Origin of the sequence: Paenibacillus sp. ov031 (genome assembly GCF_900143165.1) — a bacterium.
Taxonomy (GTDB): Bacteria; Bacillota; Bacilli; order Paenibacillales; family Paenibacillaceae; genus Paenibacillus; species Paenibacillus marchantiae.
In genome coordinates this window covers 1-57,671 of record NZ_FRDO01000004.1, presented here as the reverse complement: position 1 = coordinate 57,671, position 57,671 = coordinate 1, and the positions used below count along the sequence as shown (strand labels likewise).

Genomic DNA, 57,671 nt, shown 5'->3' with positions numbered 1-57,671 from the left:
AAGGAATTCAAACCCGATGTTGTCATCGGTACGGGGGGCTATGTGTGTGGGCCTGTCGTATATGCAGCAGCCAAACTTGGTATTCCAAGTGTCATTCATGAACAGAATGCCATTCCCGGGTTAACTAACAAGTTCCTTACCCGGTATGTGGACACGGTAGCTGTTAGTTTTGAGGGTTCGGAGAAAGCATTCTCTGGAGCCAAAAGGGTTGTGTATACCGGCAATCCAAGGGCTACAACGGTAGCTCAAGCTAGCCGTGATCGTGGTTTTGCGACACTGGGTGTACCGATGGACAGCCGAGTTGTTCTTGTGGTTGGTGGTAGCCGTGGTGCGAAAGCAATCAATAAAGCCATGGTGGATATGGCACCGATGCTGGCCAAGCTTGAAGATGTGCACGTGGTCTACGTGACTGGTGATTCTTATTTTGATGAAACGCGTGAAGCGATTCGCAGTTCCCTTGGAACGATGCCAAATCATCTGCATGTGCTGCCCTACGTACACAACATGCCTGAGGTTCTTGCATGCACGTCGCTGATTGTAAATCGTGCTGGGGCATCATTCCTTGCCGAGATTACATCTCTGGGTATTCCATCCATTCTGATTCCGTCACCTAACGTGACGAATAATCATCAGGAGGCGAATGCTCGTACACTTGAGGGCGGTGGTGCATCGCTTACGATGCTGGAGAAGGATCTGACAGGCCAGGCGCTATATAAAGCGATTGCTGGAATTATGAATGACGAAGCGGCGCGCAAAAGGATGGCGGAAGCCTCCAGGGAACTGGGGAAACCTGATGCAGCCGAGGTGCTTGTGAGCGAGATTCGGCGTCTTGCTGCAGGGCGTTAAAGTGCGTTTTGGGCGATTGTCACACACACGGCGGGACTGACATAAGATACCCTATAAATCGTGACAATCGTTCCATGGCGCCGCAACACGGCTTGCAGCAACGAAAACTGCCGTGCTCATCGGTTTTGAAGTAAAGGAGGATGTTAATATGCAGCAGTGGATATCGTTACTATCCCAGAACAATGTCGGCAAAGTTCTTGAAAACGAGCCGCTAGCCAAATACACCACATGGAAGATCGGCGGTCCTGCAGATGCGCTGGTCATACCGGAAAACAAGGAGCAGATGATCAATCTCATTCAATTGCTGCACAAGCATCAGATCCCATGGATGCAGCTTGGACGGGGTTCAAACATGTTGGTGTCTGACAAGGGAATACGCGGAGTTGTCGTGAAACCGGGAGAAGGCTTTGATTATGCCGAATTTCACGAGGGCGGGGTAACTGCCGGAGCGGCACATTCCTTTGTTAAACTCAGTGTTGTTGCTGCAAAGAAAGAGTGGACCGGTTTGGAATTTGGTAGCGGCATCCCCGGAACGGTCGGCGGAGCCGTATATATGAATGCTGGTGCCCATGGATCGGATGTGTCACGGATATTTCAATCCGCTGAGATTGTACTGGAGACAGGGGAATTGGTACGTTACAGCAAGGAGGACATGGAATTTGCCTATCGCCACTCTGTTCTTCATGACCGGAGAGGTATCGTGCTGGAGGCTACATTTGCACTCCAGCAGGGAGAACGCAAAGTCATTTCGGAATCGATGGCCGCTTATAAAGACCGTAGACGCCGTACACAGCCACTGCAGATGGCGTGTGCTGGCAGCGTGTTCCGGAATCCACCTGGTGATCATGCCGCCCGCCTGATTGAAGCAGCGGGGCTAAAGGGTATGACTCAAGGAGGCGCACAGGTATCCACCATGCATGCCAATTTCATTGTCAATACAGGCCAAGCAACAGCAGAGGACGTTATCACCCTAATGCAGCAGATTCAGAACACTATATCATCTCAAAACGGTATTAACCTGGTACCGGAAGTCTTCGTAGTGGGTGAACGGTAAACCCCGGAGGTGATACATTGGACAAATTGGTGATTGAAGGCGGGAAACCCCTCTCAGGATCCATACGCATCCATGGAGCAAAAAATGCCGCTTTACCGATTATGGCCGCAAGTTTGTTGGCAGACGGAGAAGTTACGCTGCACAACGTTCCACACTTGCTGGACATTGAAGTGATGCTGTATATCCTGGAACGACTTGGATGCACGTGTCGGCATGAACAGGGAACAGTGACGATAGATACATCGTCCATCCGGTCATATGATGTGCCTGAGGATCTCATGAAGCAGATGCGTTCTTCCATTTTTTTAATGGGACCATTACTGGCTAAGTTTGGGCAAGTATCCGTGTACCAGCCAGGTGGCTGTGCCATTGGGGAACGTAAAATTGATCTTCACCTTCGGGGCCTTGAGACGCTCGGAGCTTCGATTGAAGAGCTGGATCAGCAGATCATATGCCGCGGGCGCAAGCTGGTGGGTACAGACATTCATCTGGATTTCCCCAGTGTAGGAGCCACAGAAAATATTATGATGGCTGCTGTTACGGCTGAGGGTACAACAACGATATTTAATGCAGCCAGAGAACCTGAGATACAGGATTTGCAACATTTTCTGAATGCAATGGGTGCACGGATTATCGGTGCTGGAACGGATACGATCACCATTAATGGTGTGGAGAAACTCAAGCCTTGTTCTTACGAAATTATACCTGATCGGATCGTTGCAGGAACGGTGATGATTGCAGCCGCAGCAACGAGAGGGAATGTAACGCTTACACACTGCAATCCGGCTCATCTTACTTCCCTTATACATGTGTTGAAGCGTACTGGTGTTCAAATCACAGTCTGCAATGATATAATGACGGTGAGCTGTATGAGCCGTCCCAAATCAGTAGACCGCATTGTGACTTCTCCGTATCCTTCATTTCCAACAGACCTGCAGTCGCAAATTATGGTGCTGCTCAGTCTGGCAGACGGTTTCAGTGTGATGAAGGAAACGGTATTCGAGGGTCGGTTCAAACATGTGGATGAGCTGAATGTCATGGGAGCCGATATTTCGGTAGACATGAATGCAGCATTTATCCGTGGCGTTCCCCGTTTGTACGGGGCTACAGTGGAAGCAACCGATCTGCGTGCAGGTGCAGCACTAGTCATTGCTGGCCTTGCTGCCCAGGGAAAAACGGTTGTGGAGCAGGTACATCATATTGATAGAGGGTACGATCGTATCGAGAAGCTCTTTCAGAGTCTTGGAGCTTCGGTTGAGCGACAGTCCCCCGTTTCGAAGCAGCTGGATTTTGCCAATTAACGTCCTTTGAGTCCCCTTCTTAAGGGAAGGGGGCCGGAGGCTTTGTGGAGCGCGACCTATGCCTAAAAGTCAAATTCCGGTTCTGAAGAAGAATCGGCCCAAACGAAACACAAGCCGTAAAATCGTATTTATTCTTTTACTTCTTTTTATTGTATTACTTGCTGTACTTTTTTTTCGTTCTTCGATGAGTCGGATTTCGGCAATTGAGATTACGGGTAATGTATACACAACAACTTCGGAACTGCTGGAGAAAAGCGGTCTGAAGGAGGGCGAACAGTTTTTTGGGACAACCTCTGCTGATGTGATTGAGCGACTGAAAACGATCAAGGCTATATCAACCGTAACTGTGGATAAACAATTTCCGGGTACTATTCTTATCAAGGTGCAGGAATATCCAACGGTTGCGTATGAACTTGGTTCTGACGGTACGCTAAAAGCCATACTGGCAAGCGGGACAAGCTTAACGGTTCCTGCCACCATTGGCGTTGCGGTTGAGAAACCGATTTTGACCCAGTGGAAGGCGGACGATCCGCTCAAGGCCAAGCTGAGTGAAGCGTTGGCCAAGATCCCGAATGAACTAACGACGGATATTTCAGAGATTATTCCGAATCCTACACCTTCATTCCCGGATCAGATTCGGATGTATACCAAGTCACAGTTTGAAGTGATTACAACTGTTTCTCTATTGTCCGATAAGGTAGAGTATCTCAACCAGGTCATTGAGACGGAACGGCCAGGGAAAATCACGATGCTAGAGGCTGATACGTACGTGCCTTTCATTCCGGATAACCCGGAAGAAGATGCTGAACCAGGAGCAACTCCCTGATTTCCGCCTTTATTCGGTAGAGAAGTATTCAAAACCAGGCGGGATCGGGGTTTAGCCCCTTTTATCCAATGAAAGTTGTTCTTTCTGAGACGAAGAAAAAATGATACACTTGAACTTATGGCACTTGAGTTGCCTCCTTCTTTTTTCTTCAAGGTTTTATGTCTCGCAACCAGATCTTGGCACCCAAAAAAATTGTAGAAAAAAGAGGGAAAGCCTAAAGTGTGTTGAATATATTTTAAGAGTGTTTAAACCCGAACGTATTTTACTATTTGGAGTCAGGAGGTGCCACAGACTTGAGCAACAATGACATCATTGTTAGTTTGGACATCGGTACATCCAAAATTCGCGCTATTATTGGGGAAATGAATAATGGAACCTTTAATATTATTGGAGTTGGATCTGCCGACTCGGAGGGAATTCGCAAAGGTGTAATCGTAGATATCGATCAGACGGTGCAATCGATCCGTAATGCAGTGGATCATGCAGAACGTATGGTAGGTATTCAAATATCCGAAGTATATGTTGGAATCTCGGGAAATCATATCGGACTGATGAGCAGTCACGGCGTCGTGGCAGTGTCTAACGAGGATCGTGAAATCGGAGAAGAAGACATGGAGCGGGTGTTGAAAGCAGCCGAAGTGATTGCGGTTCCACCGGAACGGGAAATTATTGATGTTGTAGCCAAGCAGTATGTTGTAGATGGCTTGGAGGGCATACAGGACCCCCGTGGTATGATTGGTGTTCGTCTGGAAGTAGAGGCGACCATCATTACGGGTGCAAAAACCGCAATACATAATCTTTTGCGCTGCGTGGAAAAAGCGGGTCTGAAAGTAAGTGATTTGGTACTCATGTCACTTGGAGCAGGTCAGCTGGCATTGTCCAAGGATGAAAAAACGATGGGTTCCGTGCTTGTTGATATCGGAGCAGGGGCTACAACCATCGCCATCTTCGAAGAAGACAGTCTCGTTGCAACTTCAACGCTACCTATTGGTGGGGAGTTTGTAACGAATGATATTGCCTATGGTCTGCGCACATTAACAGATCAAGCCGAAAAGGTAAAATTGAAATATGGCTGCGCATGGCTGGATGATGCTGCTGCGGATGTCATGTTCAAAGTAACACGGATCGGCAGCAACGTAGACAAGGAATTCTCTCAAGAGGATCTGGCGGCTATTATCGAACCGAGGGTTCAAGAAATATTCCAGATGATTTCTCAAGAAGTGAAGCGTCTTGGTTACAATGATCTTCCTGGAGGTTATATACTAACGGGAGGTACGGTCTCTATGCCGGGTGTTCTGCAGGTAGCTCAGCATGAGCTTGCTGCTTCGGTACGAGTTGCGGTGCCGGATTATATCGGTGTGCGTGACCCTGGCTTCACGAGCGGAGTCGGCATTTTGCACAGTGTAATCCGCAGTTTGCGTATTCGTCCCTCGATCAACAACGGCGGTGGAAATAACAACAACAATAATAACAACAAAAAACCGACCAACCGTCCTAAGCCTAATGCGGCCCAGGAATCGGAGCAAAAACCAGGTCTGTTCGAACGGCTGAAAAATATGTTCAGCGAATTTATATAACAGGTTGAATCCATTTCATACAATTCTTGAAGCCGTTTGAATGCGCTGGTTATAAAATAAACGCTTTCGTTCGTCGATATATGAAATTGATTCGGTTCAATCAAAAATTGGACGGGCCATCCATGCACATTGAGGGGGAGATGGAATAATATGTTGGAATTTGATTTCGAGATGGAGAGCTTGGCTCAAATTAAAGTCATCGGTGTAGGCGGCGGCGGAAGCAATGCAGTCAACCGTATGATCGAAAACGGTGTACAAGGTGTAGAATTTATTACGGTAAATACGGACGCTCAGGCGTTGCACCTCGCGAAATCCGAGCATAAATTGCAAATCGGTGATAAATTAACCCGTGGTCTTGGCGCTGGCGCCAACCCGGATGTAGGTAAAAAAGCAGCGGAAGAATCCCGCGACTTGATCATGAACACCTTGAAAGGTGCAGACATGGTATTTGTTACAGCGGGTATGGGCGGCGGTACGGGTACAGGTGCGGCTCCGGTTATTGCCGAAATCGCCAAAGAGTGCGGCGCACTTACCGTGGGTGTTGTAACACGCCCGTTCACATTTGAAGGACGTAAACGTTCCAGCCATGCAGAGCAAGGTATTGAAGCTCTCAAGGAAAAAGTGGACACGCTGATCGTCATTCCAAATGATCGTTTGCTTGAGATTGTAGACAAAAAGACCCCAATGCTTGAAGCGTTTCGTCAAGCAGATAATGTATTGCGTCAAGCGGTACAAGGTATCTCTGACTTGATCGCTGTACCGGGTCTGATCAACCTTGACTTTGCAGACGTCAAAACGATCATGCACGAGCGTGGATCTGCGCTGATGGGTATCGGTGAATCGACTGGCGAGAACCGTGCAGCTGAAGCAGCTCGTAAAGCCATCATGAGTCCTTTGCTGGAAACGTCCATCGAAGGTGCACGTGGTGTCATCATGAACATTACGGGTGGCATTAACCTGTCCCTGTATGAAGTCAATGAAGCAGCTGAGATTGTTACTTCAGCTTCCGATCCGGAAGTGAACATGATCTTTGGTGCCATCATTGATGAGGATCTGAAAGAGGAGATCAAGGTTACAGTTATCGCGACCGGATTTGAGGACAAGCCTGCTTCGCCTCCACCTGGACGCAAACCTGCTCCAGCAAGTGAGCCTGCGGATAACCGTTCGCCGAACCTGCGTCCTTTCGGAAATCAGCCGAGCAATGATCAGCTGGATATTCCGACATTTTTGCGCAATCGTTCACGCAATAATAACAACGATTAATACTCCAATAGATTTCAATGAAGACCCGGTACTCCTGATAGGAGTAACCGGGTCTTTTTGTTTTTTTATTATCCTATCACATCGTATTGAACAAATTCTGAACAACGGGTCTGAGCAATTCCGACAAAAAAAGTTGGAACGATCCCCCCATGATTAGACAGACTTTGAAAAGTGAGCTCCTTATACTTGTGAATATGCTCATGAATATCGGGATAACGTTATTTCGATATGCTGCGCGCAGGCAGGTGAAGAATGTGGTTGTATATGTGGATCTTATTTTTTTGACGAACCTGTGTATTGACGGTGCACTCATCGGACTGACGGCCTGGATGCGCAAAACGAAGCTGGTCTGGTGGCGATGGTTGCTGTCCGCGATCGTGGGTGCGCTGTACGTGGTCATGATGTTTGTACCGGAGTTTGATTTTATGTTCACCTTTTTGATCAAGTTTGGATTGTCTCTGGTGATGCTGAGTATTGCATTTGGGTTTAAGGGTCTTCAGGCATTTATGAGAACCTTGGGTACCTTCTATGTAATCAATTTTGTCGCCGCAGGGGGAATTCTGGGTGTGCACTACATGCTGCAAAGCTCTGGGGAATTGTTCAACGGCATTTGGTTTACGGCATCAGGTGGAATGTCTTTTGATTTGAAAATTGCCTTTTGGTTCACGTTTGTCGTCTTTTTTGCCGTGCTTTTTCTATTCAAAGCCGTGCAGAGCACGAAACGAAAAACAGACCGAATGACAACGTACTTGGGTAAAGTGGAGGTTTTTATTGATGATGTGACTATTTCTTGTACAGGCCTTCTGGATACAGGAAATCAACTCACAGACCCTCTTTCACGTATGCCCGTCATGGTAATGGAGGTATCGTTATGGCAAGACATGCTGCCTGCTGCATGGAAGGGCAGGTTGAAGGATGAGGCGCCGGACAACCTTATCATGGAGCTCGATCAGGAGGATTTCCACTGGCAGAATCGTTTAAGACTTGTACCCTACCGAGGCATTAACAAAGGAACTGCGTTTATGCTGGCGATGAAGCCAGACCGGGTGAAGGTAACGATGGATGAGATGTGTTATGAGACGACAAAGGTATTAATAGGGTTGGACGGGGGCGTACTGTCATCCGATGGAAAATACCAGGCCGTGATTCACCCTGAGCTTGTGCAAGACGCTGCTTCTGCGCAGTCTACGGCTATCTCTGCGGGAGCAACAGAAAAGCCGCTGAATGTGGTATAGGAGGAACGTACATGCTTGTAAAATGGAAACTGGTGGCGCAGTTGCAGTACTATCGTTTATTATTTCTGCTTGGTTTGAAAAGTGAAGAGATTTATTATATCGGAGGCAGTGAGGCGCTACCGCCCCCATTAACACGTGAAGAAGAAGAATTTTTGTTGCAAAAGTTGTCTTCAGGGGATTCCGCGATCCGTGCCATGCTGATTGAACGGAACCTGCGACTGGTGGTATACATCGCACGCAAATTCGAAAATACAGGTATCAATATCGAGGATTTGGTCTCCATCGGTGCGATCGGGTTGATTAAAGCCGTTAATACATTTGACCCGGAAAAGAAAATTAAACTGGCAACCTATGCTTCCCGTTGTATCGAAAATGAAATTTTGATGTACCTGAGACGTAACAGTAAAATTCGTACAGAAGTTTCTTTTGATGAACCACTCAATATTGATTGGGATGGAAATGAACTATTATTATCCGATGTACTCGGTACAGAGAACGATACAATCTATCGGAATATCGAAGAACAGGTAGACCGGAAGCTTTTGCATAAAGCATTGGAAAAATTAACCGAGCGTGAGCGAATGATTATGGAGCTTCGTTTTGGCTTGACGGATGGTGAGGAAAAGACACAAAAAGATGTCGCCGATTTGCTTGGAATCTCCCAATCCTATATCTCTCGTCTCGAAAAAAGAATCATTAAAAGACTCCGAAAGGAGTTCAACAAGATGGTCTGAACAGGAGCATTTTTCATAATGGGTATTAATGGCAAGGATGCCAAGTGCGAATAAAATAGCCTGCCCCGGAGATAATGTACATTAATGTTTCTCCTTGGGAGGTAAGTCACGATGACCCGAAACAAAGTCGAGATTTGTGGCGTGGACACCGCAAAATTGCCTGTCCTCACCAACATAGAAATGCGGGAATTGTTTCATTCCCTACAGCAACACCATGATCGCTCAGCAAGAGAGAAATTAGTGAATGGCAACCTGCGCCTGGTGCTCAGTGTCATTCAGCGCTTTAACAATCGGGGAGAGTTTGTCGATGATCTGTTCCAGGTTGGATGTATCGGCCTGATGAAAGCCATTGATAATTTTGATTTATCCCAGAATGTCAAATTTTCAACCTACGCGGTGCCGATGATTATCGGTGAAATCCGTCGATACCTGCGCGATAATAACCCAATTCGGGTATCTCGCTCCTTGCGGGACATTGCTTATAAAGCACTTCAGGTGCGTGACAGCCTGACGAATAAAAATTCCCGTGAACCGACGATATTTGAAATTTCTGAGGTACTGAATGTGCCGAAGGAAGATGTGGTTTTTGCATTGGATGCCATTCAGGACCCGGTTTCGCTCTTCGAACCGATCTATCATGATGGTGGAGATCCGATCTATGTGATGGATCAGATCAGCGATGACAAAAACAAGGATGTGTCCTGGATTGAGGAAATTGCATTGCGTGAAGCGATGCACCGTCTCGGTCAAAGGGAGAAAATGATTCTGTCGATGCGGTTTTTCGAAGGGAAAACCCAGATGGAAGTGGCTGATGAAATTGGCATTTCCCAGGCGCAGGTATCCCGTCTGGAGAAATCAGCGATACAACAAATGCAGAAACATGTGAAGTCGTAACAAGGGGTAAGCAAGGAGACGATCAAAGGGAAGAAATATCCCTTTGATCGTCTTTTTGCTTTTTGGATTTCGACATCAGAGGGATTTGGAATTGTTCCATTGCCTTTCCTTCGAAAAAGAGGACATTTTTCGCGTATGAAACATATATTGTATAGAAGCGGAGAACGGGCAGAAGCGGATTAATCGGGGGGCGGGACCAAATGAAAGTGAACACAGGTGAACCGGTCGGTAGCGGGATGAAAATTTCGGATTTTCAAACCAAAGATGTTATTAACATTACGGATGGCAAACGTCTGGGTCAGATTAGCGATTTGGAGCTGGATCTGAAGCAGGGACGAATTGAAGCAATTGTTGTGCCAGGTTACAGCCGTTTTATGGGGCTATTCGGCGGGGGAACGGATCTAATCATCCCTTGGAGAAACATTGTGAAGATCGGTTCGGATGTGATTTTGGTTAAAATGGATGAAATGAAGGAAAATAACTACGATGAGCGTGACCGTGAAGCCCGCTTGTATGACGAGCAGAACGGCCGGGTGGACCGGGTGGAACGTATTGAACGGTTGAATCGGAACCAGCGTCGAACGATATAACCGAGACAGAACGGGGTTCATTTGGTACACTGGAAGTTGTGAGGTGAGAAGATGGAACCGTTTATTTTGGATAAGGAAATACGGTCGGGAAGCCAGAACTCAAATTGGGGTCCTGACCCGTTGTTATTATATGTGGAGCCGTGGAAATTGCAGTTTAAGCATATGAAAGCCGGTTTTACGACAAGGCAGGGTGGTGTTGGAAGCACACCTTACGCCAGTCTAAACTGTGCCTATCATGTGGGTGATGATCCGGCTAACGTGCTGAGTAATCGCAAACTTGTGGCTGAAAAGCTGGGTTTCCCTTTGGAATCCTGGACTTGTGGAGAACAGGTACATGGTAAACATGTCGCTGTAATCACGGCTGAAGAGCGGGGTAAGGGTTTGCTGGATCGACAGTCTGCATTACAGGATACGGATGGTTTGGTCACCAATGTGCCTGGTGTGCTGCTGACTTCCTTTTATGCAGATTGTGTACCCCTTTATTTCTATGACCCCGTACAACAAGCGGTGGGGCTTGCTCATGCCGGATGGAAAGGTACTGTTGCCGGTATAGCCGAATCGATGGTCGAAAAGATGGAGCAGGAATACGGAAGTCGCAGACAGGATATCCATGCTGCAATAGGTCCCTCCATTGGGGATTGCTGTTATGAAGTGGATGAAGCGGTTATGCAGCATGTACGGGTTTGGTTGGACCACTCCTCGGGTAATGATGAATACAAGAACTCTGCATCTAATCAAGTATATCGGCCTGCCACAAATGGCAAAACGATGTTAAACTTGAAAGAATGCAATCGACACATTATGATGAAAGCAGGAATATTGCCGGATCATATCGAATGTACAACTTGGTGTACAAGCTGCAATCCCGAGCTATTTTTCTCGTATCGTAAAGAAAATGGCATTACCGGGAGAATGGCGAGCTGGATTGGGCTGGAAGAGAGGTGACCCTCTGTGTCATTGGAGGAGCGTATACAACTGGTAAATCAGAAGATCGAAGCCGCGTGTCAGCGCAGTGGCCGTCAACGTGAAGATGTGAATGTGATTGCTGTCACGAAATACGTCTCACTTGAAACAACGGGAGCTGTGCTGGACCACGGTCTTGAGCATATTGGCGAAAACCGCTGGCAGGATGCACAAGCAAAATGGGAAGCATTCGGTCAGCAGGGAACCTGGCATTTTATCGGTCATTTACAGACGAATAAGGTGAAGGACGTCATCGGTAAATTCCGTTACATACATTCACTGGATCGTTTGTCCCTGGCCAAGGAGTTGGATAAAAAGGCGGCGTCTCTTGGCATCCAGGTGGAAACACTATTGCAGGTGAATATTTCGGGTGAAGAAAGCAAGTATGGCTTGCAGCCTGAACAGGCGAGTTCCTTTTTGCGTGAAATCAGTTCGTTCAACAACCTGAAGGTCATCGGCCTGATGACCATGGCACCCCATGAGGAAGATCCGGAGCTTACACGTCCCGTATTTCGCGGACTGCGTGAGCTTAGAGACCATTTGAATGGACAAGCTTTGACAGCGGAGCCATTGACCGAGTTGTCGATGGGCATGTCCAATGATTTTGAAGTGGCGATTGAAGAAGGGGCAACCTGGGTTCGGCTTGGATCGATTCTCGTAGGAAAAGAGGAGGGTTCGCAATGGGCGTAATGAATAAGTTTATGAATTTCCTCGGGCTTCAGGAAGAGGAAGAGATTGTGGAACGTGAGCGTATGGCGGCACAAGAGGAACATGATCCTGATCAGCAGGAAGCTGAAACCTCAAGTCTAGACAAACGTAGAAACCAAAGGGGTAATAATGTGGTGAGCATTCATTCCCAGAAAAATGTTAAAGTCGTCCTTTATGAACCGCGTTCTTATGACGAAGCACAAGAGATTGCTGACCATCTGCGCTCCCATCGTACAGTTGTAGTTAACCTGCAGCGGGTGCGTCAGGATCAAGCACTTCGCGTCATTGATTTCTTGAGTGGCACAGTGTATGCACTGGGAGGCGGTATTTCAAAAATTGGCGGCAACATTTTTCTCTGTACGCCAGATACGGTTGAAATTCAAGGATCAATTACGGAAATACTGGCTGACAGCGAGCAAGATTATAACAGAATGAGGTGAGCCACTTTTGTATCAGATTGAAAGCGTGTTGTACACGTTATACCAGATTTACTTTTACATGGTCATTGTCTACATATTGATGTCATGGCTTCCCAACGCACGGGAGAGTTTCATCGGTGAATGGCTAGGTAAGTTTGTGGAACCATATTTAAGACCTTTCCGCCGATTTATTCCGCCTTTGTTCGGTGTGTTGGATATTTCACCGATTGTGGCGTTGATCGTTCTTCAACTCGCGCTTAATGGGCTGATCTCCATCCTCCGATACTTTGTATATTAAGGTAGGGTGAACATAGATGAGCGGTGAAATTTACGAGCATTTTAGTCATGACGAGCGGGATTTTGTGGATAAAGCTTCAGACTGGGTTGAACGTGCAGGTAAGTATCATGACATGAAGCTAACTGACTTTCTTGATCCCAGACAGGCCTTTATTTTACAAACGCTTGTGAACCGTCGAGATGATGTACAGATTCGTCTGGATGGTGGTTATGAAACAGCTGAACGTAAGCGTGCGCTGATTGCACCGGATTATCGATATCTGGACGATGAAGATATGGGTATGCAGGTCATGAGCATTACGTCTGACGATCAGAAAATCAAAGAGCTGGAGCATGGGGACTATATGGGTGCCCTGCTCGGGCTTGGCATGAAACGTGGCAAGATCGGTGATATTCAAGTGCTGGAGGACGGGTGCCATACTGTGGTGGCGTCGGAAACCGGCGCTTTTTTATCGCTTCAACTGAATCAGGTGCACCGGGTACATGTGTTTACGGAGTTGTTGGCACTGGATCAGCTGAAATGGTCCGAGAGCAAACTGGAGACGATGGACATTACCGTAGCTTCCCTGCGTTTGGATGGCATCTGTGCAGATGTGTATCGGCTTAGTCGCAGTAAAGTTCTCGTTCCGATCAAGGCCGGCCGCTGTCGTGTGAATTGGAAAGTGGAGGAAGATCCGTCCAAAGCGCTGAAAGCGGGAGATGTGGTATCCATTCAAGGATTTGGTCGATTCAAGGTGATGGAACAGGATGGGTTGACCAAAAAGGGACGCTGCCGCGTAAAAATCGGCAAATTTGCCTAAGAGTGTTGCAGGAAAACCCGCTTTCTTGTCGAAATGTTTAAGGTAAAGGTGCAAAAAACATTCGGTGTTTCCGATATACATTAAAGTGCAAAGGTTGATATGACCGCCAAAGGATCAGAGTCTGATCCTGCATTCCGTGTTAGTGCCAGGATTAGGCATCACATATACGGCCCCTTGGGTGGAACCCATATGCTGCAAACCTTCTCAGTCCGGGAAGGAACTTTTACAGGAGGTGGACAGCATGCCATTAACGCCGCTGGACATACACAACAAGGAATTTTCCCGACGTTTGCGCGGGTATGACGAGGATGAGGTCAATGAATTCCTGGATCAAGTCATCAAAGATTACGAAGGCGTCATTCGCGAAAACAAAGAGCTGAGCAATCAGTTGCTGTCCGTTCAGGAGAAGCTTGATCATTTTGCAACGATTGAAGAGACGCTGAGCAAAACGATCATCATTGCGCAGGAAGCTGCGGATGATGTGAAGAACAATGCGAAAAAAGAAGCACAGTTGATCGTGAAGGAAGCCGAGAAAAATGCGGACCGGATCGTAAACGAATCTTTGTCTAAATCACGCAAAATTGCTTTGGAAGTCGAAGAGCTGAAAAAGCAGGCGTCTATCTATCGTGCCCGTTTCCGTACACTTGTGGAAGCACAGCTTGAATTGTTGACTCAGGATGGTTGGGAAGCGCTGGAGAGCCGGGAGCAGGAAGTCCGTGACCGTGAGCGGGAAATGAAGGAAATTTATTAGTCTATCCGCCTGGTTGACTTTTGCCTGTAAAGAGGCTATAACTATATTCATAATGAATAGTGATTCCATGACGGGTTCAGTACGTTATGATCTCATCCCTCAGAGAGTTGGCGTTTGGTGCAAGCCAATGGATGAGTTATAGCCGAATATCTCCCCGGAGAAGTGACGCTGAAGCGGTGAAGGATTGGCCGTGTGTAAGCGAAACCGTGAGCCGAACGTTATATCGGCACCCTGCTGTAGTTATGCGGGGCATAAGCGCTGTTGATGACAGAGCATACCCAATTTATATTGGATGTGGTTTGTGATGAACAGAATTAGGGTGGTAACGCGAGCACAACCTCGTCCCTTTCCAGGGATGAGGTTTTTTTGTGTCCAAAAAAAGTAGCGAACGCCCATGAGGCCCGAAGGTGCCTCAGGGAGAGAGCCAGCCCGCCAGAGGAGCGAAGCGTCCGGCACTGGGGTTCGCTAAGGCGAACGCCCATGAGGCCCGAAGGTGCCTCAGGGAGAGAGCCAACCGCCGGAGGAGCGAAGTGTCCGGCACTGGGGTTCGCTAAGGTGAACGCCCATGAGGCCCGAAGGTGCCTCAAGGAGAGAGCCAGCCTGCCGGAGGAGCGAAGCGTCCGGCAACTCCCTTCTCGCGGTAAGGCCCTGCGGCGTTCCCGAAGGGGACAGCCGCATGAGGGCCGACTCCAACATACACACCCTCGCCAACGCCACCGCAGTTCCCGCCCAAGACAACCCTTTCCGGGTGTCCAGAGGGCGGAGCGCCTATGGGGTCCCCCTTGGTAAGGGGGATTTAGGGGGATTGAAACGCTTTTTGTGGACGGTCCGCAACTATATCTCGAAAGGAAGATTATCATGCAACGAGTTGACGTCAAAGAGAAAGCACGTGCCAGAGAACTACGTGTGTTAAACAAATGGAAAACCGAGAATACATTCAAAAGATCCATCGAAAACCGCGAAGGTAAGCCGAACTTCGTATTTTACGAGGGGCCGCCTACAGCCAACGGTAAACCGCATATCGGTCACGTATTGGGACGGGTAATCAAGGATTTTGTGGGACGTTATAACACGATGAAGGGTTACCGCGTCGTTCGTAAAGCAGGCTGGGATACACATGGTCTGCCTGTAGAACTGGGTGTTCAGAAAAAGCTGGGCATCTCCCACAAGTGGGAAATCGAAGATTATGGTGTGGAGAAATTCATTAACGAATGTAAAGCGAGCGTGTTCGAATACGAACAACAATGGCGCGATCTGACCGAAGGTATCGGCTACTGGACCGACATGAATAATCCGTATATCACACTCGACAACAATTACATCGAAAGTGTGTGGAACATTCTGGCGACGATTCATGAAAAAGGTCTGCTGTATCGCGGTCACCGCGTGAGTCCTTACTGTCCGTCTTGTCAGACTACACTTAGCTCCCATGAGGTAGCGCAAGGGTATAAAGACGTGAAAGACCTCAGTGCTACAGCCAAATTCAAGCTGAATGACAGCGGCGAATTCGTGCTTGCCTGGACAACGACCCCTTGGACATTGCCTTCACACGTTGCGCTTGCCGTGAACCCGGATATGGACTACTCCCGTGTTCGTCAGGACAACGAAGTGTACATCATGGCGACTAATCTTGTTGAGAAAGTCATGAAGGATGCCAAAGGTGAATATGAAGTCATCGGTGCCCTGAAAGGTTCTGACCTGGTTGGCAAAACGTATGATCCTCCGTTTAACTACGTACAGGCTGAGAAAGCAAACATCATCCTGGGTGCAGGTTTTGTAACCGATGCAAGTGGTACAGGGATTGTACACATGGCACCAGCACATGGTGAAGATGACTATCGTGTATGTCGTGAGCATGGCATCAGCTTTGTGAACATGGTGGACCTGGAAGGTAAGTTTGTGCCACAGGTAACTGATTTTGCCGGACGTTTTGTTAAGGATTGCGATATTGATATCGTAAGATACTTGTCTGAAAAAGGACGTTTGTTCAGCAAAGAAAAATATGAGCATAGCTATCCGTTCTGCTGGCGTTGTGATACACCACTTCTGTACTATGCAATGGACAGCTGGTTTATCCAAACAACAGCAATCAAGGATCAGTTGATCGCCAATAACAGTGAAGTAGACTGGTACCCAGGCCACGTCCGTGATGGGCGATTCGGGAAGTTCCTAGAAGATCTCGTAGACTGGAATATCAGCCGTGACCGTTACTGGGGAACGCCACTGAACATCTGGGTGTGCGAAGAGACAGGTGAACAATTCGCTCCGCATAGCATCGCTGAACTGCGTGCTCGTGCCATTGGCGACGTGCCTGAGAATCTGGAGCTGCATAAGCCGTATGTAGATGACGTCAAAGTCATGAGCTCTTGTGGCAAATATGAAATGAAACGTACACCGGAAGTGATCGATGTCTGGTTCGACAGCGGCTCCATGCCGTTTGCCCAGCAGCACTATCCATTTGAAAATAAAGAAATATTCGAACAGCAATATCCGGCAGACATGATCTGTGAAGGAATTGATCAGACACGTGGCTGGTTCTACAGCTTGCTGGCCGTATCTACACTTTTGACAGGCAAAGCACCTTACAAAGCAGTTATGGCAACAGGCCACGTTCTCGATGAGAACGGACAAAAGATGTCCAAATCCAAAGGCAACGTTATCGATCCTTGGGAAGTTATCGAAGAATACGGTACAGATGCATTCCGCTGGGCTTTGCTGTCTGACAGCGCACCGTGGAACAGCAAACGTTTCTCCAAAGGCATCGTGGGCGAAGCGAAATCCAAAATGGTGGATACGCTGGTCAACACCCATGCATTCCTGACGCTGTATGCTACAATTGATGGATTTGATCCACAGGAGCATCCGTTTAAATTGTCATCACACAACCTGGACCGCTGGATTTTGTCAAGACTGAACAGCCTGATTCTCGTTGTAGAAAAAGCGCTGGCTGTTAATGACTATCTGAACTCTTCCAAAGCCATTGAAGCATTTGTAGATGAACTCAGTAACTGGTACATTCGTCGTTCCCGTGACCGTTTCTGGGGCAGCGGATTGACAGAAGACAAACTGGACGCTTACCGTACCCTTACCGAAGTGCTGGTGACTACAGCCAAGCTCGTCGCTCCATTCACACCAATGCTTGCAGAAGATATCTATCTGAACCTGACTACTGGTGAGAGTGTGCATATGGATGATTATCCGGTTGCCAATGAAACGCTGATTGACTTGGATCTGGAGCAGGATATGGAGACAGCACGCCGAATCGTTGAACTTGCCCGTAACGTCCGTAACGAAACAGGTATCAAGACACGTCAACCGTTGTCTGAACTGATCGTTTCCCTGGATAAAGGCTTCGATCTGGCAAGTTATGAAGAGATCATCAAGGATGAGATCAATGTCAAAACTATTCGTACCGAGCATGATGATGCGGATTTCGTTGATTTCACTTTGAAATTGAACCTGAAAGTAGCGGGTAAAAAATACGGTAAAAACGTAGGGTTCCTGCAGAATTTCTTCAAGGGAATGTCAGCAGATGAGACGCGTAAAGTCGTGGCAGAAGATGTTCTGAACATCGTTTCTCCTGAAGGCGAAGAGCTGCAAGTGACGGGTGAAGAACTGCTGGTTGAGAAACAAGCCAAATCCGGTTTTGCCTCGGCATCCGGCTATGGTCTGACAGTAGCTCTCAATACGGAGATCACAGCAGAACTCGAACAGGAAGGCTGGGTCCGTGAAGTCATTCGTGCAGTTCAAGACACACGGAAGAAGCTGGATCTGCCGATTGAGAAAAGAGTACGTTTGACGCTGGATGTAGACTCTGCTTTACAAGAAGCGATTCAGGCTTTTGATCATGTGCTGCGTGAGAATGTGCTCGTTACCGAAGTTACCTTCGGAACGAATGATTCGATGCAACGCATTGAAGCCGGAGGCAAAGCCATCGGTGTTTATATCGAGGGGTAATACAGTAATTCTCACGTAAGGCGTTCCTGGAGAAAGGATTGCTTTGTCAGACTTTAACGGGGACAGAGTAACTCTATTTCAAATAGGACAGTATATAGAGACAGACATGCCAACGAGCCTCAGATGCAGGAGATCAATCCTGTATCCTGGCTCGTTTGGTTTTTCAGCAAATGGGCAATGATTTCTATTGTGCAGACATTCTATATACATCAAAGGAACTGAGTAAATTATGAACGAACAGGATACCCAATCGCCATCTAATTCAGAATCCACGACGCATTCCAAGAATGCGGAGGACAAGATTGAAGAACTTCACAAGCTCACTAACCGGCTCGCGAATGAACTCGAACGTTCACGAATCGCACAGTATACGGAATTACTGAACCGGCCGTGGAAGCTGATCGGACTTAATCTGTTGTCCGGCGCCGCAAGGGGCGTGGGAATCGCCATCGGTTTTACTTTTTTTGCAGCAACGATTATTTACGTGTTACAAGTGCTTGGTGCGCTTAATCTGCCCATCGTGGGTGATTACATCGCAGATATTGTACGGATTGTGCAGCGACAGCTGGAATTGAACACTTATTAGTTTACCCGTGGGTTAATATGAGTCGTCTGACTCGACATCTGGTTCTAACAGACCATCACCTTCACGGTTCTCTAGGTACTGTCGATATTGCCGATTACGTACGATGGACACGTCATGGCCGTAGATATCGGTTGCGACAAAGCTTTCATATGCCTCAACGCAGCCCTCCACTTCGTCAGTGGCTTCAATCGCCATAACATCATAACTGTCGATGTCGCGTCCCTCAGCCATAGCCGGAGTATTGGAGGTGCCCCAACTTTCAACAATCTGCCATGCATCTTCGCCGTCGAAGCCGTTCTGGTCGTCACGTTCATCCAGGCTTGTGCGGCCAAAGGCAGGAGCGAGGAATTCTTCCTCGACAGGACGATTTTCGGAGACAACGGTTTCCGGTTGATGTTTTTTGCAGTATTTGGTGTAAGGAACAGCTTGCATGCGTTCATAGGGGATAGGTTGCTGACACATGGCGCAAGTTCCATAATGGCCTTCTTCGATGGAATGCAGGGCAGAATCGATGCGCTCCAGTTGAAATTCATCATGCTCCAGCAGAGAAATATCCTTTTCGCGCTCATACATCTCGGTAGCTACATCACCTGGGTGATTGTCAATCGGTGATAATTCACCTGTTTGAAGCTTCATGGAATCACCAAGACCATAATGTTCGTTTTGCTCCAGTCTATGTTCAATGTCACGCTTTTCGGTTATCAGTTGGGAACGTAACGATTGCAGTTGTTTAGCAGTGAAATGTGACATCATTTTCCCCTTTCTGTTCCGTATGGACTCCGGATTTTAACTCTGTTGTAGGATGTACCATTTCGTGCAGAATTACAGAAGGGAAATGTTATCGTTTTTGCCATCCGGGCTGGGGCTAACCGCGTCGTGGACGATTTCCAAACAGCTGTGCTACAATGAACAAGTCTGGCGTAAAGCCTGGTATCGTTTGGAAAAGACAAGAACGGAGTGACAAACAAACGTGGTGTATTATATCCTCGCTTTTATCGTATTTTTAGTCGATCAGGGAACGAAGTTCCTAATTGCAACCCGGATGGAACTTAGAGATGAAATTCCGGTGATTGGCAATTTCTTTGTCATCACATCACATCGTAACTCAGGTGCAGCTTTTGGTATTTTGCAGGATCAACGCTGGTTCTTTATTGTAGTTACGCTGGTTGTCGTGGTGGCTTTGGTTTGGTATTTGCAAAAGGTAAAAGATACTCCGCACAAATTGCTGCCCGTGGCGCTTAGTTTGGTGCTTGGGGGAGCCATTGGTAACTTCCTGGATCGGGCTTTGACCGGAGAAGTGGTCGATTTTATCCAGCTTAATTTTGGTAGCTATACGTTTCCCATTTTCAACATAGCCGACTCGGCGATCTGTATCGGTGTGGTACTGATTATTGTAGAAACGTTGCTTGAAGGACGGCGCGAGAAAGCAGCCGCAAAGGTCGAAGGGAATGAACATCATGAGTAAAACGCAAAATGAAGAACAGAATAACGGAGATACGTCAACGCATGACGATGAACTCTTGAATGGCAATGATCGTATGGAATGGACGGTTGCCGCTGAACATAAAAAAGAACGAATTGACAAATATATTACAGAATCCATGGATAACGTATCGCGCTCCCAAGTTCAATTGTGGATCGGAGACGGATTCGTAACGGTGAACGGAGTTAAAGTCAAAGCTAACACCAAATTATCTGAAGGTGATCTGATAGAGCTTCTGATCCCTGAGCCGACGACTGTGGAGATTATTGCTGAAGATATTCCGCTTGAAGTGGTGTATGAAGATAGTGATTTGATCGTTATTAACAAACAGCGTGGCCTTGTTGTACATCCAGCACCAGGGCATACGTCAGGAACACTTGTTAATGCACTGATGTATCACTGTAAAGATCTCTCAGGCATTAACGGCGAGCTGCGTCCCGGTATTGTGCATCGGATTGATAAGGACACATCAGGTCTAATTATGGCTGCCAAAAATGATCGTGCTCACGCCTCGCTGGCTGCTCAGCTCAAAGAGCATAGTGTGAATAGACGATATATTGCACTCGTTCATGGGCATCTTAGCCATGATCAGGGTACGATTGATGCACCCATTGGTCGAGATACCAATGATCGCAAAATGTACACCGTTACAGAGCGTAACAGTAAACATGCGGTTACGCATTTCACCGTCACGGAGCGCATCAATGACAACACGTTGTTGGAACTGAAATTGGAGACAGGGCGTACCCACCAGATTCGTGTTCACATGAAGTTCATTGGTCATCCGCTTGTTGGAGATCCGACGTATGGTCGTAACAAAGGAATCAAAATGCAGGGACAAGCCCTGCATGCTGCGATTCTCGGTTTTGTACATCCAACGACCGGAGAATACCTTGAATTTACAGCTCCGCTTCCGCAGGATATGGAAGATGTTCTAGCCTCACTGCGTAGCCGCTGACAGCTCGAGAAAGTACAAATGTTCGGATAATTTGTCCATGGTTTTGAACGCGCAAATGCTTCATATTAAAGTGTAGAAATTTGCGTCAAATGAGGAGATGAACAAAATCATGAGTATCGATAAATATCAGGAAACGTACATTCAGACTAATTTTGCCGACCGTATTGGCGGCTCCAACTATGGTAAAGACACCAACATCTATAAATTCGAGAAAATCAAACGTGCCAAAGCTTCGGCTAAAAAAGATTTTCCCAATGTAGAATTGATTGACCTCGGCGTAGGTGAACCAGACGAGATGGCAGATGCAGGCATCGTAGCTGCATTGGCGGAGCAAGCCTCCAAACCTGAAAACCGTGGATACGCGGATAACGGTATTCCTGAATTCAAGGAAGCGGCAGCTGCTTACCTGAAAAATGTATTTAATGTTGAAGGTATCGATGCATCAACTGAAATTGTGCATTCCATCGGTTCCAAGCCAGCTTTGGCGATGATGCCTTCTTGCTTCATCAATCCAGGTGATGTAACGATTATGACGGTGCCAGGGTATCCGGTTATGGGTACACACACCAAATACCTGGGTGGTGAAGTGTTCAACATTCAATTGACCAAGGAGAACAACTTCCTGCCAGATCTGTCGGCTATTCCGGAAGATATCGCGAAACGTGCAAAGTTGCTCTATCTGAACTACCCGAATAACCCAACGGGCGCGAGTGCTACCGTGGAGTTCTTTACGGAAGTGGTTGAATGGGCGAAAAAATACAGCGTAGTCGTTGTACATGATGCTCCATACGCAGCATTGACTTATGACGGCAAAAAACCGTTCAGCTTCCTGTCTGTACCTGGTGCGAAGGATGTGGGCGTGGAATTACACTCCCTGTCCAAGTCCTACAACATGACAGGCTGGAGAATTGGTTTTGTTGCAGGTAACCCGCTTGTTGTCAAAGCATTCAGCGACGTGAAAGACAACAATGACTCTGGTCAGTTCATCGCGATCCAAAAGGCTGCTGCTTATGGATTGAACCACCCGGAAATCACGGAAAAAATCGCCGAGAAATATTCCCGTCGTCACGACCTGCTGGTAGCTGCACTGAACGAGCTGGGCTTCCAGGCTGAGAAACCTAAAGGTTCCTTCTTCCTTTATGTTGAAGCTCCAAAAGGTATTGTCGGAGGCCGCCGCTTTGAATCAGGCGAAGACTTCTCCCAGTTCCTGATCCGTGAGAAACTGATCTCTTCGGTGCCTTGGGATGATGCAGGTAACTTTGTTCGTTTCTCCGTTACCTTTGAAGCTAAAGGGGAAGAAGAAGAGAAACGTGTTATCGCTGAAATTAAACGCCGCCTGAGCGACGTGCAATTCGAATTTTAATTAATTCACATAATCATAATGATGTAAAGTAAAGAAAGAAGAGACCGGAAACGGTCTCTTTTTTTATGCAAAAAAATATAATTTCTCCCTGTAATACCTTTACAAAATTATACAAGCAACATATGATTAGATCTTTACGTTATTTATTATAGTCAGAAGTTGCTTTTGAAGGGAGTTATGGAAATTGTTATCATCTCGTACCAATACCGTGTCCACACCTGCTGCAGGGACAGGCAATACCGTTTCAGGCTTGCTTAAACTATTAAGACCAAAACAATGGACCAAAAATTTGCTGTTGTTTGCCGCGCTACTTTTTTCTTTTGAGGAGATTCGGACGGAGACCATTCTATCGACTTTGCTAGGTTTTATTTTATTTAGCCTTGTTGCAGGCTGCGTTTATATTTTAAACGATTATGTAGATCGCGACAGAGATCGTCAGCATCCAGTGAAGATGTTCCGTCCCCTTGCTTCTGGACAGGTCAACCCGGCTCACGCCTTGTTGTTCGGAATTCTGTTATTAATTCTTTCCGTCGGGACAGCCTTCGTGATGAACCCATTATTCGGAGTATTATGTATTGTTTATTTCCTATTGAATGTGTCGTACTCATTTGTACTCAAACATCTCGTTATTTTGGATATGATGACCATTGCGGCTGGATTTGTGCTTCGTGCGATTGCAGGCGGTGTCCTGATCCATGTGCCATTTACGCCGTGGTTCCTCATCTGTACGATGCTGCTGTCCCTGTTCCTGGCTATCGGCAAACGGAGGAATGAACTCACCCTGCTTGAGGGAAATACTGGTTCACACCGTAAAGTATTGGATAACTACTCGATAACGTTATTGGATCAGTTCAATACCATTGTCACAACGGCGACCATTATTAGCTATTCGCTCTTTACGTTCACATCCGATCGTACCATTCATTTAATGTGGACGATTCCTTTGGTTATATACGGCATGTTCCGTTATCTGTATCTGATTCATATGAAGAACCAAGGTGGTTCCCCAGATCGAGTTCTATTTGAGGACAAGCCCATCTTGATCACGGTCATTTTGTACGTCATAAGTGTTATTTCGATTTTTGCTATTTTTGAATAAAAGTTTGAGTCTGGAAGGTAGAGGGGATCAGGGTGAAAAGCACGAAAATCGCCATCTTTGATATTGATAAAACGATTATACGCAGAGATTCCATGTTTCAGTTTGTACATTACGGCGTTCGGCGTTACCCATGGCAGGTATGGAGATTGCCTGTAATTGCATTTCATACCGCGCTGTTCAAGGCAGGTCTGATGACCGTTGAACGTGTCAAACGTTCATATTTTAAAAGCATTGAGCGCATGTCCGAAAAAGATCTGGAGCATTTTTTTGATACGCAATTGCGTACTGCCATTTTTGCGGAGGCAAGTGTAGAGATGCAGCATCGTAAGGAAGCAGGCTATCATGTATTGCTGGTGACCGCATCTCCGCATGCCTATATGAAATATTTTAAAAACTTTCCTTGGGTGGATCATGTCATTGGTACCGATCTGGTTCGTCACTCGAATGGCTATACCTGTAGGATTGATGGCAGCAATTGCAAAGGGGATGAGAAGGTTCGTCGAATTCAGGCCTATCTGGATGAGGAAAAGATGGTGATTGATTATGATCAATCCTGCTCCTACTCCGACTCCTTATCCGATCTTCCAGTGATGCAGTTGGTGAGTCAGCGATACTTTATTAACAAGCGCGTGCCAGAGATGGAGGCATTGTCGTGGGGGAGATAAAAGGGCGCCATACAGGCAAGCTGTTGATGCTGGTCTCCGCTTTTCTTACAGCGACAGGCCAATTGTTCTGGAAGTGGGGGCTGACCGAGTGGATCTATCTGGGCATCGGCTTTCTCTGTTATGGGCTGGGTGCCATTTTGATGATCAAGGCTTTTGCTTTGGAAAAGCTGTCTGTGGCCTATCCTTTGATGTGTGCAAGCTATGTGTTTGCGCTGATCTATGGATACTTTTTGCTAGGAGAAGAAATTACGGTGCAGAAGTTGGCCGCTGTTGTGCTGCTTGGAATTGGGGTGACGTTGACCAGTGTTGATCGATAGCTGGATGATTGCTGTATTAATTGCAATGACCCTGTGTGGAGCGATGGGGGGAGCGGGTTTGAAAGCCTACGCTACCAGCCGCAAAAAGCTGCATGTTTTAATGGGGCTAGGATTCTATGGTACAGGTGCGCTGCTGAACATTGTATTGTTGAAATTTCTTCCCTTAACGGTTGTGCTGCCAGCCAATGCGTTAACGTATGTGTGGACGCTCATTATAGCGCGGTTTGCCTTTAAGGAAGCAGTGGGTCCTTTGCGCTGGATCGGTGTCACTTGTATTATGGGCGGGTTGTGTTTATTGGTTTTCTAGAATAATGAAACTGGATGTGAATGCATGAAATTTTTGGACTACATATTTTATAATCGCAGGACCAATTGGACGGCATTTGGCCTGTTTGCGGGTTTTGCTCTTTTTTACGCTCTCATGAATGGACCTTACGTGACGTACATTGCGAATCACGCAGAGCTACTTGGGTCATACACGCCATTTAGTACGACGCAGTTTCCACTTAATTTATTTAACTTCGATCCTTCCATGTATTACGGAAGCAACAGTTCTTCGGTTATTCATCCGTTAATTTCATTTCTAGCGGTCACGCTTGAAGCAGGTGCTCAATTGCTGGGCGGGAATTGGTTCTTTCTTGTCCTGCAGTCCCTTGTGAATGCGGGTTCGGTTGTGCTGGTGTTTCTGTTTTTAAATCAAAAAGATAAACAAATCACCACACCGTTACTTTTCGCTTTATTGTTCGGTTTCAGCTCCTATCTGATGTTTACCGCGTTGATTCCGGATTCGTATCCGTACGTACAGTTTGTTATCCTGTTCTCTGTGCTGTATATGCAATACACCCGTGAACGGAAAGATGTCCGTTACATCCCGAATGCGCTGCTGGCATCCATCAACTTCGGACTGACGTCGACCAACATTGTACCATTTGCGGCAGCCATGTTTTTCAATTTGCGTACGTGGCGTAACAAGTCTGGTTGGAAAAAGTATATCGGGATTATGGCACTGGCCGTTGCCTTCATCGTAGTATTGACAGGAATCCAATACATCGCGTTTGGCGGTCGCAGTTGGGTCAGTAACTGGCTGCTTGGCATTCAAAATGGGGGAACAAGCTATGCCACTCCATTCCAGTTCGCAGCTCATTGGAAAGCTCTAAGTTTGCTAACGATTAATCCGATGCTGTCACCGAAAGTGCATTTGCTGGACCCGGGTATGGTCGCGTTTGTAACAGATTTGACCCGTTCCAATCCGATCTATGTTCAGCTTACGGGTATATTTATCCTGTTGCTGGCGCTCACTGGGTTTTTCAAAGGCATCCGTGAACGGGAAGTGTGGACTCTTGTGCCATACATTCTGTTTGCCTTTTTACTTCATATCGTTGTTGGTTTCGGGCTGGCGGTATTTCAATACGATATGTACCTGTACGCAGGACACTATCTGTTTGCGTTTTTCCTCCTCGGTGGGGGCTTCGTCATCGGTCTTCGTCCGGGGCTGGGTAAAAAAGTGCTAATAGGCTTGATCATGATATGTATTCTCGTCACCGCAGGGAACAACATCTACCGTCATGTAGAAACTTTAACAACCATTAAGCAGTCCTATGATCAGTTGGAACAGGAACGTACAGTGAAATAATCAGAGATTTTAATTATCTTTATAATGAGACAAGGCCATTGGACTTTAAATCCAATGGCCTTGTCTTGTTTGGTATGATTCATTCGATATGTGCATGTTGGGATAAACAAAAGACCCACTGCGTTGATTACGCAGAGGGTCTCACGGACGATTTTAAGCAATGATTTTGGTCTTCTTGGCATTCTCGGCTGAACGTTTGGTGAGACTGCTGAGTGGACGTTTCAAAGCGAGAGCAACGATGAGACTCAGCGCGATGAACATGCACAACCACAGAATGTCCTTGATGGCAGTCGACCACAAGATGCCGCCGACCGACTCACGCAGTAGACTAATCGCATACGTGAAGGGCATGAACGGATTCAATGCCTGGAAAAAGGGCGATGTCATGCTGATTGGAAACGTACCGCCTGAGCTGGAGAACTGAAACACCATGAAGATGATCGCGATCCCTTTTCCGATATTCCCAAAAACGGACAGCAGGGTGTACGTTATGGTGACAAATACGGCACTCACCAGCATGGCAAACAAGACAAACCACACTTTATCTGCGACATAGGTGCCGAGGATCAATATATCTCCCAGGCTGACACAGATCGCTTGAAGCAATCCAATAGTCAGAAAAGTGGCAAGACGTCCAAGATACAACTCGTATCCCCGGAACTTGCCTTCTGGATTCTCAGCTTCGGCACGAAGCAGGGAAATCAGTAGCGTTGAGCCGACCCACAAGGACAGCACGCCATAAAATGGTGACATGGCTGATCCGTAATTCGGAATCGGGTAAAGCTGTTGTTCCTTGATTTTCACCGGACTTGCTAGGAAAGCACTCTCTTCTTCAATGTCGCCGCGCAAAAGCTTGGCGAGCTCGGCAAACTGGTTATTACCTTCGACTTCTCTAAGTTTGTCTGCTGCCTTGCTGATGGCACTTTCCAATGCTGGCAAATCATCACGTACAAGCGTGGCAACACGATGTACTCCTTGTTCGACCTCCGGAAGCTGGTTCTGTACAAAATCGGATGCCTTGCCTATCTGTTTCTCGGCATTGGGCAGATCGTTCCGAACAAAATTAGCCGCTTCATTCAGCTTGGTGCCCAGCTTGGGCAGATCGTTTCGAATTAATGAAGATACTGTGTTCAAAGCTTGGATGAAGCCTTCACTTTTATTCGCGAGTGTCTCCGATATCTCATGAATCTTAGATTGTATTTGAGGCAGTTCGCTCTGGATTTTTGTCAATTCAGTCTGCCCAAACGTAATCCCTTCTTTGGCTGACGCAAGAATGTCCGCGATATCCGGAATTCGATCTCTTGCTCCCTGTAGTGTATCTGCTGAAGTGGAAAGGATAGACCTCAGCTTATCCGCACCAGCCGCAAGAGCCGGCGATATTTCGCTCTCGTAGGTGTTCATGATATTGCCAATGCCGCTGCTAATGTCCTTGGAGAGAGCATTTAACTGGGCGATGACGTCTGCGGGCGGAGTTGTATTACGACGCAGAGCATCACTGATAATCCCTGTCAGGCGGATTTGCAGCTGAAGTTTATCTGAAATGGTGTTCAGCTGCGAAATTTTATTAGCAAGTGGATGGCTTGGAAGTAAGTTGTCGATTTTGCCCAGTAGTTCTGCCATACTGTCGACGAGTCTTACTGCAATCCCCAAACGGGCAGCGATCCGGTCCAGATCTTCTGCTGTCGGCAGGTTATTAAGATCTGTATTCTGCAATTGCCCAAATACGTCTGATGCAGCGTTTGAGATTTGCTGCACCAGCAGCAGGTTTTGCCGAATCGCCGGGCCTATAGCCTGAAATGCTTCTTCACTGGAATCCACAAAGTGATTTAAGCCTTCGGCCAGCTCAATCCCGTTACCAGCGATTTGGGATACTTTATCCAGATCTTGCTCTGCGGCCGTTACGATAGACAGAGCCTTGTCGGTTTTATCCAGGGCCGTTTGGATGACACCTGATACCTGACCAAAGTTTGCATCCACTTCTTGAATACGTTCTACGGCTTTTTGAATATCGGGAATACGCCCCTGAATAGCCAAAACCTCGGATGCTGCATCATTAATTTGTGGCCAATACTCCTGCACCTTGAGCACATACTGTGCGGCTTCATTGATTTCAGGCAGTTTTTTTTCGATCTCGACGATCTTTTGAGCATCTTTTACGATACCAGGCATGGCTTTTTCTACTTCCAGTACCTTTTGACCTGCAGCTTGTATATCCGGAAGATTTTTCTCCAGCGTGAATATGCCATTCTCCATCTTGCGCAAAGTTGGAAGCTGGGCATTGATCTCAACTCCGGCTTCCTTCAATTTGGTTAGAACAGCCTGACTGACGGCTTCAGTGAAATTTTCATTGATTTGTGTTGTTATCGCAGATACACCGGAACCCGTGATTTTTGGAGCGATGGCATTAACCTTCTCATTAACGGTATAGATTACCTCTGGGCGCTCCAGCTTCCCGTCAACGATACCTGTAATTTTAGTTGAAAAGTCCCCAGGAATGAGCAGGCTTGCATAATATTCTCCTGTTTGCACACCACGATCAGCCTCAGCCTGGCCCACAAAAGTCCATCCCAGCTTTTCGTTCTGTTTCAGGCTGGACACCAGTTCGTCTCCAATATTGACATTAGTTCCTGCAACAGTTGCACCCTTGTCCTCGGTTGTCACCGCAATTTTGATCCCTTGGGTGTTGCTGTACGGGTCCCATACGGACTTCACGTTGACCCAGTCATACACCCCGGGTAGTAAAATAATAGCCACAATTAGAAAAATACCTGTGGGAACCTTCAAAATATGCAACCAGTCTGTTTTGTAAACTTGCCAAATGTGACGCATAACTTCCTCCTAAATGTAAATAAATGTAGGTCTTATCTTATTTCTATGTCGCGTATTTGTAAATCCTTATGTATATCGGCTTTATTGAAGCATCTATGAATTGTTTCATGTTTATAAACTTTACCCATTTCGCTGGGTACTAATGCAGAGCCTTCATGTATTCCGTGTTTCTGGACGTTGAACTCTAAAATTAGACTCTGTCCCAACGTTGAGTATAGTCAGAGGATTATTTTGGCTGTAAGATTCTCCGCAATTGCCTATGGATAAATATACAGAATTATTGTATAATTATGAATAACGAATGAAATGTGATGTGTTTGGATGTTTTTCAGCCGAACTGCTGATTCTAAGGGAATACAGTAGAGGAATTTCGCCTGTGATGTTGAGGTGTTGACAGAGGGTTGTCTTTCTGTCATAATTCATGAAGACAAACGGACATATTGAGTACAGAACCCTGTGAGGTCCTGCAATATGAACGACATGAATAGCACCTTTAAATCAGTCCCGTGAGACTGGCAAGGTAACGTGAACGATACATCGTTTTTTGCTGCGGCAAATCAAGCGATGCATCCCGAGAGTAAACTTTCTTCAGAGCGGTCTGAAGTTCGGAGACTCCTTGCCAATGAACACGGCAAGGAGTCTTTTTTGTTCTCCTCGTCACGGGGCCATGATCTGAAAGGTAAATCCTGAGGAGGCTGAACGCATGAGCACAGAGACACATGTCATTATGGATGAAACCGCGATCCGCCGCGCATTAACACGGATTGCCCATGAGATTTTGGAAAAAAACAAAGGTATTGAGGGTTGTGTACTTATCGGAATTCGAACACGGGGTGTATACCTCGCAGAACGGATCGCCGCCAAGATTGAAGAAATCGAAGGTACACCGATCCCTTGGGGAGAACTCGATGTGACCCCTTATCGCGATGATCGCTTGGAAGAGAATAAAGCGAATCGCAAGGAACTGTTGACGATGACACCTGAATCACTTTCAATTCATAACAAAAAAGTGATTTTGTTCGATGATGTGCTCTATACCGGACGTACGATTCGCGCAGCGATGGATGCCCTGATGGATTGTGGAAGACCACAGAACATTCAGCTGGCGGTTCTCGCAGATCGCGGACACCGGGAACTTCCGATTCGACCTGATTTTATCGGCAAGAATGTGCCGACTTCTAAATCAGAGGAGATCGAGGTTGCATTGATAGAAACGGACGGACAGGACGAAGTCAAGATCATTCAGAACCGGGGGGAACAGGCATGATGATTACACAACCAGCATTGAAGGACCGGAGCTTGCTTGGCCTTAAGAACCTTAGCCGCGATGAGATCGACTCCATTCTGAACAGAGCAGCACACTGGGAAGCGCAGAAGGAGAAACTGGTTCCTGTACTGGAATCCCACTTCGTAGCCAACATGTTCTTCGAGAACAGCACGCGTACTCGCTTCTCATTTGAGATGGCAGAAAAACGTCTGGGTGCACAGGTACTGAACTTCACGGCGGCTGCATCAAGCGTGGAGAAAGGTGAATCCATCTATGATACGGTACGCACACTGGAGTCCATGGGCATTGACGCAGGAGTGATTCGGTTGAAACCTTCGGGTGTTCTGCAACAACTGGCTCAGAAAGTGAATGTTCCACTAGTGAATGCCGGAGACGGAAATAACGAGCACCCTACCCAGGCGTTGTTGGATCTCTACACGATGCGGAAGGCTTTCGGTGAGCTGAAAGGTTTGCGTGTGTCGATCATCGGAGACATCCTGCATAGCCGGGTAGCTCGCTCCAATCTGTGGGCACTGCAAAAGTTTGGTGCGGATGTGCGCTTCTGCGCACCGCAAACGATGCAGGCACCGGAGCTCGCAGAACACGCGCCTTATGTAGGTCTGGAAGAAGCACTCGATGCGGATGTAGTCATGATGCTCCGAGTTCAACTGGAACGTCATAAACATGGCCTGATTACTTCGGCTGAGGATTATCGCGAACACTACGGATTGACGGAAGAACGGGCATCACGCCTGAAACCAAGCACAATCATTATGCACCCTGCTCCTGTGAACCGAAATGTCGAGGTAGATGACGCGGTAGTGGAGAGCGCAGCATCGCGGATCTTCCCGCAGATGGCAAACGGTGTTCCAATCCGCATGGCGGTCATGGAACGTGCGATGAAACTGTAACAGGGTCTGGCTGTGGGTCATAGGCTGACGGGACGGAAGTTCTTATAGAGCAATGTGAGGGTACACGATAAAGAAAATCACCCGGCTTGTCTGGCAAGTCGGACAGAACCGAAGCGGAGGGCAATTATGCTACAGATTATAAAGAACGCGAACATCTTGAATCATCAAGGGGAACTTGAACGGAAAACGATCATTATAGATGAAGGAAAAATTCAAAAGATCGCTGGAGTGGAAGACGAAGCGGTACTGAAAGCAGAGCAATCAGCGCATAGCGTAACCGATGCTTCAGGCAAACTGGTCATTCCCGGTTTGATTGATATGCACGTGCATCTGCGTGAACCTGGATTCGAGCATAAAGAGACGATCGAGACGGGTGCCCGTTCGGCAGCACAAGGTGGTTTTACAACGATTGCATGTATGCCAAACACAAGACCGGTAACCGACAGCGCAGATGTCGTTAAGTTGGTTTTGGATAAAGCCAAAGAAGCCGACCTGGTTAAAGTACTGCCTTATGCAGCTATTACGAAGAACGAGCTTGGACGTGAACTTACGGATTTCGCCGCATTGAAAGAAGCGGGTGCGATTGGATTCACGGATGATGGGGTGGGCGTACAAAACGCTCAAATGATGAAAGATGCTATGAGCCTCGCAGCAAGTATGGATATGCCAGTCATCGCTCACTGCGAAGACGACTCATTGGTAGTTGGCGGATATGTGACAGAAGGCGAGTTTTCGAAGCGTCATGGTATCAAAGGTATCCCTAATGAATCCGAGGCCATCCACGTAGGCCGTGATATCCTGCTTGCAGAAGCAACGGGAGTTCACTACCACGTCTGCCACGTAAGTACGGAGCAGTCGGTTCGCTTGATTCGCCTGGCGAAGTCCATCGGTATTAAAGTAACTGCTGAGGTATGTCCGCACCATCTGGTATTGTCGGATGAGGATATCCCAGGTATGGATGCCAACTGGAAGATGAACCCGCCCCTACGCTCACCACGCGACGTGCAAGCTTGTATCGAAGGTTTGCTGGACGGAACGCTGGATATGATCGTTACCGATCACGCGCCGCATAGCGAAGAAGAGAAAGCAAAAGGTATGGAGCTGGCACCGTTCGGTATCGTTGGATTCGAGACGGCTTTCCCGCTGTTGTACACGAAGTTTGTGGAAACAGGGCTTTGGAGCCTGGACTTCCTCGTGAAACGCATGACAGCAGATCCGGCACGGGTATTCCGACTGGATACTGGCAAGCTGGAAGAGGGAGCACCAGCGGATATCACGATGATTGACCTGAACGAGGAAAAAGCGGTTGATCCAGCAACTTTTGCTACCAAAGGAAGAAACACACCATTCACAGGCTGGAAGCTAAAAGGATGGCCGGTACAGACATGGGTGGATGGCAAAAGCGTGTGGAATAACACGGTACAACAGTAAATCAGTAACTTATTAGATCAATAAATCAATAAGCTTTTCCTCTTTAATTCTTTTAAAACAACAAGGCTTTATAACTCTAAATCTACAACCTATACACCAATAACATCTTTACAACTAACTCAAGGCAGACCATGCCGAGAGTCAAACATACGAAACAAAGAAAAGTTGAATAATGCTTTTGAACATGGACACCAACGTAACTGTGGAGTGGGCAGAAAGAACCCGAAGAAGCAAAGCGTTCGCCTTTATCACCGGATTACTCCATTTGAAGAATGGGATCAAAGTAATCCGGAGATAACAGCGATCAAAGGGTTTTCTGCCCACGGAGCCGCACCAAACGTAACGTCCCCCATGTTCAACTCAAAGTATTCAACGTTGATAAACACAGAGGAGTGAAATGGGATGCAGGCACAGGCAAGATTATTGTTGGAAGACGGCACACTGTTCACCGGGAAAGCATTCGGTGCTGAAGGTGAAACAACAGGTGAGGTCGTTTTTAATACGGGAATTACAGGCTATCAAGAGGTGCTTTCGGATCCTTCTTATTGCGGTCAAATCGTAACCATGACGTACCCACTGATTGGTAACTACGGCATTACGCGTGACGACTTCGAGTCGATTCGTCCATTCGTACATGGTTTTGTGGTACGTCGTCATGAGCCGACACCAAGTAACTGGCGTGCAGAATACAGCGTAGACGATTTGCTTAAAGAGTATGGCATCGTAGGAATCAGCGAGATTGATACACGGATGCTGACTCGCCGGATTCGTCACCACGGCACAATGAAAGGAATTCTCACAACAGGATCGAAACCTGTGGAAGAGTTGCTGGAGATGATGGGAGACACCAGCATCGCTGAGCTGCGTAACCAGGTTCCTATGACTTCTACTCAACATGTATACAACAGCCCGGGAACGGCTGAACGCATTGTATTGGTTGACTACGGTGCAAAAACAGGGATTTTGCGTGAACTCAGCAAACGTAACTGTGACGTTGTCGTAGTTCCGCATGATGTAACAGCGGACGAAATCCGCCGCATGAACCCGGATGGCATCCAGCTGTCCAACGGCCCTGGGGACCCGAAAGACGTTCCTCACGCGGTTAAAATGATCAGTGAACTGCTCGGCGAATATCCGATCTTCGGAATCTGCCTGGGGCACCAACTGTTCGCACTTGCGGCAGGAGCCGATACAGAGAAACTCAAGTTTGGACACCGCGGCGGAAACCACCCGGTTAAAGAACTGGAGAGCGGACGTTGCTTCATCACATCCCAGAACCACGGTTACACCGTAAACGAAGAATCCGTGAAAAATACGGAGCTTGAAGTGACACATATCAACAATAATGATAAGACCATTGAAGGTCTGAAACATAAAACATTCCCGGCGTTTTCCGTTCAGTATCACCCGGAAGCAGCGCCAGGACCATATGATAACAGCTATCTGTTTGACCGCTTCATCGAGATGATTCGGGAGCACAAGATTACTCACCCGCAACAGCCGCGTCAAGCCGTATTGGCAGCCGCAGTGAAAGGAGCACAATAACATGCCGATTAACAAAGATCTCAAAAAAATCCTGGTGATTGGTTCAGGTCCAATCGTCATCGGTCAAGCGGCCGAGTTCGACTATGCCGGTACACAAGCATGCCAGGCACTGAAAGAAGAAGGCGTGGAAGTTGTACTCATCAACAGCAACCCGGCTACGATTATGACGGATACCAACATGGCTGATAAAGTGTACATTGAACCGATTACACTGGATTTTGTAACGCAAATCATTCGTCAGGAACGTCCAGACGGTTTGCTGCCAACCCTTGGCGGTCAAACGGGTCTGAACATGGCTGTGGAACTGGCACGTGCTGGCGTCCTTGAGCGTGAGAATGTCAAACTGCTCGGAACACAGCTCACATCCATTGAGAAAGCGGAAGACCGTGATTTGTTCCGTGATCTGATGCGTGAACTGGAACAGCCTGTACCCGAGAGTGTAATCGTAACAACACTTGAGGAATCACTTGATTTTGCGAATGAGATTGGTTATCCAATCATCGTCCGTCCAGCCTACACGCTTGGTGGAACAGGCGGCGGGATCTGTTCCAACGAAGAAGAACTGCGCGAAACCGTAGCAGCAGGAATTCGTTACAGCCCGATCGGGCAATGTCTGGTGGAGAAAAGCATTGCTGGCATGAAAGAAGTCGAGTATGAGGTTATGCGTGACAAGAACGATAACTGTATCGTAGTCTGCAACATGGAAAACTTTGACCCGGTAGGTGTTCATACAGGTGACAGTATCGTTGTGGCACCAAGCCAGACGCTGTCTGACCGTGAATATCAAATGCTGCGCTCAGCTTCCCTGAAAATCATCCGTGCCCTCAACATCGAAGGTGGATGTAACGTACAGTTTGCGCTTGATCCGCACAGCTTCCAGTACTATGTTATCGAAGTTAACCCACGGGTAAGCCGCTCTTCGGCACTAGCTTCCAAAGCAACGGGCTATCCAATTGCTAAGATGGCTGCCAAAATTGCCATGGGTTACACACTGGACGAAATCGTGAACCCGGTAACAGGCCAAACATATGCATGCTTTGAGCCAACACTGGACTATATCGTGAGCAAAATCCCACGCTGGCCGTTTGACAAGTTTATCTCAGCGAACCGCAAACTGGGTACACAGATGAAAGCGACAGGCGAAGTTATGGCGATTGGCCGTACATTCGAAGAGTCAATTCATAAAGCTGTTCGTTCCCTGGAAATCGGCGTACACCGTCTGTATCTGAAAGATGCCGAAACCCTGGATGAAGCAACGCTGAACGAGCGTCTGGTCAAAGCCGACGATGAGCGTATCTTCCTGATCGCTGAAGCATTCCGCAGAGGGTATACATTGCAACAGCTTCAAGATCTGACGAAGATTGACTGGTGGTTCCTGGATAAACTCGAAGGGCTGATCCGCTTCGAAGATCGCATTCGTGAGGAATCCGAATTGTCCTCCGAAACCTTGTATCAAGCGAAGCGTCTTGGCTTCACAGACCGTGCCATTGCTGAGCTGCGGGCTGAAGGTCAACCAGGAGGTACGCTGACGAAAGAAGCTGAAATCAGAGCACGTCGTGAAGAGGAAAACCTTCGCCCAGTCTACAAAATGGTAGATACATGTGCAGCTGAGTTTGAAGCAACAACGCCATATTACTACTCTACTTACGAAACTGAGAATGAAGTCATTCCTTCAGATAAGAAAAAAGTAGTCGTACTTGGTTCTGGTCCAATCCGGATCGGTCAAGGGATTGAGTTTGACTACTCCACAGTACACGCGGTATGGGCTCTGCAAAAAGCAGGCTATGAAGCAGTTATCATCAATAACAACCCGGAGACGGTGTCTACGGACTTTAATACATCGGATCGCTTGTACTTTGAACCCCTGTTCTTCGAAGATGTAATGAACGTTATCGAACAGGAACAGCCGGTAGGTGTTATCGTACAGTTTGGTGGTCAAACAGCAATCAACCTGGCAGCACCACTACGTGCCGCTGGTGTAACGATTCTCGGAACAGATCTGGAAAACATTGATGAGGCAGAGGATCGCAAGAAGTTCGAGCGTTTGCTCTCCCGTCTGGAAATTGCACAACCAAAAGGAAAAACAGTCATTTCGGTAGATGATGCGGTTGAAACGGCTCAAAGTCTGGGTTACCCGGTACTGGTTCGCCCTTCCTATGTACTCGGCGGTCGTGCGATGGAGATTGTATACTCCGATGCAGAATTGCTGACATATATGGAGCAGGCGGTTAAAATCAATCCGGAGCATCCGGTCCTGATCGACCGTTACATGATGGGTAAAGAGGTTGAGGTTGACGCGATCTGTGATGGTGAAACGGTATTGATTCCGGGTATCATGGAGCATATCGAGCGCGCAGGGGTTCACTCCGGTGACTCCATCGCGGTTTATCCGCCACAGCACCTGTCCCAGGATCTCAAAGAGAAAATTGTAGAGATTACAATCAAGATTGCAAAAGAACTGAAAACGATCGGTTTGGTTAACATCCAGTTTGTTATCCATAAGGGTCAAGTGTACATCATCGAGGTGAACCCGCGTTCATCCCGTACAGTACCTTTCCTGAGCAAAGTAACTAACATTCCGATGGCGAACCTGGCAACACAAGCCATTCTGGGCGTGAAGCTGAAAGACCTCGGATATGTCGACGGTCTATGGCCTGAATCGGATCATGTTTCCGTAAAAGTTCCGGTCTTCTCCTTCGCGAAGCTGCGTCGTGTGGAACCAACGCTTGGACCTGAGATGAAATCCACAGGTGAGGTTATGGGTCGTGACCCGAATTACGCTAAAGCGTTGTTCAAAGGTCTTATCGGTGCAGGCATGAAGATCCCGGCCACCGGAGCAATCGTGGTAACGGTAGCGGACAAAGACAAAGAGGAAGCTGTTCCACTGCTTGAAGGTTTCTATAGACTGGGATACAAAATCATGGCTACCGGAGGTACGGCAGCTGCGCTTGAAGCAGCGAACATTCCGGTGACGACGGTGAACAAATTAAGTGAAGGTTCGCCGAACATTCTCGATATGATCCGCAGCGGCGAAGCAAACTTTGTGTTCAATACGCTGACCAAAGGCAAAACCCCGCAGCGTGACGGATTCCGTATTCGTCGTGAGGCGGTAGAGAACGGGATTGTATGTATGACTTCACTGGATACGATCCGTGCCCTGTTGATCATGCTGCAAACGATCAACTTCTCCTCTGAGGCTATGCCAGCTCTTGTAAAATAAATAAGACGATTTGTCACTGATCAAGGACATCAGTCAGCCTTCGGGCTGGCGGGATGTCCTTTATATCGGGCAAAAACGGAAAAATCAAGCTTTTGGAAGGAGCGCTGGAATATGAATCACCCGAATTTCAACGAAATGGCTGGCCGTCTGATGGTGGCACTCGATTATCCCGCAGCGGAGCAGGCTCAGGAATTAGTACAAGCCTTAGAAGGCATTCCCTGTTATCTGAAGGTGGGCATGCAGCTGTTCTACGCCGCTGGCCCGGACTTCATTCGCGAGCTGAAGTCGAAGGGGTACTCGGTATTCCTTGACGTGAAGATGCATGATATTCCAAACACGGTTCGTGGGGGTGCTGAAAGCATCACCCGTCTGGGAGTGGATATGTTCAATGTGCATGCAGCTGGAGGTACAAGCATGATGCGTGCTGCCCGTGAAGGTGCTGAGGCGGCTCTAGCTGCTGATCCTTCTCTTCGCAGACCTGAGATTATTGCGGTTACCCAGCTGACCAGTACCAGCCAGGAAACGATGAATGCTGAGATCGGCATCCAGGGAAGCGTTGAGGCAGCAGTAGTCCGTTATGCAGGACTAGCCCATGAGGCAGGTCTTGATGGCGTCGTTGCTTCCCCGTTGGAAGTACCGGCGATCCGCGCAGCCTGTGGCAGTGATTTTCACACGGTCACACCAGGCATCCGCCCAGCGGGAAGTGGCCTCGGAGACCAGACTCGTGTCCTGACGCCAGGTGAAGCCATTGCCAGAGGCAGCCATTACATTGTTGTAGGCAGACCAATTACGGGCGCTCCCAATCCACGTGAAGCAGCAGAAACCATTTTGAAGGAGATGTTAAACGCATGATCGAACTTACTGAGATCCCTAACCATATTGCTTCCCAACTGTTGAAAATTAAAGCGGTGGCGCTGCGTCCGCAGCAGCCATTTACCTGGACATCCGGCATCAAATCACCAATCTATTGTGATAACCGTCTAACGATGTCTTATCCCGAGATTCGTAATGACATTGCTGAAGCCTTTGCTGCGATCATTCGTGATCAATATCCCGATGCAGAAGTCATCGCAGGTACAGCAACCGCGGGTATCCCGCATGCTGCCTGGGTGGCGCAAAAGCTGAATCTGCCGATGGCATACATTCGTGATAAAGCCAAAGGACATGGCAAAGAGAACCTGATTGAAGGACTGATCACTGAGGGGCAGAAGGTTGTTGTCATTGAAGACCTGATCTCGACAGGCGGCAGTTCAATCAAAGCCGCTGAAGCAGTACGTGTAGCCGGGGCGACTCCATTGGCTGTACTGGCGATTTTCAGCTATCAGCTCGACAAAGGCATTAAAGCTTTTGAAGAAGCGGGAATTCCGCTGCAAACCCTGTCCAATTACACAGCTCTGATGGATGTGGCTTTGGCTGAGGGTACAATCCAGGAGAGTGATTTTGAACTGCTCAAATCTTGGCGTGAAGATCCTTCTTCATTTGGTAAATAATATCATTCACACCCGACTGAACAGTTTGATTGTGAACGGTATCAAAATTGTAATGATTGCCGCCATAGAGGCAAATACATTGAATATTCAAGAGGCATCCCGCACTTTGGGGTGCTTTTTTCGTTTGTTCATCAAAATATTAACTTTTTCACTGGAACGTTGTAAAAAGCTTGTAACTTTTAGTTGTGATCCGTCGTTTATAATGCAGTGTAGTATGGAATAGATTTCTATTTTTAGTGTCTTGATGAAGTGAACGGGATATGAAGAAAGGATGAGCGTGATTGCTGGCATGAAGAATTTATTTTCCAAAATCAGACCTGCCAAGAGCCAGTCAGGCGAGGACAGTGCGGTCGGACTCACGGAGCAGCAGGAACCAGTCGGGCAGGAGGAATCGGCATACATAAGTGAACCGCAGAATACATCCATCGACCCGCACGACATAACCAATGAAACAAGCCAAGAGGAAGTTGCGGTTGCAGCAGTTGAACCTGAAGTGAAGTCCAAGCCCTCCAAGAAGGATCTGTTGCCTCCATATGAAGGACCTGTGCTGGAGGTTCGCAATGTTCATCGCAGTTTCCAGACGGGTAGCCGTATTATTCATGTGCTCAAAGGCATCGATATGGAAGTGAACCCGCAACAGCTGGTGATGTTGAAAGGGCGGTCGGGCTCAGGGAAAACGACGCTGCTCAATATGCTGGGTGGGCTGGATCAGCCATCCAGTGGAGACATTCTGTTCTCCGGCCAGCCTCTTCAAGATTGGGGAGACCGGCGGCGGACCGCTTTGCGGCGCAGAGAAATTGGTTTTATTTTTCAGGCGTATGCGCTTATGCCCTTGTTGTCTGCCTGGGAAAATGTAGAGCTGTCGCTGCGCATGGCGGACGTGCCGCGTTCGGAATGGAAAGACCGGGTAGGTCATTGTCTGGATCTGGTCGGACTAACCAAACGGGTCAAGCACCGTCCATTCGAGATGTCCGGGGGAGAGCAGCAGCGGGTGGCCATCGCCAAGGCGATAGCCCACAGACCGAGATTATTGCTCGCGGATGAGCCGACAGCTGAACTCGATTCCAAAATGGGAGCACAGGTTATGGCTGTATTTCGCAATATTATTGAAGTTGAACAAGTAACGATCTGTATGACTACACACGATCCTACGATTTTGGAGGTTGCGGACCATGTTTATGAAATGGCGGACGGCAGATTTATCAAGTAAAGGGGCCGCTCCGAAGAGGGGGAAACGCGCAGCGCTTATTGTGCTTAGTGCGATAGTGGCTGCAACGATGTCCGGCTGCTCTTTGCTGCCGGCTGAGACAGAGGAAGAAGTACTTCCGCCAATTACACCGCCAACGATCTCCAAGAAGCCGGAATATGAAGTTCGGACAGAGACGCTGGAGAAGAAAGTAAGCGGAAGCGGCAAGATGATGAGCCAGCGGGAAGAAAAGGTGTATTTTACGCTGGACGGTATGCATATCAAAGAGTTGAATGTAAAACCAGGGGATAAAGTGAAAAAAGGTCAACTTCTCGCTGTTCTTGATGTAGAGAGCGTGGAAAAGGAAATCCGGGCCAAAAACCTGCAGATTCGCAAATCGGAAGTGCAAATGAAGGAAACGCTTCGCAAACGGGATGAGATGGACCCGGTAGAGTTCGAAGAGTCCACGATTGCCTTTGAAGAACTTCGTCAGGAACTCGCCGATCTGGAGGATCAGTTGGGTAAAGCCACTTTGACCGCTCCATTCGGTGGAACAGTCATTGCTGTGCAGGTGGAGAAGGGTGCGGCTGTCAAAGCTTATGACCCGATTGCGACCATAGCAGATACATCCAACTTGGTTGTCGCAGCTACGTTTGCCAAGGAAGATTTGGAAAAGTTCTCGGCTGGCATGAAGGCGGATGTGGACATTAATGGCGCAGGCAAAGTGGCTGGCAAAGTTAAAGTGATGCCTGTTGCCCAAGCATCGGGTACTGGAAGTGGTAATGGCGGAGGTTCGGGGGAAGGCGGAACGCCTCCAGCGAAAGAAAGCCTGGATCAATATGTTATCGTCTCGCTGGCGAAAATGCCCAAAGGGGTTGAACGCGGTACACCTCTAACGGTATCGATTGTCACGCAGCGAACAGAGAACGCGATTGTCATTCCAGTATCCGCTCTGCGCTCCATCGGTTCAAGAACGTACGTGCAAGTGGTGGAGAGTGATGGAAGCAAGCGTGAAGTGGACGTAGAAGTTGGGCAGCAGACATCCACGGATGTGGAGATTCTGAAAGGTCTGACCGTTGGACAGAAAGTAGTGGGCCGCTAATGGGGCTGCCATTGCTTCGACTGTTGTTCCGCAAAATGTGGAACACTCGCTGGATGACGTTCAGCACACTGATCGGACTGATTGTGGCGGTAGCGTTCACCGTTAGTATTCCGATGTATGCCGATGGTGCGCTGAAGCGGGTCGTGGCCCAGACGCTGCAGGATAACAGTGAGGGACTGCCAGCCGGCTCGTTGCTCATGAGTTACCAGGCACCTGGTGGTGTGAAGACAGACACACGTGGTCTGGAAGAGGTGGATCGATATATTCGCGAGGATGTGCCCCGTGACATTGGATTTCCTTTTCATACGTATGTGAACTCCCGTTCCATCCGCAGCACGGAAGTGAACCCGGAAGACCCAACGAAAGTGGATGCCAGCCGGGTCCGCAGCATGAGTCTGGGGACGATGACAGGCCTGGATGCACAGGTTAATTATTCTGCGGGAGTGAAGCCGGGCAACCAGGTCAAGGACGATACGATTGAAGCGGTCATGCTCGAAGAGGGCATGTATCGTAACGATCTGCATATCGGAGATGTTCTGGAATATCCAATTTACAGCGGTCTCGATATTACGTTGCGTGTGAAGATTATAGGTTCTTTCAAAGCCGATGATCCTAGCAGCCCGTATTGGGTACAGGGATTTGACGGTATGATGAACGGACTATATGTGGATGAATCGGTATTTAATAATGTTTTGTTAAAGGAAAAAGGGATCCCTCTTCAGAATTCACGTTGGTATTATGCATTTGATCTGAAAGAGATTCAAACGAGCCAGCTCTCGGGATTGACCTCTGTGCTGGAAAGGCTGGATATCGATCTGTATCAGCGGTTGAAGGATACGAAAGTGGACATCACCTTCGGGGATCTGCTGAAACAATTCCGCAGTCAGAGTCTGCAATTGCAGACCATGCTGTTCACACTGGCAGCACCGATGATTGCGATGGTCTTTTATTTTATTGCCATGAATGCCAGACAGTCGTTACAGAAGCAGGAGAGTGACATTGCGGTTCTGCGCAGTCGGGGAGCTTCTGCCCGGCAGATCTTCTCTCTTTATCTGCTTGAAGGTATATTCCTGGGAGCGATTGCTCTTGTCATTGGCCCGTTTCTTGGATGGTTTATGGCGAAAAGCATCGGTTCAGCGAGCGGATTTCTGTCGTTCGTGGATCGGAAATCCATTCCGATCGGAATATCAAAAGAAGCCATCCTGCTCGGCCTTATCGCCGTGTTGGTGGCAATCATAGCCTCGCTCATTCCGGCAGTAACCTATGCGCGGGCCACGATTGTGTCGGCTAAGCGGCGGCAAGCACGAACAGATCGTGCACCGGTATGGCAGCGCTGGTTCCTGGATATCGCGCTGTTGGGGCTCGCCGGATATGGATACTACTTGTTCTATGAACGGCAAATGTTGACGTTCCAGACCGGAATGACGACAGATCAGCTTCAGGTACAGCCGTTTCTGTTCTTTGTACCGGCACTCGCGATCTTTGCACTGGGACTGTTCTTCTTACGATTGTTCCCGTGGATTTTGAAGTTGATTCAGCTGATCGGGCGCAAGTTTCTCCCGGTTCCACTGTATCTGACACTGACGCAGCTTTCACGTTCATCATCTTCTTATTATCCTTTGATGATCCTGCTTGTATTGACACTCGGACTCGGTGTGTATAACTCGGCGGCGGCTCGTACCATTGATCTGAACTCAACCGAGCGCACGTTATATCGCTATGGTTCGGATGTTATTATGCAGACGGTATGGGAAGGCACACCTGAGGTTAAGCCAACGGGTTCCGGACAAAACGGAGGTTCAGGCGGTGGACAGGGTGGAGGAAACGGTGGCGGTGGTTCTGGAGGCGGCGGAGGTGGATCAGGTGGGGGCGGTGGTACTTCACAACCCACGAAGATGATCTATTCCGAGCCACCTTTTGAAGTGTTCCGCAGCCTGAATGGTGTCGAACATGCAGCGAGAGTGCTGCAAACGAAAGGCAACATTATTGTCTCTGGCAAATCAGGTGGACAGGGAATGCTGGTGGGGATCGACAATGTGGATTTTGCCCAAGTGGCGTGGTTCCGCAACGATCTGTTCCCGGCTCATCCTTATAAGTACCTTGACTTGCTTGGAAAATATGAAGGGGCCGTATTGATCTCTTCCAAATTTGCAGACAAATTCAAGCTCAAAACCGGAGACCTCGTCTCCATTGGTGTACAGGGTCAGGCGATTGAATTTGTTGTGTTTGGCATTATACCTTACTGGCCTGCCCAGTACCCGGATCAAATGCCGTTTTTCATTGCCAATCTGGATTACATCTATGATCAGGTGCCTCTGATTCCATATGAGGTCTGGTTGAAGATGGAGCCGGATGCCAAAGTTGCTCCTTTGATGGAGAAACTTGCAGCAGAAGGCATTGAGTTATCGTCTGTGCGCGATGTGCGTACAGAGCTGGTATCACAGGGCAAACATCCGTCAAGGGGTGGGGTGTTCGGCATACTGAGTCTCGGATTCCTTGTGTCGGTGATTATTTCCCTGATCGGATACATTCTGTACTGGTTCTTCAATCTATCCGGGCGTGTAGTACAGTTCGGTGTCCTGCGGGCGATGGGGTTATCCCGGGCACAATTGAGCGGTATGTTGCTGTTGGAGCAGGTGTTCACGGCGGGTCTGTCCATCATTCTTGGTATTGGCATTGGTCAGGTATCCAGCCGTCTGTTCCTGCCCTTCCTGCAAACGACAGATAATGTGTCCGCACAGGTACCTCCGTTCCGAATTGTATTTGAAGAGAAAGATATGTTGCAACTATACGGCGTGACCGTGGTCATGCTGATCATTGGAGCAACGATGCTGCTGTGGCAAATCCGCAGGCTGCGTGTTCACCAGGCAGTCAAAATGGGAGAGGAGAGGTAAACGTGATCCAATGCGAAGGACTTGTCAAAATTTTTAAATCCAGCGATGTGGAAGTCGTTGCCCTTCAAGGTCTCAATCTGACTGTCAATCAAGGTGAAATGATGGCTATCATCGGTAACAGTGGTAGTGGTAAATCCACATTGCTCAATATTCTGGGTGGACTTGATCGTCCAACAGCCGGTACAGCCGTTGTCGGGGATTGGGATTTGCTGAAAATGACAGATGCCCAATTGGTGGAGTACAAACGTCATACCGTAGGGTTCATTTGGCAAAATAACGGCCGTAACCTGCTGCCATACCTCACAGCACTGGAAAACGTGGAAACGCCCATGATTTTGGGAGGCAAGCGCGATCGCACCTATGCCATGCAGCTGCTGGAGTGGGTTGGACTGAAGGATCGGATGCACAACAAGCTGCATCAATTATCCGGTGGGGAGCAGCAGCGGGTAGCGATTGCCATCTCACTATCTAATCGCCCCAAGCTGCTGCTTGCCGATGAGCCGACAGGTTCGGTGGATTCAGAGACATGTGATACCATCATGGGCATTTTTCGCAAAATGAACAAGGAACTCGGGGTCACGATTGTGATTGTTACTCATGATCTAACCCTTGCTGGTAAGGTGGACCGGATCGTGGCGATTCGGGACGGCTTGACCAGCACCGAGTTTGTGAAACGTAATCCGAATCTGGATGACGAACATGGCTTATCGGAGGCAGGAGCCCCGGATATTCATGAAGCTTTTGTCATTATCGACCGGGCGGGACGACTTCAGGTGCCAAAGGAGTATCTGGAGGCGCTGTCCATTGATAATCGTGCCACATTGGAATTTGACGGTGAACGTATTGTCATTACACCGCCAAGATAATTTTAGAGGGGGAATTGGGAGATGAAGAACAGGTTTTGGGGAAAACGAGTGCTGGCCGTGTTGGCTACAGCTAGTCTGGCATTGCCGCTGCTTGCGGGTTGTACAGCGAGTGAGTCCAAGGATAACGAGCAGCGTGTATTGCGTGTAGCGACGTTATGGGGTGGCCAGGATGACAGCTATTTCCGTCAGCAGTTTACCGATGCTTTTGAATTGACACATCCAAATATAACGATTGAAGTTGTACCTGCGGTAGATCAGGGCAGCATGTATGGCTATGGTAACCAGGAAGAGCAGAAGGACATTCCGGATACGATGGAAAGCTTGAAGAAGATTATGACAGGGGATAACCCGGTAGATGTCATCGTGGCGGATACGGCGACAGTCAAGTCGTTGATTCAGGAAAACATGGTGAAACAACTGGACCCACTGATGCAGGAAGACAAGTTTGATACTACGGATATTGTGCCAAGTGTTCTCGAAGGAATTAAGGATTTGGGAGATCAGAGCATCTACGCTTTGACGCCAACGTTCTCCTCTTCCGCTTTGTTCTATAACAAGGGTATGTTTGAGAAAGCAGGCGTGGAGCCTCCAACGGATAATATGACTTGGGATGATATTTTCAACCTGGGTACACGCCTTACCAAAGGTGAAGGAAAAGACCATGTATTTGGATTCTCTTTCAGTACCTATCAAGGCGGTTCTCCATACTATACGATGTCCCAGTATTATAACTCTTTGCAGCTGAAAATTTTTGATGACAAAGCGGAGAAAATGACTGTAGATTCTCCTCAATGGGAGAAAGTATGGAGCACGATAAGCAAGCTTGCCTTAGATAAAGTCATCCCTAAAGGAGACGAACCGCAGGATAGTCAGGATGAGAGTGGACGTTATAATCCGCTTCAGGGTGATCTGTTCCTGAGTGGCAAAACAGCCATGGTGATTGGAGATTACAGCTACATTAATCAGTTGATTGATGCCAATAAAAATGCAGATAAAATGAAAGACTTTACGAAGGTAGACTGGGATGTTGTTACACCTCCAGTTCATCCGGAGGCTCCTGAAATCGGAGGTAACATTTATCTGAGCAACCTTATGGCCATTAATAGTTCAGCTCAGAACCCTGATGATGCATGGGAATTGATTAAGTATATGAACAGTGAAGACTGGGCGAAAATCAAAGCTCGCAGCAGTTATGAGATGGTTTCCCGGAAGAGCTTTATTAAACCGAAGGATGGCTTGGATTACAATATCCAGGCGTTCTATACACTGAAACCTATACCTCCGACCAATACGAACTTGGATAAAATGTATCAAAAAATGCCGAACCTGTGGCAAGTAAGTGACAAGGGTATGGAATACTTCAATCAAGTTCTTGCGAACAAAAAAACACCAAAAGAAGCGCTTGGTGAATGGGCAGCCAAAGGGAACGAGATGCTGGAGAAATTGAAAAAGAACCCTAAAGCCACATTTCAATAAAAGTTAGATGATCTTGTAAAAAAATCATAGATGCAGCCGCTGGAGATTTATATCTTCGGCGGCTATTTTTATGGAATTGGGGTATTCTACAAAAGCAGGGATAAATGATGACTTCAAGAAAGGACGAGTGGAATGCACTGGGTATATTTCAGCAAATTGTATACAACCAAATTTCAGGCAGGGTGTCTTGCAAAACGGATGGAGCAGGATGGGTGGATTTACGGTCATAACGAGCCAGCTGAAGTGGAAGTATATCGTTCAAAAAAAGGGCGGTATGGCGTACGCTTCATTCCCTAACATTACCCCTTGACATGTGGGGCAGGTATGGTGTATATTAATTAAGTCGCTGTTTTAATATTTCTTACTGACGCGGGGTGGAGCAGCCCGGTAGCTCGTCGGGCTCATAACCCGAAGGCCGCAGGTTCAAATCCTGCCCCCGCAATTTAGTTTTACTGGATGATTCACAGCCATCATCTGAACGTTATACATTTTTGTTCAGGGCCCTTAGCTCAGTTGGTTAGAGCGGTCGGCTCATAACCGATTGGTCACAGGTTCGAGTCCTGTAGGGCCCATTCTCTCGAAACCCTTGCGTAGCAAGGGTTTTTTTCTATTGTTATAAACTCAAAACTGATATTAACTGAGCCTTGGAATAAAGCCTGCAAAAGTTCGATGGTGATGAGCATCATCATTCGTTGCTGCTTCATCAAGGCTTTTTTGTTGTATTTCCCCTTCAACAAAGAATCCGTACTACTTTAAATGATAGGGGCGTACAAATAGTGTAGTTAATCTGTGGTTCAAAGAGGAGGGATAGTTCGATTGCCAAACTCTACAGGGTTGATCTACAATTCGCCAACAGGTGGAAGTGTGGCTACTCAGATTCTTGTGACTTGTTTAAATGATTCTCTTAATATTCCTGTAAATATAGAGATAGAAGTGTTTAAATGGGACACTACTCAAAATGCCAGAATTCCAATTGGGCACGATTTATTTCAAGTAGGCCCCCAGGCATCTCGGACCTTGATTTATGCTCTAAACGATGCAGCATTTTATGAAGTCCAAGCAGATTTCTTTAGTGCTACAAGTACGATTATTCATGCATATGGTATTGATTCTACAGGTAATATTATTCAACGTGTTTTACAGTCAGAAATGATATTAATTGACCGGTTTACGAATATTCCTTAATCTTTGGAATGGAGATGAGGTACTTGCCCGTTGTAAATATCACAGGAGCACTCGGTGGAAACCAATTTGAACCCTCGATTGCTTCCAACGAGTTACTTCCGAATATCATGTGTGCGGTTGCTGTTGACACAAGTACAGGACCTACACTTATCGGCGTTTATCGTTCTACTGACAGTGGACAGACATGGTCAACGACAACTATGCAGCAGCCTGCCGGGTATGCAGGCGCTGAAGCACCAACCATTGATTACACATTTCCGAGTACGTTTATAGTGACAGTTCACATATTTAACGGTGATAATGACGGTACAATCATCAGTTACACATCCCTGGATGATGGGGTGACCTGGACTCCTCCCGTGTTTGTGAACAAGGGATATGGCCTTATCGTTCATAATGATGAGCCGTTTATAGCAGTGGATCGAACACCTGGAAGCCCTTATCGGGGGAATGCGTATGTGGGGTACACCCCTCTTGCTACATTGGCTTCGTCCACATTTTTGCAAAGGTCATTAGATCAGGGGACAACGTGGGAGATTCCGAGCCGAATTTCAAGCCCAAGAGGTTTCCATGACAGAAGTTCTATAGCTATAGGTTTTACTGGTGAGGTATATGCAGGATATATTACTACAGGGCCGGATAGTCCGTACGCACTGCTTCGCATCTCCTACGATGGAGGGGCTACGTTCCAGCCGCCAATTGAACGACAATCCACATGGATTGCTTCTGTTGTCCCTGCCCCATCTCCTTTACCTGTCACGAATTATGCTTTTCGCGTGCAGACGAACCTGAGCTTGGGAGCTGACATATCCAATGGAACCTTTAGTGGTAAAGTCTATGCAACCTGGAATGATGCGCGGAATGGATACACCGACATTTTCCTATGCAGCTCACCGGATGGGCTTCTATGGTCAGATCCCGTAAGCATTACTGGAGCCCCTGTTGGTTCTCAAAATTTCTTTCCCTCCATTACTGTATCGCCATTCACAGGAACTGTAAGGGTTATTTATTATTCCAATCAGATTGACGGGTTTCTTTTAGATGTGTTTGTTGCTGAATCGTTTAACGGAGGAGCTACCTTTGCGAATCGCCGACTCACAACGACTTCGTTTAACCCCAACGGCAATTCACCGGTGCCTACCGTATTAATTGGTGATTATATTACCGCTACAACGTATGCTCCCGATAATTTGGCTGCAGTTTGGATGGCAACCACTCCGCCCACTGGAAAATTGGACGTTTACTTTGGAAGTTGATTAGATTACTTTAAAGTGATGAGGGAATTACTTAATAATTCACTGTGAGAAAGCTCTGTTAGCATAATGCTAGCAGAGCTTTTTTATGGCAGGCGAATGCTAACGAAATTGCAAACAAAGCTGATAAAATAAATATATGGTATCATTGTTAAAATATATGTTATAAAGGTGGTGACAATTTAAAGTTATGAATGGTGCTAGTGCTGTGGGTTTTGTAGGGATTTTAACTATATTTATTTTCATTGGTTTGGTAGGTCTGATTTTATATGCTGTGTTTTCAATGGCAATAAAAAGATCTGGTTTAAGGGAGGAAATCTCAGGTTTGAAGCAAGAGATTCGATTATTAAAAGAGAGATTGGAGAAAAACGAACATAACTTCGATTAAGAAATTCTGGAGGCACTACCGTAGCAATACGGGCAGTGTCTTTTTCATATGCCCTTTTTTCTAAATATCAGTGTCTGTCCATGCCATATCTCAAATCTCACATATACTATCATATCCCCGACAGAAGGAGGTAGATTTCATGAGTCAATTTCTTGATGCTAGAACATCGCAGAATGCGAGTTTGGCGAACTCCATTGCTATCCCGATTCTCGTAATCAATACTCCTCAACTGTTTGGTCAGATTGGTCTGCAAACAGCTGGTGCTGGTGCAAACCCACGGGTACAATTCAAAGGAACTGTATCAGTGCAGCTTCCATTAGCCCTCGTAGGTGTAACGATAACAATTGTCAGAGGGACCTTAGCAACGGATCCTGTCATCTATTCTGCAACGTCTACGTTCAGCTTGAGCATTCTGGCTCCTCAGGTCATTACGTTCTCAGCGGATGATTTCAATCCACCAATAACACCTCAGTTGACGTACACTGCATTTATCAGCTCTAACTTGCTGGGTACGATCCGTGTAGGACCTGAGAACTTTGATGGAGCCGTATATTCGGACTAACGTTGAGCGCCCTTGCCAACAGTTCGTTATAGAAGGAGTATAAATGTATTAACGAGCATTGCCTGCCTTGAGAAAGGCAGGTTTTTTCTATTTTACAGGAGTGTGGTTTAGCACTTCATTGGATCAGGCATCGTTTATGATATAATGCGTTAGAGATTAAGGGAACGGTCTATGAGAAGATGGAATGGAAATTCCGAAATGTCGATGAAATTATGAATGGAAAGCAGGTTTTCAACCAATGATGCAAAACGAAGGACAACGATTCCGCTTCAGTGAAGCTCCGGTATGGGACTGGCAGCGGGCATATTATGAACAGAAAGGGCTGCACGCTTGGACCGAGAATCAGGTTCCGCAATATATTACGAGTAACCCCATGATTGCAATGGCGTATGCCGAGATGATTTTTGGTTTTCTTCAAGATCTCGCCAGCAAAGGAAAGACGGCCGAGACAGTGACCATTCTGGAACTTGGAGCGGGCGTAGGCCGCTTGGCGCACCAAATTCTGTTCAAACTGACAGAGTTGAAAGATTTTGCAGGCGTGCAGCTGCCAGCTTTTCGATATGTAATGACCGATCTGGTCGAAGATAATGTATTGGGCTGGAGAGAGCATCCGTCCATGCAATCCTTTATTGACCAAGGAATACTGGATTTCGCACGTTTTGACGCGATAGAGGACACCGAGTTGAATCTGGTAGTGGCGGATACAGTTATTCGACCGGGCGATCTGAAGCAACCTTTGCTGTTGATTGCCAATTACTTTTTTGACAGCATTCCACAGGAATTAATTTATGTCGGTGAGGGTGAGATATACGAGTGTGACATACTCCTCCAATCTCCAGAATCTGCTCTTCATTCGGAGCCTGCCGAGTTGCTGAAAAACATGATACTGAGTTATGAATACCGCCGTGCACCTGAGTACAGTGCAGAAGACTATCCGTATCAAGGGCTTATCGCTCTGTACAAGGAAGAGTTGGAGGATTCGCACATTATGTTCCCGGCAATCGGTCTGTCCTGTCTCGAACGATTGAATAGGTTATCAGATTCAGGATATGTGTTAATTACTGCGGACAAAGGTGACCATCGACTGGACAACTGGAAGTTTGCCGAGCCTCCTGAATTTGTACTTCATGGAAGTTTTTCTTTAACGGCAAATTATCATGCCATTCAATATGTATTGGAACAGCAAGGAGCCCACACTCGTTTCACAACACATCATTATAAAGATCTGAACGTTGGATGTATGTTGATGGTGGACGAACCACTGGGGTACATAAACACTCGTCTGGCGTATCACCGATTTGTTGAACGTTTTGGACCCGATGATTTCTTCAGTATGAAAGAATGGATGGATCATCAGGTAGAGCGGATGGAATTGAAGCAGATTATACCGTTCTGGCGTCTGGGCGGATATGATGCTGAGTTTTTGATTCATAGTGCCAACCGGATTTCGAACCTTCTACCGGATGCAAGCGATGAGGAAATGCTTGATATTCAGTCTGGAATCCACATCATGTGGTCTTCATATTATGTAATGGAGCGGCTAGGAGATGTGGCGTTTCTTGTAGGTCAGCTGTTATATGGGATGTATATGTATGAGGACGCCAAGCGATTTCTGGAGCTGTCGTTAGGTACTGATTCGAGAAAACAGAACTCAGCTGTGCTGTACGACTTGGCTGTGTGTTGTTATGAACTTGAACTGGAAGAAGAAACACTGGCTTACACACGGAAAGTACTGGCTTTGGAACCTGATCATGAGGAAGCAATAGATTTGTTGAAAAGCTTCGAGTGTCTATAAAGATTGAAACTTACTTCTTTTCATCGTATTATTAGGATGATCACACAAAAATTTCCTGTATACGGAAGAGGAGATGAGTGCATGAAGAAGGTTCTGACCATTTTGCTGTATCCACTTGCGGCGGTTGTGGGAGCGTTGGGCGCAAATTCAGCTGCGACTGGTGATATGGTACTTTTTGCCAAAGATATAGCCACAGATCGAGGTTATGACGGGCAGGAGATTTATGATAGAATTGAACACAGAAATTCCTAACTACATATCATTTAAACTGTAAAAGTAATTGTTAGACGTAACGATATGCCAAAGACAATTACTCTTGAAGCGAAGTGCGGTGAGCAGGAATCCTGCGTGTACAACCTTTAAGCCGGTTTCATACCTGATACAGGTATGAACCGGCTTTTATTCATGAATGGGGGATAAACGTTGAAGATTATTATTGGACAACCCAGGTTGGAACAACAATTGCTGCAGCTGGAAGCGGAATTGAAACAACATCCAGAAGCGGATGTGTTGTTCTTTCCTGAAGGCTATCTGAATCAGAACGTGGAAGAGGCTAGCCGTCTGGCGGCTGTATATGGAACGATGATTGTATCAGGTCATCGCAGGTTGGATGAACGTCCCAAGGACCGTGCGATCATTATTAACAAGGCTGGGGAGACTGTATTGGAGAAAGCGAAGTATACCGCTGCTGAGGTAATTAAGGAACAGGACTGGACCATAAGCACATTGTTATGTGACGAACTGGTACTGCAAGGATTTCGCAACGAGAATATTGGCAGAGTGGATTTGATTATGCATTCCATTGGTGTGGGGATGTTCAGTGAAGAGCAGTATACAGAGTGGGTTGAAGAAGCGCGGCAGATGGCGATACAAAATCAATGCATTGTTATGGGGACCAGCCATGCGGACGGTTCATATCCTAACAGTGAAATTTCAATTCCAATCGCTTATTGTATTGCCCCGGATGGTCAAGTGGTTTTGGCGTCCAGAAACGATACACGTACTCGTTTGATTGTCCTGGAGCAGCAAAATACAGCAGACTTCTATCGTGAAGTATCAGGAAATGATGTGAACATCAACATCCAAGTCATTCCTTCGGCATAATTCAACTAACAGAATACACAATGATTGGGCCGGTTAGCTTGCCGTATAGCCCGGTCATTCATGTTAGAATCGACATATGTTATGGCATACCTTGAAATTCAAAGGAGGCCAATCAAATGAGTGAAGTTGGATACGGTTGTGGCGGCAATGTTGGTGGATTTGGCGGATGGACTTCCACAAGCGCAATTCTCGTACTCTTCATCCTGCTCGTAATCATCACTAAATCTTTCTGGCTGTAAGCCGCTGTAGAACAAGGTGAGACCCTGGTTGCGTGTATGCTCCGCTGAGACTTCAGCGGGGCTTTTCTGCGTTTCTATGAAAAAAATGATATGATGAAAGAGATTTGACAACCGAAAACAATGTGCTTAAAATCACATAAGAGACTAATAATAGAGATTGAAGGGATAGCAATGCCGTTTATTCGTTTTAAAGGATTCACAGGACCTCAGCTGGAGGAAGTTGTACCTCGCATCACGGAGCAATTTGCGTTGATTACCAATATCCCGCGGGAGAGAATGAAGGCAGAGCGTCATGACGTACAAGCCCTTACTCCTTCTCCGGCTTCAGTAGAGATCTTGATGTTCCAACGTGATCAGGAGATTCATAATCGTATCGCTTCCTCAATGCAGGTTATTTTGGAAGAAGCGGATTTGCCTGATGTGCATATTTTCTTCAATATACTGTCACCAGCGCTGTATTATAAACAAGGCAAGCCGTTGACAGATTACCGATTGGATTGAGAATAAAATGGCTGCACCGATGATGTTCGGATGCAGCAGAGACGAGCAGATATGTGCTCGTCTTTTTTTGATTCAATCATTTTGCTCTTTAATTCGATTTAACCGGAAAGAGCACAGGGAGGATACGATGAATAAGGCACCGCCAATCAAATATACTAGCCGAATCCCCATTTGATCAGCAATCAGACCGAAGATTACCGTAGATATGCTCATGGAAGCTGAGAGAATAATTCCATGTGCTGCGTTTACTTTGGTCAGTGATTCGATGGGCACACGGGTCTGAAAAGCCGTCTGCTGAGCAATATCGCGGATCTGATAAGCAGGACCCATAAGCATACACAATACCAGAGCAAGCCAAGGAAGGCTGTTTAAACCGTATGCGATGGTCAGTAAGCTGAAGAGAAGAGAACCTATGGCCATACTGGAGATCAAGTGCTTTTGTATGCGAGTGGCCAAGGCGATGGCCAGAATTCCCCCAAGAATGGTGCCGGCAGAATAGCTGGAGTTGATAAGTCCCCACCAACCTTCCTCTTGGCCCAAAGCTTCTTTCACAAAAGCAAGCGTGATAGCACCGATCCAGATGGAGCCAGCAAGACCTTCAACCAGATCCATGAACGTTATCAGGCGCAACGATCGATTTTTCCAAAGGATAAGCCAACCTTCCCTTAATACATCCCATCTGGAAGTGGATTTCTCGACTTTTTCCTGCATATCGCGGGTAAGTGAACTGATCGTAATCATTAGAAGCAGGACAGCCCAGGATAAGCTTGTAGCCGCCCAGAATGTTTGTGAAGCCCCCCAGTGCATAACGATGAATCCTGTCATCGCATATCCAATGATCGTCACGGTCTGAGTAGAGAATGAGAGAAAACTATTCGCCTTCACCAGATCTTCTCCTTGAACCAATCGTGGAGTTAATGTGTTTATTAATGGAGATTCCCATCCGTCCAGGAACGAGAGGATCGCTATTCCCACAAGCAGAAGAGGAATGTGAGCAGTGAGATCGGTAAATGCGATGGCGATTCCGGTTATCATCAATGTTTTGGCTAAAGGAATGCTAATAATCAGCCTGGAGAATGCGAAACGGTTCACAAGCAGTGGTGCAGTGAACCCTGCGACGATACGAGCTGACATTTGAATGAATGGAAACAGCGCAGCGTAAAGGACAGACCCGGTCTGACCGTAAATAAACGTCGTGATAACCATGATATATATAACATTAATGAGAGAAAGCAGCGTTTTGGCAGCCCAATATGGATAAAATGCGATGTTCATGCTAAGGTGTCCTTTCCACAACGATAATTATATATTACGGGTATCGTTGCAAACGCACCACAAACAAAGTTGTCATTTTCCCGTCATTGAAGCAGCAAAAAAGCAGCTGTCCCAAGGGATAGCTGCCGTTCTGGTTTCTATAATTCAAGCCACAACGAGCGTAAAAGCGATAAGCAGCATCAACAGACTGGTCATTCTGGTCATCGCCATATACGGTCTGCTGGGCTCAGCCTCTCCCCGAGAAATCCAGCCATAACGCAAGTACCAGCCAAATTTCGGGAAGCACAAATTAATGATACAAAGTGTCATGAATATAAAAAAGAGGGTTCTCATACCCGATCTTCCTTCCTCATTTTACATGACCGGCTCAAAATTAACGCTTACGTCTGGAGAAGAAGAAAACAAGCAAAATAATAATAATAATGATTAATAAAAATTTCATGAGTGACCCTCCTGATGACATGATAAGTTTTGTGAATGTATTATTCAGATATTACCCAAGGAACACATGGCTTGAATAACTATGTTACAATTAATTATATTGTTTTTATATAATCACATACCATCGGGTTATCGATAGCTGCATTAGGAGCATGAACACAACGCAACAAAGTTTGGTGAGATGAAGGAGGAAGCATGACTAAATACAATCAACTCGCTATACAATGGGAATTTATAATTTCTAAGATTAAATCTTCCGTGACCGTAGTCGATGCTACCTTGCCTGATTTTCCTCTAATGTATGTAAATGAATATTTTAGTGAATTAACCGGATATAGTGCGGAAGAGTCGATTGGACAGAATTGCCGATTCCTGCAAGGGCCGGATACGGATCCGGAAACCGTACAGAAAATTCGCGAAGCATTGAAGAAGCGTCAGTCGATCAAGACAGAGATTCTAAACTATACGAAGCATGGACAGAAATTCTGGAATGAACTGAATATTGATCCGATTTTCGATGATTCAGGGGAATGTTTGTTTTTTGTAGGGATTCAATACGATATTTCGGAGCGAAAATATGCTGAGCAGCAGTTACGTATGGCAGCTTCGCTGACAGAAATGAACAGTAGGGGACAGCTGGAGTTCATTGGGAAGCTGAACCATGAACTTCGCACGCCGCTGAACGGGATTATGGGCATGATCGAACTTGTGGGCATGGGTGACAACAGTGAGGAGCAAAAAGAGTACCTGGAGCTTGCGCGCCAGTCAGGGGAGGCTCTTCTGAACATTGTCAACAATAGTCTTGATATGGCCAAGCTGGGCAGAGGGAAAATGAGAGTGGAGCAAATCGAATTTCAGCCGTTAAAGCTGATTCAACAGATTATTAAAACGCATGAACCTGCGGCGCAGAATAAACAAATTCGCTTGCTCTGTCATGCGGATCTGACTACTCCTGATGTACTCACAGGTGATCCTCTGCGTCTCCGACAAGTGCTGGATAACCTGCTCAGCAACGCCATTAAATTCACGGAACAAGGTGAAGTACAATTACAGATGGACGTTGAGGAGCGGCGAGGGGATACCGTTATTCTGGTATTCACTGTACATGACACCGGCATTGGCATTCCGGATAATAAAATTAATCAATTGTTTGAAGCATTCACGCAGACAGACCTCTCTCATGCACGCAAATTTGGCGGCAGCGGACTTGGACTTACCATCTGCAAAGAGTTGCTCGAATTGATGGACGGTCAAATTTCGGTGGAGAGTACCGAGGGGAAAGGTACGAAGTTTGAGGTAACCTTACCTTTACTTCGACAACAGGCGATTCCTAACGTAGGGTAGTCTATACAGAACGAACAGCCGGGAAGTGTCGGCTGTTTTTTTATGTTTTTTTATATTGTTTAGCGAACTGGCGTTCTGGTATAATGCAAGTGTTGAATGGGGGAGAAACAGCATGAGTAAAAGACGCAGAAGTAAAAGGAGCAAGGGCAAGCAACGATTTAAAAAGCAGATATTGACGCTGGTGGCCATGTTAATGGTAGCTCTCTATGCATGGGTTGGGGGAGAATGGTCTCTGGATATACCGTCCCAATTTGGAGGAAGTAAGGGGAGCGTAGATCATACCATCACATTCCCGGCCGAGCGCTATCCCGAAACGGCCAATCATATCAAGAAGGCCATCAAGGCAGGACATTCGGATGTATGCACCATTGATCGCAGTGGAGCTGAAGGTAATCGGGATTTGTCCCTCAAAGGTGTTCCGGTCAAAAAGGGGAAAGATCGGGATGAATGGCCAATGGCGATGTGTGCAGAAGGCGGAGCGGGTGCGGATATCCAATATATTAGTCCCAAAGATAATCGTGGTGCAGGCTCATGGGTGGGAAACCAACTAAGTACATATCCGGATGGAACTCGAGTAAAGTTTGTGGTGAAATAACGACGGACTATGAATGAGAAAGTAATTGATGGAGAAATGCCTTGGCTTTGAAAGAGTGTGGTGTAAAGTAAAAGGCAAAAATAAAACCAGACGTCGATTGAACTGCACCCCATTTGTTAGACACGACTAACAATGGAGGTGCAGTTTTTTTGCCTAAATTCAGTTTAGATGAGAAATTGAAAGCCATTCATAGATATCAGAATGGTACTGAAGGAGTCAAAAGTATTGCAAAATCATTACGGATAAATCATGAAACTTTACGTATGTGGATTAGGCAATACGAATATCACGGCGTCAAAGCTTTTGAAAAGAGCTATACAGCTTACACTAAGACATTTAAACTAGACGTACTCACCTATATAAACGAGAATGGGACGTCTCCAAATGAAGCTGCGGTCATTTTCAATATACCCTCTCCTAGGATTATTAGAAAATGGCGTATTCAATTCAATG

Annotated in this window: 57 protein-coding genes, 2 tRNA genes and 1 other annotated feature (1 of these 60 running past the window's edge); of the genes, 54 read left to right on the top strand and 5 right to left on the bottom strand. The window is 47.0% G+C overall.

The annotated features are described in order from the left end of the window. The 16 genes from murG to BUA17_RS17705 form a co-directional block, all read left to right on the top strand. Positions 1–846 carry the 3' portion of an undecaprenyldiphospho-muramoylpentapeptide beta-N-acetylglucosaminyltransferase gene (gene murG / locus BUA17_RS17780; protein WP_063566985.1) on the top strand. The gene continues 264 nt to the left of window position 1, outside the view, so only the last 846 of its 1,110 coding nucleotides appear in the window; the start codon falls outside the window, past its left edge; the stop codon is at positions 844–846. A 148-nt stretch (positions 847–994) separates the two neighbouring features. Next, positions 995–1,900 (top strand): UDP-N-acetylmuramate dehydrogenase, encoded by a 906-nt coding sequence (murB, locus tag BUA17_RS17775; protein ID WP_063566984.1) that lies wholly within the window; start codon positions 995–997, stop codon positions 1,898–1,900. A gap of 17 nt (positions 1,901–1,917) precedes the next feature. Next, complete coding sequence (gene murA / locus BUA17_RS17770; RefSeq protein WP_063566983.1) at positions 1,918–3,201, top strand: UDP-N-acetylglucosamine 1-carboxyvinyltransferase; 1,284 nt, start codon at positions 1,918–1,920, stop codon at positions 3,199–3,201. Between the two features lie 58 nt (positions 3,202–3,259). Further along, positions 3,260–4,027 carry a cell division protein FtsQ/DivIB gene (locus BUA17_RS17765; RefSeq protein WP_063566982.1) on the top strand — a complete coding sequence of 256 codons (768 nt, stop codon included), beginning with the start codon at positions 3,260–3,262 and terminating at the stop codon, positions 4,025–4,027. Between the two features lie 293 nt (positions 4,028–4,320). After that, positions 4,321–5,604, top strand: a complete 1,284-nt coding sequence (gene ftsA, locus BUA17_RS17760) for a cell division protein FtsA (protein ID WP_063566981.1) — start codon at positions 4,321–4,323, stop codon at positions 5,602–5,604. A gap of 150 nt (positions 5,605–5,754) precedes the next feature. After that, positions 5,755–6,867: a cell division protein FtsZ gene (ftsZ, locus tag BUA17_RS17755; protein ID WP_063566980.1), complete on the top strand. Its 1,113-nt coding sequence runs from the start codon at positions 5,755–5,757 to the stop codon at positions 6,865–6,867. A 254-nt stretch (positions 6,868–7,121) separates the two neighbouring features. Continuing rightward, positions 7,122–8,102 carry a sigma-E processing peptidase SpoIIGA gene (gene spoIIGA / locus BUA17_RS17750; protein WP_072734779.1) on the top strand — a complete coding sequence of 327 codons (981 nt, stop codon included), beginning with the start codon at positions 7,122–7,124 and terminating at the stop codon, positions 8,100–8,102. Between the two features lie 11 nt (positions 8,103–8,113). Then, positions 8,114–8,836: an RNA polymerase sporulation sigma factor SigE gene (gene sigE, locus BUA17_RS17745; protein WP_017687308.1), complete on the top strand. Its 723-nt coding sequence runs from the start codon at positions 8,114–8,116 to the stop codon at positions 8,834–8,836. 111 nt (positions 8,837–8,947) lie between these two features. Further along, a complete protein-coding gene (gene sigG, locus BUA17_RS17740) occupies positions 8,948–9,730 on the top strand; it encodes an RNA polymerase sporulation sigma factor SigG (RefSeq protein ID WP_063566979.1) in 783 nt (260 codons plus the stop codon). Positions 9,731–9,966: 236 nt separating this feature from the next. Beyond that, the gene (locus BUA17_RS17735) at positions 9,967–10,320 is read left to right on the top strand and encodes a YlmC/YmxH family sporulation protein (RefSeq protein WP_063567037.1); all 354 of its coding nucleotides are present in this window, start codon (positions 9,967–9,969) and stop codon (positions 10,318–10,320) included. Positions 10,321–10,371: 51 nt separating this feature from the next. After that, positions 10,372–11,265 (top strand): peptidoglycan editing factor PgeF, encoded by an 894-nt coding sequence (pgeF, locus tag BUA17_RS17730; protein WP_072734482.1) that lies wholly within the window; start codon positions 10,372–10,374, stop codon positions 11,263–11,265. Positions 11,266–11,271: 6 nt separating this feature from the next. Continuing rightward, positions 11,272–11,973 carry a YggS family pyridoxal phosphate-dependent enzyme gene (locus BUA17_RS17725; RefSeq protein ID WP_072734481.1) on the top strand — a complete coding sequence of 234 codons (702 nt, stop codon included), beginning with the start codon at positions 11,272–11,274 and terminating at the stop codon, positions 11,971–11,973. Next, the gene (locus BUA17_RS17720) at positions 11,964–12,431 is read left to right on the top strand and encodes a cell division protein SepF (RefSeq protein ID WP_063566976.1); all 468 of its coding nucleotides are present in this window, start codon (positions 11,964–11,966) and stop codon (positions 12,429–12,431) included. The genes BUA17_RS17725 and BUA17_RS17720 overlap by 10 nt, the downstream gene beginning before the upstream one ends. Before the next feature lie 16 nt (positions 12,432–12,447). Further along, a complete protein-coding gene (locus BUA17_RS17715; RefSeq protein WP_090810047.1) occupies positions 12,448–12,708 on the top strand; it encodes a YggT family protein in 261 nt (86 codons plus the stop codon). 16 nt (positions 12,709–12,724) lie between these two features. Next, positions 12,725–13,507 carry a YlmH family RNA-binding protein gene (locus tag BUA17_RS17710; protein ID WP_063566975.1) on the top strand — a complete coding sequence of 261 codons (783 nt, stop codon included), beginning with the start codon at positions 12,725–12,727 and terminating at the stop codon, positions 13,505–13,507. Positions 13,508–13,748: 241 nt separating this feature from the next. After that, positions 13,749–14,258, top strand: coding sequence for a DivIVA domain-containing protein (locus BUA17_RS17705; RefSeq protein WP_063566974.1), 510 nt, complete (start codon positions 13,749–13,751; stop codon positions 14,256–14,258). 58 nt (positions 14,259–14,316) lie between these two features. Continuing rightward, positions 14,317–14,608, top strand: a binding site (T-box leader). Positions 14,609–14,841: 233 nt separating this feature from the next. Here BUA17_RS17705 and BUA17_RS31260 read toward each other — a convergent pair. Further along, a complete protein-coding gene (locus BUA17_RS31260) occupies positions 14,842–14,991 on the bottom strand; it encodes a hypothetical protein (protein WP_170867881.1) in 150 nt (49 codons plus the stop codon). Positions 14,992–15,116: 125 nt separating this feature from the next. On the opposite strand from BUA17_RS31260, the gene ileS reads away from it, so the two are divergent. Together ileS and BUA17_RS17695 are read left to right on the top strand one after the other, a co-directional pair. Then, entirely contained in the window at positions 15,117–18,215 is a 3,099-nt protein-coding gene (ileS, locus tag BUA17_RS17700) for an isoleucine--tRNA ligase (RefSeq protein WP_072734480.1), read from the top strand. 229 nt (positions 18,216–18,444) lie between these two features. Further along, a complete protein-coding gene (locus BUA17_RS17695) occupies positions 18,445–18,801 on the top strand; it encodes a DUF5665 domain-containing protein (protein WP_063567857.1) in 357 nt (118 codons plus the stop codon). Between the two features lie 12 nt (positions 18,802–18,813). On the opposite strand, the gene BUA17_RS17690 is transcribed toward BUA17_RS17695, so the two are convergent. Beyond that, positions 18,814–19,551 carry a TraR/DksA C4-type zinc finger protein gene (locus BUA17_RS17690; RefSeq protein ID WP_072734479.1) on the bottom strand — a complete coding sequence of 246 codons (738 nt, stop codon included), beginning with the start codon at positions 19,549–19,551 and terminating at the stop codon, positions 18,814–18,816. 64 nt (positions 19,552–19,615) lie between these two features. On the opposite strand from BUA17_RS17690, the gene BUA17_RS31255 reads away from it, so the two are divergent. The 9 genes from BUA17_RS31255 (at position 19,616) to BUA17_RS17650 (ending at position 26,319) form a co-directional block, all read left to right on the top strand. Next, positions 19,616–19,762, top strand: coding sequence for a hypothetical protein (locus tag BUA17_RS31255; protein ID WP_157258414.1), 147 nt, complete (start codon positions 19,616–19,618; stop codon positions 19,760–19,762). Between the two features lie 9 nt (positions 19,763–19,771). Further along, the gene (gene lspA / locus BUA17_RS17685) at positions 19,772–20,266 is read left to right on the top strand and encodes a signal peptidase II (protein WP_024628399.1); all 495 of its coding nucleotides are present in this window, start codon (positions 19,772–19,774) and stop codon (positions 20,264–20,266) included. Beyond that, positions 20,259–21,242, top strand: a complete 984-nt coding sequence (locus tag BUA17_RS17680) for an RluA family pseudouridine synthase (RefSeq protein WP_139295691.1) — start codon at positions 20,259–20,261, stop codon at positions 21,240–21,242. Before lspA ends, BUA17_RS17680 begins: the two co-directional genes overlap by 8 nt. A 109-nt stretch (positions 21,243–21,351) precedes the next feature. Then, positions 21,352–22,605 (top strand): LL-diaminopimelate aminotransferase, encoded by a 1,254-nt coding sequence (locus BUA17_RS17675; protein WP_063567860.1) that lies wholly within the window; start codon positions 21,352–21,354, stop codon positions 22,603–22,605. A 208-nt stretch (positions 22,606–22,813) separates the two neighbouring features. Beyond that, entirely contained in the window at positions 22,814–23,704 is an 891-nt protein-coding gene (locus BUA17_RS17670) for a decaprenyl-phosphate phosphoribosyltransferase (protein ID WP_063567884.1), read from the top strand. Between the two features lie 32 nt (positions 23,705–23,736). Continuing rightward, entirely contained in the window at positions 23,737–24,369 is a 633-nt protein-coding gene (locus BUA17_RS17665) for an HAD family hydrolase (protein WP_072734477.1), read from the top strand. A gap of 26 nt (positions 24,370–24,395) precedes the next feature. Then, complete coding sequence (locus BUA17_RS17660) at positions 24,396–24,686, top strand: EamA family transporter (protein WP_090810048.1); 291 nt, start codon at positions 24,396–24,398, stop codon at positions 24,684–24,686. After that, positions 24,673–24,993 (top strand): DMT family transporter, encoded by a 321-nt coding sequence (locus BUA17_RS17655; protein ID WP_231952438.1) that lies wholly within the window; start codon positions 24,673–24,675, stop codon positions 24,991–24,993. The genes BUA17_RS17660 and BUA17_RS17655 overlap by 14 nt, the downstream gene beginning before the upstream one ends. Before the next feature lie 24 nt (positions 24,994–25,017). After that, on the top strand, positions 25,018–26,319 hold the full coding sequence (locus BUA17_RS17650) for a DUF6080 domain-containing protein (protein ID WP_072734476.1): 1,302 nt from the start codon (positions 25,018–25,020) through the stop codon (positions 26,317–26,319). Between the two features lie 153 nt (positions 26,320–26,472). Here the strand turns inward: BUA17_RS17650 and BUA17_RS17645 are convergent, their stop codons facing one another. Then, positions 26,473–29,148, bottom strand: coding sequence for a YhgE/Pip domain-containing protein (locus BUA17_RS17645; protein WP_072734475.1), 2,676 nt, complete (start codon positions 29,146–29,148; stop codon positions 26,473–26,475). Between the two features lie 703 nt (positions 29,149–29,851). Here BUA17_RS17645 and pyrR point away from each other — a divergent pair. The 24 genes from pyrR to BUA17_RS17540 all read left to right on the top strand — a co-directional run bounded on the left by pyrR (position 29,852) and on the right by BUA17_RS17540 (position 53,563). Next, the gene (pyrR, locus tag BUA17_RS17640) at positions 29,852–30,415 is read left to right on the top strand and encodes a bifunctional pyr operon transcriptional regulator/uracil phosphoribosyltransferase PyrR (protein ID WP_072734474.1); all 564 of its coding nucleotides are present in this window, start codon (positions 29,852–29,854) and stop codon (positions 30,413–30,415) included. After that, entirely contained in the window at positions 30,415–31,326 is a 912-nt protein-coding gene (locus BUA17_RS17635) for an aspartate carbamoyltransferase catalytic subunit (RefSeq protein WP_095206245.1), read from the top strand. The genes pyrR and BUA17_RS17635 overlap by 1 nt, the downstream gene beginning before the upstream one ends. Positions 31,327–31,452: 126 nt before the next feature. Continuing rightward, positions 31,453–32,757 carry a dihydroorotase gene (locus BUA17_RS17630; protein WP_072734473.1) on the top strand — a complete coding sequence of 435 codons (1,305 nt, stop codon included), beginning with the start codon at positions 31,453–31,455 and terminating at the stop codon, positions 32,755–32,757. 402 nt (positions 32,758–33,159) lie between these two features. Next, on the top strand, positions 33,160–34,302 hold the full coding sequence (carA, locus tag BUA17_RS17625) for a glutamine-hydrolyzing carbamoyl-phosphate synthase small subunit (RefSeq protein ID WP_053784194.1): 1,143 nt from the start codon (positions 33,160–33,162) through the stop codon (positions 34,300–34,302). A 1-nt stretch (position 34,303) separates the two neighbouring features. Then, positions 34,304–37,522 carry a carbamoyl-phosphate synthase large subunit gene (gene carB / locus BUA17_RS17620; protein ID WP_063567868.1) on the top strand — a complete coding sequence of 1,073 codons (3,219 nt, stop codon included), beginning with the start codon at positions 34,304–34,306 and terminating at the stop codon, positions 37,520–37,522. 111 nt (positions 37,523–37,633) lie between these two features. Further along, positions 37,634–38,374 (top strand): orotidine-5'-phosphate decarboxylase, encoded by a 741-nt coding sequence (pyrF, locus tag BUA17_RS17615; RefSeq protein ID WP_072734472.1) that lies wholly within the window; start codon positions 37,634–37,636, stop codon positions 38,372–38,374. Further along, positions 38,371–39,012 carry an orotate phosphoribosyltransferase gene (gene pyrE, locus BUA17_RS17610; RefSeq protein ID WP_062326374.1) on the top strand — a complete coding sequence of 214 codons (642 nt, stop codon included), beginning with the start codon at positions 38,371–38,373 and terminating at the stop codon, positions 39,010–39,012. Before pyrF ends, pyrE begins: the two co-directional genes overlap by 4 nt. Before the next feature lie 271 nt (positions 39,013–39,283). Next, complete coding sequence (locus BUA17_RS17605; RefSeq protein ID WP_139295690.1) at positions 39,284–40,222, top strand: ABC transporter ATP-binding protein; 939 nt, start codon at positions 39,284–39,286, stop codon at positions 40,220–40,222. Continuing rightward, on the top strand, positions 40,185–41,300 hold the full coding sequence (locus tag BUA17_RS17600; protein ID WP_072734471.1) for an efflux RND transporter periplasmic adaptor subunit: 1,116 nt from the start codon (positions 40,185–40,187) through the stop codon (positions 41,298–41,300). The genes BUA17_RS17605 and BUA17_RS17600 overlap by 38 nt, the downstream gene beginning before the upstream one ends. Then, positions 41,300–44,194 carry an ABC transporter permease gene (locus BUA17_RS17595; RefSeq protein WP_072734470.1) on the top strand — a complete coding sequence of 965 codons (2,895 nt, stop codon included), beginning with the start codon at positions 41,300–41,302 and terminating at the stop codon, positions 44,192–44,194. Before BUA17_RS17600 ends, BUA17_RS17595 begins: the two co-directional genes overlap by 1 nt. Positions 44,195–44,196: 2 nt before the next feature. Continuing rightward, entirely contained in the window at positions 44,197–45,060 is an 864-nt protein-coding gene (locus BUA17_RS17590; RefSeq protein WP_072734469.1) for an ABC transporter ATP-binding protein, read from the top strand. Positions 45,061–45,081: 21 nt separating this feature from the next. Then, positions 45,082–46,536, top strand: coding sequence for an ABC transporter substrate-binding protein (locus tag BUA17_RS17585; protein ID WP_063567874.1), 1,455 nt, complete (start codon positions 45,082–45,084; stop codon positions 46,534–46,536). A 132-nt stretch (positions 46,537–46,668) separates the two neighbouring features. Next, positions 46,669–46,833 (top strand): hypothetical protein, encoded by a 165-nt coding sequence (locus BUA17_RS31250; RefSeq protein ID WP_162842468.1) that lies wholly within the window; start codon positions 46,669–46,671, stop codon positions 46,831–46,833. 71 nt (positions 46,834–46,904) lie between these two features. Next, a tRNA-Met gene (locus BUA17_RS17580) sits at positions 46,905–46,978 on the top strand. A gap of 56 nt (positions 46,979–47,034) precedes the next feature. Further along, positions 47,035–47,108: transfer RNA gene (locus tag BUA17_RS17575), tRNA-Ile, on the top strand. A 244-nt stretch (positions 47,109–47,352) separates the two neighbouring features. Continuing rightward, positions 47,353–47,721 carry a hypothetical protein gene (locus BUA17_RS17570; protein WP_072734468.1) on the top strand — a complete coding sequence of 123 codons (369 nt, stop codon included), beginning with the start codon at positions 47,353–47,355 and terminating at the stop codon, positions 47,719–47,721. A gap of 23 nt (positions 47,722–47,744) precedes the next feature. Beyond that, positions 47,745–48,977, top strand: coding sequence for a beta propeller repeat protein (locus tag BUA17_RS17565; protein WP_090953422.1), 1,233 nt, complete (start codon positions 47,745–47,747; stop codon positions 48,975–48,977). Between the two features lie 187 nt (positions 48,978–49,164). Next, a complete protein-coding gene (locus BUA17_RS17560) occupies positions 49,165–49,362 on the top strand; it encodes a hypothetical protein (RefSeq protein ID WP_063567877.1) in 198 nt (65 codons plus the stop codon). Between the two features lie 139 nt (positions 49,363–49,501). Next, positions 49,502–49,924: a hypothetical protein gene (locus tag BUA17_RS17555; protein ID WP_063567878.1), complete on the top strand. Its 423-nt coding sequence runs from the start codon at positions 49,502–49,504 to the stop codon at positions 49,922–49,924. A gap of 238 nt (positions 49,925–50,162) precedes the next feature. Beyond that, a complete protein-coding gene (locus tag BUA17_RS17550) occupies positions 50,163–51,719 on the top strand; it encodes a hypothetical protein (protein WP_072734467.1) in 1,557 nt (518 codons plus the stop codon). Positions 51,720–51,800: 81 nt separating this feature from the next. Beyond that, positions 51,801–51,971 (top strand): hypothetical protein, encoded by a 171-nt coding sequence (locus BUA17_RS31245; protein WP_157258415.1) that lies wholly within the window; start codon positions 51,801–51,803, stop codon positions 51,969–51,971. 171 nt (positions 51,972–52,142) lie between these two features. Then, complete coding sequence (locus BUA17_RS17545; protein WP_072734466.1) at positions 52,143–52,823, top strand: hypothetical protein; 681 nt, start codon at positions 52,143–52,145, stop codon at positions 52,821–52,823. A 116-nt stretch (positions 52,824–52,939) separates the two neighbouring features. Beyond that, positions 52,940–53,062, top strand: coding sequence for a sporulation protein YjcZ (locus tag BUA17_RS30655; RefSeq protein WP_079696179.1), 123 nt, complete (start codon positions 52,940–52,942; stop codon positions 53,060–53,062). 171 nt (positions 53,063–53,233) lie between these two features. Then, on the top strand, positions 53,234–53,563 hold the full coding sequence (locus BUA17_RS17540; protein WP_063567881.1) for a DUF1904 family protein: 330 nt from the start codon (positions 53,234–53,236) through the stop codon (positions 53,561–53,563). A 72-nt stretch (positions 53,564–53,635) separates the two neighbouring features. Here the strand turns inward: BUA17_RS17540 and BUA17_RS17535 are convergent, their stop codons facing one another. Beyond that, on the bottom strand, positions 53,636–54,838 hold the full coding sequence (locus tag BUA17_RS17535; RefSeq protein ID WP_072734465.1) for an MFS transporter: 1,203 nt from the start codon (positions 54,836–54,838) through the stop codon (positions 53,636–53,638). A gap of 144 nt (positions 54,839–54,982) precedes the next feature. Next, positions 54,983–55,171 (bottom strand): DUF6199 family natural product biosynthesis protein, encoded by a 189-nt coding sequence (locus BUA17_RS17530; protein WP_053784205.1) that lies wholly within the window; start codon positions 55,169–55,171, stop codon positions 54,983–54,985. Positions 55,172–55,474: 303 nt separating this feature from the next. On the opposite strand from BUA17_RS17530, the gene BUA17_RS17525 reads away from it, so the two are divergent. From BUA17_RS17525 to BUA17_RS17515, 3 genes are all read left to right on the top strand, one after another. Further along, positions 55,475–56,623 carry a sensor histidine kinase gene (locus BUA17_RS17525; protein ID WP_072734464.1) on the top strand — a complete coding sequence of 383 codons (1,149 nt, stop codon included), beginning with the start codon at positions 55,475–55,477 and terminating at the stop codon, positions 56,621–56,623. A 112-nt stretch (positions 56,624–56,735) separates the two neighbouring features. Beyond that, positions 56,736–57,218, top strand: coding sequence for a NucA/NucB deoxyribonuclease domain-containing protein (locus BUA17_RS17520; protein ID WP_079696176.1), 483 nt, complete (start codon positions 56,736–56,738; stop codon positions 57,216–57,218). A gap of 149 nt (positions 57,219–57,367) precedes the next feature. Continuing rightward, positions 57,368–57,671: transposase (locus BUA17_RS17515; RefSeq protein ID WP_170867880.1), on the top strand; the 304-nt coding region annotated here is incomplete at its 3' end.

What these genes read in the sequence shown, in the direction of transcription:
- murB (WP_063566984.1), top strand. Translation starts at nt 995, where the DNA reads ATGCAGCAGTGGATATCGTTACTATCCCAGAACAATGTCGGCAAAGTT.
- BUA17_RS17765 (WP_063566982.1), top strand. Translation starts at nt 3,260, where the DNA reads ATGCCTAAAAGTCAAATTCCGGTTCTGAAGAAGAATCGGCCCAAACGA.
- ftsZ (WP_063566980.1), top strand. Translation starts at nt 5,755, where the DNA reads ATGTTGGAATTTGATTTCGAGATGGAGAGCTTGGCTCAAATTAAAGTC.
- sigE (WP_017687308.1), top strand. Translation starts at nt 8,114, where the DNA reads ATGCTTGTAAAATGGAAACTGGTGGCGCAGTTGCAGTACTATCGTTTA.
- sigG (WP_063566979.1), top strand. Translation starts at nt 8,948, where the DNA reads ATGACCCGAAACAAAGTCGAGATTTGTGGCGTGGACACCGCAAAATTG.
- BUA17_RS17735 (WP_063567037.1), top strand. Translation starts at nt 9,967, where the DNA reads ATGAAAATTTCGGATTTTCAAACCAAAGATGTTATTAACATTACGGAT.
- pgeF (WP_072734482.1), top strand. Translation starts at nt 10,372, where the DNA reads ATGGAACCGTTTATTTTGGATAAGGAAATACGGTCGGGAAGCCAGAAC.
- BUA17_RS17720 (WP_063566976.1), top strand. Translation starts at nt 11,964, where the DNA reads ATGGGCGTAATGAATAAGTTTATGAATTTCCTCGGGCTTCAGGAAGAG.
- BUA17_RS17710 (WP_063566975.1), top strand. Translation starts at nt 12,725, where the DNA reads ATGAGCGGTGAAATTTACGAGCATTTTAGTCATGACGAGCGGGATTTT.
- BUA17_RS17705 (WP_063566974.1), top strand. Translation starts at nt 13,749, where the DNA reads ATGCCATTAACGCCGCTGGACATACACAACAAGGAATTTTCCCGACGT.
- ileS (WP_072734480.1), top strand. Translation starts at nt 15,117, where the DNA reads ATGCAACGAGTTGACGTCAAAGAGAAAGCACGTGCCAGAGAACTACGT.
- BUA17_RS17695 (WP_063567857.1), top strand. Translation starts at nt 18,445, where the DNA reads ATGAACGAACAGGATACCCAATCGCCATCTAATTCAGAATCCACGACG.
- BUA17_RS17690 (WP_072734479.1), bottom strand. Translation starts at nt 19,551, where the DNA reads ATGTCACATTTCACTGCTAAACAACTGCAATCGTTACGTTCCCAACTG.
- BUA17_RS17680 (WP_139295691.1), top strand. Translation starts at nt 20,259, where the DNA reads ATGAGTAAAACGCAAAATGAAGAACAGAATAACGGAGATACGTCAACG.
- BUA17_RS17675 (WP_063567860.1), top strand. Translation starts at nt 21,352, where the DNA reads ATGAGTATCGATAAATATCAGGAAACGTACATTCAGACTAATTTTGCC.
- BUA17_RS17660 (WP_090810048.1), top strand. Translation starts at nt 24,396, where the DNA reads ATGCTGGTCTCCGCTTTTCTTACAGCGACAGGCCAATTGTTCTGGAAG.
- BUA17_RS17650 (WP_072734476.1), top strand. Translation starts at nt 25,018, where the DNA reads ATGAAATTTTTGGACTACATATTTTATAATCGCAGGACCAATTGGACG.
- BUA17_RS17645 (WP_072734475.1), bottom strand. Translation starts at nt 29,148, where the DNA reads ATGCGTCACATTTGGCAAGTTTACAAAACAGACTGGTTGCATATTTTG.
- pyrR (WP_072734474.1), top strand. Translation starts at nt 29,852, where the DNA reads ATGAGCACAGAGACACATGTCATTATGGATGAAACCGCGATCCGCCGC.
- BUA17_RS17635 (WP_095206245.1), top strand. Translation starts at nt 30,415, where the DNA reads ATGATTACACAACCAGCATTGAAGGACCGGAGCTTGCTTGGCCTTAAG.
- BUA17_RS17630 (WP_072734473.1), top strand. Translation starts at nt 31,453, where the DNA reads ATGCTACAGATTATAAAGAACGCGAACATCTTGAATCATCAAGGGGAA.
- carA (WP_053784194.1), top strand. Translation starts at nt 33,160, where the DNA reads ATGCAGGCACAGGCAAGATTATTGTTGGAAGACGGCACACTGTTCACC.
- carB (WP_063567868.1), top strand. Translation starts at nt 34,304, where the DNA reads ATGCCGATTAACAAAGATCTCAAAAAAATCCTGGTGATTGGTTCAGGT.
- pyrF (WP_072734472.1), top strand. Translation starts at nt 37,634, where the DNA reads ATGAATCACCCGAATTTCAACGAAATGGCTGGCCGTCTGATGGTGGCA.
- pyrE (WP_062326374.1), top strand. Translation starts at nt 38,371, where the DNA reads ATGATCGAACTTACTGAGATCCCTAACCATATTGCTTCCCAACTGTTG.
- BUA17_RS17605 (WP_139295690.1), top strand. Translation starts at nt 39,284, where the DNA reads ATGAGCGTGATTGCTGGCATGAAGAATTTATTTTCCAAAATCAGACCT.
- BUA17_RS17600 (WP_072734471.1), top strand. Translation starts at nt 40,185, where the DNA reads ATGTTTATGAAATGGCGGACGGCAGATTTATCAAGTAAAGGGGCCGCT.
- BUA17_RS17595 (WP_072734470.1), top strand. Translation starts at nt 41,300, where the DNA reads ATGGGGCTGCCATTGCTTCGACTGTTGTTCCGCAAAATGTGGAACACT.
- BUA17_RS17585 (WP_063567874.1), top strand. Translation starts at nt 45,082, where the DNA reads ATGAAGAACAGGTTTTGGGGAAAACGAGTGCTGGCCGTGTTGGCTACA.
- BUA17_RS31250 (WP_162842468.1), top strand. Translation starts at nt 46,669, where the DNA reads ATGCACTGGGTATATTTCAGCAAATTGTATACAACCAAATTTCAGGCA.
- BUA17_RS17560 (WP_063567877.1), top strand. Translation starts at nt 49,165, where the DNA reads ATGAATGGTGCTAGTGCTGTGGGTTTTGTAGGGATTTTAACTATATTT.
- BUA17_RS17555 (WP_063567878.1), top strand. Translation starts at nt 49,502, where the DNA reads ATGAGTCAATTTCTTGATGCTAGAACATCGCAGAATGCGAGTTTGGCG.
- BUA17_RS17550 (WP_072734467.1), top strand. Translation starts at nt 50,163, where the DNA reads ATGATGCAAAACGAAGGACAACGATTCCGCTTCAGTGAAGCTCCGGTA.
- BUA17_RS31245 (WP_157258415.1), top strand. Translation starts at nt 51,801, where the DNA reads ATGAAGAAGGTTCTGACCATTTTGCTGTATCCACTTGCGGCGGTTGTG.
- BUA17_RS30655 (WP_079696179.1), top strand. Translation starts at nt 52,940, where the DNA reads ATGAGTGAAGTTGGATACGGTTGTGGCGGCAATGTTGGTGGATTTGGC.
- BUA17_RS17540 (WP_063567881.1), top strand. Translation starts at nt 53,234, where the DNA reads ATGCCGTTTATTCGTTTTAAAGGATTCACAGGACCTCAGCTGGAGGAA.
- BUA17_RS17535 (WP_072734465.1), bottom strand. Translation starts at nt 54,838, where the DNA reads ATGAACATCGCATTTTATCCATATTGGGCTGCCAAAACGCTGCTTTCT.
- BUA17_RS17530 (WP_053784205.1), bottom strand. Translation starts at nt 55,171, where the DNA reads ATGAGAACCCTCTTTTTTATATTCATGACACTTTGTATCATTAATTTG.
- BUA17_RS17525 (WP_072734464.1), top strand. Translation starts at nt 55,475, where the DNA reads ATGACTAAATACAATCAACTCGCTATACAATGGGAATTTATAATTTCT.
- BUA17_RS17520 (WP_079696176.1), top strand. Translation starts at nt 56,736, where the DNA reads ATGAGTAAAAGACGCAGAAGTAAAAGGAGCAAGGGCAAGCAACGATTT.